Raw genomic sequence first — 57,671 nt, 5'->3', positions numbered from 1 at the left:
GCGTTGTAACTCGGCAACTTGACGGTCAATATCAAGAATTGCAGATTTAGGATCATCTAACAAAGTCTTGGTATTGTTATATAAATAACCCATACCTGTTAACAACTCACGCATGTTTTGTGCGCCAGCGCCTGATGCCGCTTGATAAGTCATCGCAGTCATCCACTCAACCAAATTATTTTGGAAAAGTGCGCCAACACCCATCAACATGAGTGATACTGTACAGTTACCACCAACGAAAGTTTTAGTACCTTTCGCTAAGCCGTCTTTAATTACATTAAGGTTAACCGGATCAAGAACGATGATTGCATCATCAGTCATACGTAAAGTAGATGCTGCATCAATCCAGTAGCCATCCCAACCAGTTGCTTTTAACTTTGGGAAAACTTCAGACGTGTAGTCACCACCTTGACAGGTAATAATGACATCCATTTGCTTCAGACTGGTAATGTCTGTAGCTTCCATAAGTGCTGGGGCAGTCTTACCACCAAATGAAGGAGCTTCACCACCTGCATTACTGGTAGAGAAGTAGAATGGCTCAATATGAGCAAAATCATTCTCTTCAACCATACGTTGCATAAGGACGGAACCGACCATCCCGCGCCAACCGACCAGACCTACTTTCATGTCATTTTGCCTCGGTGCGTTAAAATTGTTAAAGGGGGAGTTGAGTGTATCAAAAGTGCTCACAACTGCAAGCGTTACAGAATCAAAACAGCAATTTTATTGAGTAGAATATCTTGTTTATGTTACATACAAAATTGATAAAGATGACAAAAACATTAAAAAACAAATCATCTTAAAAGAGTAATTTCAATGATTTATATCGAAGTACTGGCAGTAGTGGTGATTTGGTTAAGCTTCTGGTCACTTATTCCTCGTGATGAGTGGTGGTTTCGAGGTGCAGATTTTCCAAGATTACAAATTCTGTTTATTGGCTTAATTGCTTTAATTGGTATGTTGTTTTGGCCGACCGAATGGGACGTATGGCGTGAGCTTTTGCTTGCGGTACTCATCGCAGCGATTGCCTACCAACTTAAAATGGTTTTACCGTATACGCTGTTTTGGAAAAAACAGGTTAAAAAGGTCAAACAGCATCAGCTAGATCCTAAAAAACAGATTTCACTGATAGTTTCTAATGTGCTCACCCCAAATGATAAATATCATTTATTACTTGAGCATGTACGGACTTTAAAACCTGATTTATTGCTTACTTTAGAGAGCGATACAACTTGGGAAAATGCTTTAAAAGAGATCGAGAAAGATTATCCATACCGTGTGCCCGTACCTTTAGATAATTTATACGGAATGCATTTATATAGCCGGTTACCGCTTAAAAATACTGAGGTTAAATTCATTTTAAGTAATGAAATACCTTCTATTCATACCACGGTAATTTTGCGATCTGGCATGCCTGTTCAGCTCTACTGTTTACATCCTAAGCCACCTAGCCCAACTGAAGCAAAAGATTCAACACTGCGTGACGCTGAGCTTTTAATTGTCGGAGATCAAATTAAAGATCTTGATGAAAGTTGTATTGTGATGGGGGATTTAAACGACGTAGCGTGGTCACGAACAACCCGTTTATTTCAACGTATTAGTGGGCTACTCGATCCACGAGTGGGGCGGCATTTTATTAATACTTTTCATGCGGACTATCCTTTATTGCGCTGGTCACTTGACCATATCTTTCATAGTACAGACTTCGGTTTAGTAAAAATGCAGCGTTTATCTCATATTGGATCAGACCATTTTCCTGTCTATGTCGTTTTACAAACAGGTCGAATATTTGAAGAAATTCACGAGGAACTAGAACAAACTCAAGCCGATGAAGAAGAAGCTCAAGCCGCGATACAAGAAGGTATTGCTAAAGCTGAAAAAGAAGAAAAAATCGTGACTGATGAAATTGCACAGCCTTATAAAGAGAAAAATATATAAAGTGAGTTGTAAGCAATAACGTACAAAGATTTGAGTCTAGGTCCAATAGGCAGGCAGAGTTAAAACCCGTATTCTACATTCATCGGCACACGGAAGCGGGAATGGATAATCCCAAGTAAGGATGCACTAAGCTGATATGGAATGACATCACGGATAAGATGTTAGAACGGAAGCGATAAAAAGAATTATATACCCTGAAAGCACAACCTCATTTACCCGAGTTTTGCAGGACGCAGAACTCGGGTTGATATTTTATAGATATATCATTTAATTCGTTGTAAATAAAACCAATATTTTTAAGGTATTCTTAATTTTAAAATCTACTTAATTATAAGTCATCGTCCATAAATTTTTTTATATATCTGAGCAATTTTTAATGAAAATGGATACAAAAAACTTTTTTGTTAAGTTTTTGTTTTTATAGATTATTGACGGATAAATCTAGGCTTTGACCTATTTAGATATAAATTGGACTTGTTTAATTGGCAAATCTCAATAGAATGTGCCGATCGTTGACATGTTGGATCGTCAACAGGCATTGTTGTTTACTTCGCCGGATCGGCGGGTTGTGATTTGCTTGTGCATTTAAATTTCTGTTTGGAAATTCGTGTACATATTGAGGTTTCACTCTAAAGTAGTGGTCTTCTCCCTCTCATATTTGATACTTTGCGGTGCATAAGGATTGTCTTATGAAGAATTTTAAATTTAGCCTTGCATGGCAAATTTTAATTGCTTTAATCCTAGGGATAGTTGTCGGGGCTGTTTTACATAACCAGCCTGAAATCAAAGATAGTATTGTAAATAACGTTCTTACTCCATTAGGTAAGATCTTTATTAGCCTGATTAAAATGATTGTAATCCCAATTGTTTTCTCTACATTGATTTTAGGTATTGCTGGTGTTGGCAGTACAAAAAGTCTAGGGCGTCTTGGTTTTAAAACCATTCTCTATTTCGAAATTATTACTACTATTGCTATTTTGGTTGGCTTGTTTGCAGCGAATATCTTCCATCCAGGTTCAGGCATTGATATGTCTCAACTGGTACAAACTGATATTTCTCAATATAAGCATACAACTGAAGAAGTACAGTCACAGTCTCATGGTATTATCCAGACGATATTATCGCTTATCCCAACGAACATTATTAGTTCAATGGCGCATGGCGAAATGTTGCCAGTGATTTTCTTTGCTGTGCTATTTGGTATTGGTTTATCTTCATTACCAGCAACAACAAAAGACCCATTATTAAATGTATTTCATGCTGTATCGGAAACAATGTTCCGTGTAACACACATCATCATGAAATATGCGCCAGTGGGTGTATTTGGCTTAATCGCTGTAACTGTTGCAAACTTCGGTTTTGCTTCGCTTATTCCATTGGGTAAATTGGTTGTATTGGTTTATGGTGCAATCTTATTCTTTGCTTTAGTGGTTTTAGGTATTACTGCAAAAATGTTCAGCATCAATATCTTTACTTTGTTTAAGATTTTGAAAGATGAATTAATTTTGGCGTATTCGACTGCAAGTTCGGAAACAGTTTTACCGCGTATTATGCAAAAAATGGAAGCTTATGGTGCGCCAAAAGCGATTTCTAGTTTTGTAATCCCAACTGGTTATTCATTTAACCTTGACGGTTCTACGCTTTACCAAAGTATCGCAGCAATCTTTATTGCACAGCTTTACGGTATTGAAATGTCAATCAGCCAACAAGTGATTTTAGTTGTAACGTTAATGATTACTTCTAAAGGTATTGCAGGTGTTCCTGGGGTATCATTTGTTGTGTTATTGGCAACATTAGGCAGTGTTGGTATTCCTGTAGAAGGCTTAGCATTTATTGCTGGTGTTGACCGTATCATGGATATGGCTCGTACTGCGTTGAACGTTGTAGGTAACGCGCTTGCTGTACTTGTAATCAGTAAGTGGGAAAAACAGTACGACTATGAAAAAGCTGCTGCTTATGAAGCATCTCTTAAGTAAGAGAGAAGTTTTTTAGTCGAAAAAAACCCGCGAACATCGCGGGTTTTTTATTGGGTTATTTCAATACACTTTGATATAGCTCAAGGGTTTGGTCACACATATCTTTTAAACTAAACATTGTCACAGGAGCGACTGTTTGCGGTTGTTCAATATGATGCTTTACTCTTTCTACTAAAGCTTTTTCATTTTCTGCTTCAACAAGACCTTGCGGGTACACATGAGATAAAATCTCGGCAACCCCTCCACGGTTCCAGCCAATGACCGGCGTGCCTACCGAAAGGGCTTCCAATGCTGTTCTACCGAATGTTTCTGCTTGATTGGATAGAGAGAGCACTATATCGCTAAAAGCGAGCCATTCGCGTATATCTGAGCGATGTCCTACAAAGGTAATTTTATCTGCAAGTCCTTTGCTTTGAATGGTGTTTTGCAACTCACTTAAATAGGCTTGTTTTTTTACATCAGCCCCACCCACAACAACAGCATGCAGTTGAGGATATTGCGAATGAAGTTGCTGCATTAGTTCAATTAAACTTTCATGTCCTTTTAAACGAGTAATACGGCCAGGTAGGCAAAGTAAAAATTTATTCTCGAGTTCGGGAAAGTCGTTAAAGACTTGGTTAAACCACTGTGCTGAGGGTTGGTAGTTATGCGGAAAAGCAGCAGGGTCAATGCCTCGATAAATCCGGACAATATCTTGTGGTGGACAGTTTTTATAATGGTCTGTGATGTATTTAACTACGCTGTCAGAAACAGCGATCACTTTTTCTGCCTGAGTCATGATCGCACTATAACGATTAACTGAATAGAAACCATGTACCGTGCTAATGAGGTGAGGGCGTTTATTCGCTGGTATTTTTCTTAAAGCGAAGTGGGTTAGCCACGCAGGTACGCGAGAGCGCACATGTACAATGTCTGGTTGGTGCTCTTCAATAAGCTGACGTAATGGCCTAATTTGCCACAAGCTCGACAATGATTTTTTATGAATCGGCAGTGTTAAGTGTGTGGAACCTTCAGCTTCAAGTTGTGAGACCAAACGCCCGCCATTAGACACAACCAGAGACTGATGACCTTGTGCAACCAGTGCACGTGCAATTTCCAGTGTGCCGCGTTCTACGCCACCGCTATTGAGTTCTGGGAGAAGTTGCATCACTTTCATTATTTTTTGCCTTATACGTTCATAAAAGATGGATCATCCATAGATACATCATCTCAAACTAAATCATTATCCGGAGTTTACTATCGTGATAGCGACATGGATGTCGCCGTTTCGCTGTGTTACAAGGATGTAACATCAGCGGAACAAAGGATTTTTGCTTACTTTTTATCCCTAAAAAGTAAGGTCTGCCTATCCGAAAGTATTTGAATATCACTTTAAATCGAGGCTGTGCCTATTACTAATCTAAAATTATTACAGCCTTATCTTAATAAATCTCTTCATATCCCTCTGGACGTGTTTTAAAACGACGGTGAAACCACATATATTGAGTTGGTGCGATACGAAGCTGGTTCTCAATAATCTTATTCACACGCGTTGCATCATCGACTTCATCTTCACTTGGCATATTGTCAACCGCTGGCTCAATCAGAATATGATATTTAGGGTTCTGTACATCGCCATGACGATAAAAATATAAAGGAACAGCAACCGCTTTCGAGATTTTTAATAAACGGCGGTGAGCGGTTACAGTGGCAGCTGGCACTCCAAAAAATGGTGCCATAACACCTTGCTTGAGTCCGAAGTCTTGATCGGGACTATACCAAATTGCATCGCCCTCTTTAAGATGACGAATCAAACCACGCATGTCATCATGATCAATTTGTGCTTTATAAATTGTGCCGCGGCAACGATAAATTAGCATATCGAGGAGGGGGTTATTTTGAGGGCGATACACAACATCCGGCTCGAAATATTGGGCACATACATAACCACCTGCATCGAGTAAAGTACTATGTGTACCAAGCAATAAAACACCTTTGCCTTGAGCTTGAGCATTGGTAATGTGTTCTAAGCCTTCAATAGTGACACGGTTTTTAAACCAGGAAGGCTTATACCATGCGTTTAAAGTTTCAAATACCCCAAGCATCATATCCACAAAAACTTGTTTTGCTTGTTGCTGTACTTTTTCAGGTGTCCATTCTGGAAAGCAAACTTCTAAATTACGAATTGTGGTTTTACGACGAGATTTTAAATATTTCCAAGCGATATTTGCCAACCCGTGAGCCAAACGCCATTGAATTGCCCACGGTAAAATAGCCAAAAGCATCAGGAAAGTAATCGCAATCCACCCACCCCAATATTTAGGCAACAAAAAGGACCATTGAAATTCACCGGGCGTATAAGGCTGCTTTTGGCTCATAATGATATAAAGAATTTAAAAAGTTAAAACTGCCAAAAGTGTATCACGAACTGAATTTATCGTCGTAATACACAGGAGTAAATTGAAGGTTTAGAGGGGATAAAAAATAAAGTGGGTTATCGGCGGTGTTCTAGGAGAATATGAACAGCAAGTCCGGCTAAGACTGTACCCATGACCCAGCGTTGAATGCTTGCCCAAAGTGGTTTTTTCTGTAGAAAAAGAGCAATGCTGCCGGCAGAAAATACAATCAGCGCATTTACTGAAACGCTTACAAAAATTTGTATGGTTCCGAGTTGGATAGACTGCGCTAAAATACTGCCTTGTTGTGGGTGAATAAATTGAGGTAATAAAGATAAATACATAATCGCAATTTTAGGATTAAGTAAATTAGTCAAAAAGCCCATTAAAAATAACTTTAATGGTGAGTCAACCGCTAAATCTTTAATATTAAAAATAGATGCGGCATTGGGACGTAAAGCTTTCCATGCTAACCAAAGTAAGTACATTGCACCGGCAATACGAATAGTGTCATATGCATATGGTACTGCAACAACAAGTGCCGTAATCCCGAAAGATGCGCAGAGCATGTAAAATACAAAACCAACGGCAACACCACCGAGAGAAATAAATCCTGCGATTTTACCCTGACTAATGGAACGAGAAATAAGATAAATCATGTTTGGGCCAGGGGTGAGTACCATCGCCACACAAATGAATCCAAATGCCAAAATTTGAGAGAGATCTAGCACGGAAATATCCTTAAATATTATTATACTGATAGGTATAACATAATTGTTTTGTATACAGCGAAACTTTATTCATTGTCTTTTTGAATCAAAAAATAAGAATAATTCAGTATGATATGAATATCTTGAATTTATAGAAATTTATGAGAAATCTCCATATTGATGCCACAAAAGGTGTCTTAATTTTTCTGGTTGTATTGGGTCATTACCTTGAAAGGTTAATTGGCTGGAACGAACCTCTAAATCAAGCGATTTTAGGGAGTATTTACTTTGTTCATATGCCCGCTTTTATTTTTATATCGGGAATATTTTTTAAAGAAGAGAAAATCCTAGAAAAGTTAATTTACTTTTTATCGTTATATTTACCGTTTCAGCTTTTATTTCAATTGCTTGATGCTTTTTATAATGGAAGTCTTTGGAATGGAACATTTCAATTCTTATGGTTTGCTAAACCTTATTGGGTGCTTTGGTATTTATTTAGCATGGGAATTTGGACGCTTTTAGCTTTTTTCCTAAAAAAGGCAGCATATCCAGTTCTATTTTCTATTATTTTAGCTTTACTTATTGGATTTTCACCTATCAATAATTATAGTTATTCAATAGGTAGAATTTTCGTATTTTTACCTTTTTTTATGACTGGGGCGATCTATGGTAAAACTATTTTTCAGTATATTCCGCTGTTACCTTATGAAAAATTATTTGCTGTTATCATATTATTAATAATTACTATTGTAGCCGCTATAAGCCATTATAGTTATTATTGGTTATTTGGGAGTCTATCTTATATTCAGTTACATGTAGATTTATGGCAAGGAGTGCTGATCCGCAGTGTAATTATGTTGCTATCGGCTATGGGTGTTTTGAGTTTATTTGTATTCACTCAAAATTTTAAACAACCTTGGATTGGTTTAGGTCAAAAAACACTGCCAGTTTATATATTGCATGCTTTTGTAATTATTGTTTTAACCCATCAGTTAAGCTTTAAATATTCGGTAGAGATTAATATTTTCATTAGTCTTGTTTTGGCTGTCCTAACTTGCATGGTTTTACAGTTACAGATATTTGAACGTTTAATTCGCTTCATCTCTTTATTTGTATATAAGCCTTTTATGAAATTACTAGAAATTCTAAATCCAAAAAAAGGGCTTTAATTAAAGCCCTTTTTATTGATTAACTGCCTTTACTCATTTGCTCAAGTTCATCCCAGCGCTCTAACTTTTCAAGGAGTAATTCTTCAATTTCTGCTAGACGCTGGCTTGCTTTGGTTGCCGCATCGGCATCCGTTACGAACCATGAGCCGTCAGCAAGTTTGTCAGAAAGTTCAGCTTGCTCATTTTCTAACTTTTCAATTTCTGTCGGTAATTGCTCAAGTTCACGTTGATCTTTGTAACTTAATTTGACCTTTTTTACGTTCGTTTGAGCTGCATTTTTTTCAGCTTCTGCTTTAGCCTGAGCTTTTTTTACATCGCCTTTTTGGTCAACGACTCTCTCGTTTGGACGCTGAATCAAATAGTCCTGATAACCACCGATATATTCTGCAATACCGCCTTTGCCGTCAAATACCCAAGTTGATGTTACAACGTTGTCCATAAAAGCACGGTCATGGCTAATTAGAAGCAAAGTACCTTTATATTCAGACAGCATCTCCTCAAGTAGCTCAAGTGTGACCATATCTAAGTCATTCGTTGGCTCATCCATTACAATCAGGTTCGATGGCTTGAGCAACAGTTTTGCTAACAGGACACGATTACGCTCACCACCAGAAAGTGCTTTCACCGGTGTACGAGCTCGTTCCGGAGAGAATAGGAAGTCTTGTAAGTAACTGAGAATATGGCGACGTTGACCATTTACATCAACGAAATCTGAACCTTCAGAAACATTTTCAGAAACCGACTTTTCAAGATCAAGCTGATTACGTAATTGGTCGAAGTAAGCAATTTCAAGCTGAGTTCCTGTTTTGACAACACCTTCGTGCTGAACTTCGCCTAAGATCGCTTTAATTAAAGTAGTCTTTCCGACGCCATTATCACCGACCAAACCAATGCGGTCACCGCGCATAACAATGGCAGAGAAATCTCTAATGAGGGTTTGTCCATCGTAGCTTACGCTTAAGTGTTCAATATCAAATACAAGTTTGCCTGAGCGCTGTGCTTCTTGAACGCCCATATTGACTTTGCCTTGTTGGAAACGGCGAGCTTTTGACTCTTCTCGTAATGCTTTAAGGGCACGAACACGACCTTCATTACGTGTACGACGTGCTTTAATACCTTGACGAATCCATGCTTCTTCTTCGGCAAGTTTCTTTTCAAACAAGGCATTTTGTTTTTCTTCAGCTTCAAGTTGCTGAGCTTTTAGGTCGAGATAACGAGAATAGTTTCCTTCATAGCTGCGTAATATGCCGCGATCCAATTCCACAATACGAGTTGCAAGGCGGTCTACAAAAGAACGGTCATGCGAAATAAAGAGTAAGGTTAAATTATTTTGATCAAGCAGGAATTTCTCAAGCCACTCAATACTTTCAACATCTAAGTGGTTAGTTGGCTCATCGAGTAATAACACATCTGGTTGGGTAAGTAGGGCGCGGGCGAGTAAAACGCGACGTTTACGACCACCCGATAGGTCTGCTAGATCTGCATTCGGATCTAACTCCATTTTACCTAAAATCGTGTTGACCTTATTTTCTAATGCCCATCCATCAAGTTGGTCAAGTTTATGCTGTAAAGATCCCATACGATCGCAAGCTTCCATGTCACCAAGTACACAGGCATCACTTGCTTCATGATAGGCTTTAAGTACGGCAGCGGCTTCGCCTGCACCTTCTGCTACAATATCTGCAACTTTGCCCGATGACATTGGAACATCTTGGGCTAACATAGAAACAGTTAAACCATTTTGGACAGAAACTTCACCAGAATCTGGTAGTAGGCTTCCCTCAATGAGTTTAAGTAAAGTAGACTTACCTTCACCATTACGACCAATTAAACAGACTCGTTCGCCACGTTCTAGGTTGAAGTTCGCGCCATCGAGCAGGGCAGGTCCGCCAAAAGCAAGTTGGACATCCCTTAAAGTAATATAGGCCATAATGTTTTCCAAAATCTCAAATGAGGACTTAAATGACTAAACCACCATATCATGATGATCAAGCGTCATTTTCCGCACCCATTGAAGATTTGCAAGTGCGAATTGCATTTTTAGATGATTTAGTTGAGGAATTAAATCAGCAACTCGCGATTCAAACTTTAGAAATAGCTGATTTAAAAAAACAAATGCAATTACTTTATCAACGTGTGGAATCTGCAGATTTATCAGAAGGTGTTGCACCTTTTGATCCATTAACGAATAAACCACCGCATTACTAATTAAAATGGCAAGCGTTACGCTTGCCATTTATTTTCAAAAGTGCAACTTAAAATCCGTGTAAAACGATTTTCCCTTTGGTTGAACCACTTTCAATTTGCTCATGAACCTGTGTTAAGTTTTCAGCATTAATTGGGCTTAAAACCTGAGTCACAGTTGTTTTGATTTTACCTTCATCCACCAGTTTACTGACTTCATTTAGTAGCGCACTTTGTTTTTCCATATCTTCCGTTTGGAACATTGAGCGCGTAAACATAAACTCCCAGTGGACTGAGACAGACTTAGATTTAAACGGTTTAATATCTAACTGATCAGGGTCATCAATAAGTCCAAAATGACCTTGTGGAGCAATTAACTCTACAATATCTGATAAATGTTGATCTGTTTCAGTGGTTGAGAATACATATAAAGGTGCACTTAAACCTAATTGTTTAATTTGTGCAGCTAAAGGCTGACGGTGGTTTAATACATAGTCAGCACCTAGTTGTTCTACCCATTCTTTTGTTTCGGGGCGTGAAGCTGTAGCAATAATCGTGAGGTGAGTTAATTGCTTAAGAAGCTGAATGGTAATTGAACCTACCCCACCAGCTCCACCAATCACTAAAATAGTCGTATTAGTAGGCGCAGTCTTTGGAACTTGTAGACGATCAAATAACATTTCCCAAGCTGTGATTGCTGTTAAAGGAAGAGCCGCAGCTTCAGTTGCTTCTAAAGTTTTTGGTTTATGACCGACAATACGTTCATCAACTAATTGCAATTCACTATTACTGCCTTGGCGATTTAAAGCACCTGCATACCAAACCACATCACCAATTTTAAATTGAGTAACTTTATCGCCAATCGCTTCTACCGTGCCTACAGCATCCCATCCAAGAACTTTCCAGCCAGATTGTTCAGCACTTACATTTTTACGTATTTTGGTATCGACTGGATTTACTGATACAGCTTGAACACGAACAAGTAAATCATGTCCTTTAGCTACTGGAGTGTCGAGTTCAATATCTACGAGTGCCTCTGGCAATGTAATAGGCCCCGCTTTTTGATATGCCACAGCTTTCATAATCATCATTCCTCTTGTTGAGAGTTTGATCATAACGTAAGCTTAAAAATAGTGACTACAGACAAATAACGCTCATAGTGTCAAAAAGGATACTGTAAAATGGCAAAAGCTCGACATTCAAGTTTTGACTGCTCACCAGGTTGTTCAGTTGAGGCCGCAATCAGTTTGATTGATGGCAAATGGAAATGTGTCATTCTTTGGCATTTATTAAATGAAGGAACTTTACGATTTAATGAAATTCGTAAACGAGTTCCAAGCATTACACAAAGAATGCTGACCAATCAGCTTCGGGAGTTAGAACAAGATGGCATTATTCATCGTGAGGTTTATCCTCAAGTGCCTCCTAAAGTGGAATATTGTCTAACTGATTTAGGGCGCGGGCTTGAGCAGATACTTCTTGCTTTAAAAACGTGGGGAGATGCGCATCTGGATCAGTTTGGTAAGTTAACTACTCTTGAAACTGAAAAGAGCGCCTAAATATTCTGCCTAGATTGTTAAAAATATCTATGAGGAAATGTTGTAGTTTTTAGCCTTGTCGGTTAATTGGACATTATTTTTATGATGTAACTTGCGTTTTCTGGTCAGCTTATGCAACTCTAATAAAAGAGATTAATAGGTTTTGCTATGGACAATATCGGAATTTGGGTTACCGTTATCATTGTTCTTTTCGTGCTAGGCTCCATTTTTGGTTTAAGAGTGAGTCCACGTGAAAAGGCGCTGGGAATTATGCGAGACAAAGCCCGCAAAATGGGACTACATCCACGCGTAATTGCTGCACCTGAATGGACACATGTCCCGATGGCAACTGAAAAGCGTGCCAGCATGGTTGCTTACTATAGTGTATTGATCCCCGATGCTCGTTTACCGCTCATGCGTGCTCGCGTTATAGACGGAAAATTAAAAGTTGTGCAAGGCGATGAGAAATTTAATGATTCTCCCATTGCATTAAAAGGGATTTATGCTATTGATATGCAGGCAAACTGTGTAGGCCTTTATTGGGATGAGGAATCGGACCTGAAAGCTACGCAATTAGATGAGATGAAGGCTTATCTGTTGGCCTTGGCTGAAGCCTGATTTTTAAATTTATTGGTATAGGAATAACATTTTATATGGCGAATACCTCGCGCTCTGCATCTCAAAGCACAGCATCTTCTGCCTCTGCTGCACATAAACGTGCCTTAGTGATTGTGGAGTCGCCTGCCAAAGCGAAAACCATCAACAAATATTTAGGTTCGCAGTACATTGTTAAGTCTTCTGTAGGTCACGTACGTGACTTGCCAACAGGCGGCAGTAAATCAACAGAGAAAAAGCCGGCTGCCCGGACAAAACTCACTGAGGCTGAAAAAGAACAAAAAGCGAATCAGGCTTTAATCAATCGTATGGGCGTCGATCCGGAACATGGATGGCAAGCGCATTACGAAGTTCTGCCTGGCAAGGAAAATGTTGTTGCTGAACTCAAGAAACTTGCTAAAGATGCAGATGCAATCTATCTCGCAACGGACTTGGATAGAGAAGGGGAAGCAATCGCTTGGCACTTACGCGAAGTGATTGGTGGTGACGATAGCCGTTATCATCGTGTGGTATTTAACGAAATTACTAAAAATGCCATTCAAGAAGCATTTAAACAGCCAACACGTCTCGACTTAAACCGTGTTAATGCACAACAAGCACGTCGTTTCTTGGACCGTGTAGTAGGCTTCATGGTTTCGCCATTATTATGGGAAAAGATTGCCCGTGGTTTATCGGCAGGTCGTGTACAGTCTGTAGCGGTAAAGCTTGTTGTTGAACGTGAACGTGAAATTCGTGCTTTTATTCCAGAAGAATATTGGCAAGTCTTTGCAGACACTAAAGCTAAAAAAGATGACATTCGTCTTGAGGCTGTTAAACAGGCGGGTAAAACGCTTAAATTAAAAAATAAAGCTGAAACAGATGCCCTGTTAGATGTATTAAAAGGTGCTGAATATAAAGTTGCCCAGCGTGAAGATAAACCAACTAAGGTGAATCCAAGCGCCCCATACATCACGTCGACTTTGCAACAGGCTGCAAGTACACGTTTAGGTTTCTCTGTAAAGAAAACCATGATGTTGGCGCAGCGCTTGTATGAAGCTGGTTTCATTACTTATATGCGTACTGACTCAACGTTTTTGAGTGATGATGCTGTAAGTATGGTACGTGCGCATATTGAAAGCCAATATGGCGAAAAATATTTACCAGCTAAGCCAAATCGCTATGGTAATAAAGCAGGTGCTCAAGAAGCCCACGAAGCTATTCGTCCATCAAATGTTGCGCTGACTGGTGATCAACTTGCTGGTGTAGAGCGTGATGCTCAGCGTTTATATGATTTAATTTGGCGTCAGTTCGTAGCTTGCCAAATGACTCCGGCAGAATATTTATCTTCAACTTTAACAGTTGAAGCTGGCAATGTGGAGTTAAAGGCAAAAGGCCGTACGCTTGTATTTGATGGCTTTACTAAAGTTCGTGGTGCCAACAAATCTGATGACGATATCATTTTACCTGCAATTAAAGTGGGTGAAATTTTAAAGCTAGAAAAGCTAGATCCAAGTCAGCATTTTACCAAACCACCAGCTCGTTTTACTGAAGCATCTTTAGTAAAAGAACTTGAAAAACGTGGTATTGGTCGTCCGTCGACTTATGCTGCCATTATTTCTACGATTCAAGAACGTGGTTACGTTAAGTTAGAAAATCGCCGTCTCTTTGCCGAGAAAATGGGTGAGATCGTAACAGATCGTCTTGATGAAAGTTTTAATAACCTAATGAATTATGCATTTACAGCAGATTTAGAAGGTCAGTTGGACCGTGTAGCAACGGGTGAGCGTAACTGGAAAGAATTGTTAGACACATTCTATGGTGATTTTAAAAAGCGTTTGACCAATGCTCAAGGTGAGCAGGGAATGCGTCGTAATCAGCCAGTTGAAGTACCAGCAGTACATTGCCCTGAATGTTCACGTCCAATGCAGATTCGTACGGGCACTACAGGCGTATTCTTAGGGTGTTCAGGCTATAACTTGCCACCTAAAGAACGCTGTAAAGGGACCTTGAACTTAACGCCAGTTGAGTCTTTAGCAGCGTTATCTGATGACGATAGTGCTGAAACAGCAGACTTGATGTCAAAACATCGTTGTCCGAAATGTGGCACGGCAATGGACAGCTACGTCATTGATGGTGGCCGTAAGTTACATGTTTGTGGTAACAACCCGGATTGCGATGGCTATGAGCTTGAAGAAGGCGAGTTCAAGATCAAAGGTTATGATGGCCCAACCATTCCATGTGATAAATGTGATGGTGAAATGCAGCTTAAAACTGGCCGTTTTGGTCCGTATTTCGCTTGTACAAGCTGTGACAATACTCGTAAAGTCTTGAAAAATGGTCAACCTGCACCACCACGTGTAGAACCAATCAAGATGGAACATTTGCGTTCAACCAAGCATGATGATTATTTTGTGTTACGTGATGGCGCGGCTGGTCTGTTCTTGGCTGCAAGTAAGTTCCCGAAAATTCGTGAAACACGTGCACCAAAAGTTGCTGAGCTTCGTAGCGTAGCTGATCAACTTGATCCAAAATACCAGTTTATTTTACAAGCTCCAGATGTAGACCCTGAAGGTAATCCAACCATTGTGAAGTTTAGTCGTAAGAACCAATCACAATATGTGGGTTCTGAAACACCAGAAGGTAAACAAACTAAATGGAGCCTAATTTACCAAGACGGTAAATGGATTGAAGGCTAAATAAGACAGATAAAAAATGCTAGCTCAGCTAGCATTTTTTTCATCTACAACAATAAAAGAAAATATTAGTTTTTATGGGGAAAAAGAATGTGGAAAAACATTCGGATTTTATGTCTATTAATTGTTTTATTAATCGTTGCAGTTCAAGCGTGGCGTGACCAAAACCAAGACTGGAATCAGCCTATTGTGGTGGTATTGCACCCAATAAATGCAGATGGCTTACAAACCACACAAGCTTATATTCATCAGTTACAAAACACTGATTTCCAGACGCTTAAAAGCTATTTAAGTGAATGGTCGCAACATTATCGGGGGCAATCAGCAAACTTTGAAATACGTTTGGGGCAACAGTTACAGCAGCGTCCACCTGAGGTGCCACAAAATGCTGGTATTTTTCATGTGGTTTGGTGGAGTTTAAAGTTTCGTTTTTATGCCTGGCGACAACAACAGCCTGAAGATAATGGAGCATCACTCAAACTTTATTTAAATTATTACGATCCCAATTATCAAAAAGTTTTGGTGCATTCGACTGCTTTAGAAAAGGGCCGTATTGGTAGTGTTAATTTGTTTGCTACACGTGGACAAGCACTACAAAATCAGGTTGTAATCGTTCATGAGCTATTGCATGGCTTTGGGGCAAAAGATAAATATGATTTAAAAACAGGTCAGCCCATATATCCATTAGGATATGCACAACCTGAAAAAGTACCTCTTTATCCACAAAAGCGAGCAGAAATCATGGGTGGTCGAACACCATTATCTGAGCAGACCAGCAAAATGCCAAGTGATTTACAAGAAACCGTCATAGGTTTACCAACAGCTCAAGAAGTGGGGTGGCTGAAATAAAATTGTGGATAAATACTGTTTTATCCACATCAATTGTTAATAAACGATGCACATCTTATACAGACAATAAATGTGAAGTGCATCACTATAATGACATTATATAAACTTCCTAATACCTGATAATAAGAGTCGCCGTCATGAAAACTGTAGGTAATGATTTGGTTCGTAATCAGCTACATGCTGATCGTAAATGGTATCTAATATTAGGCTTTGTGCTCATTATTTTTGGTTTGGTGTTATTTAGCTCACTGCCATTTGCCACATTTTCGGTTGTTTTTCTGTTTGGTATTTTAATGATGGTGGGCGGTGTACTGCATTTAATTGCTGCCTTAAGTGTATTTAAAGGCGGTAGCCGATGGCTGTGGGCACTTTTTGGAGTGCTGTATTTAATGGCAGGCTATTATGCATTTTCTACGCCTGTTACTACGGCTGTGGTTTTAACAAGCTTATTATCAATTGCTCTGATTATTGCGGGTGTAATCCGCACTATAAATGCATTTTTACTAAGACCAATTGCAGGGTGGGGCTGGACCTTATTTTCAGGATTATTAACCCTCGCTACAGGTATTTTAATTTTAGTTTCTAAAGATTCTCCGTTTTGGGTGTTAGGAATGTTTTTGGCAGTAGATATTTTATTTCAGGGTATTAACTTTTTAGGACTCGCTTCTGCGATTAAGCATTTACCTTCTAGCTCAAAAACAGTTTCTTAAAATAAATAACGAACAAAAGGGCACTTAGGGTGCTCTTTTTTGTTTTTAGTGAGCGAAGGTCCATCTCATGGCATGGGTCTGTTAAACTAAGCCTTGGTGTTTTAGCGATATGTGTTATGAGTCTTGCAAAGTTAATTAATGAATTAAATGCTCAGCAAAAAAAAGCAGCGACGACTACGGCTCAAAACTGTCTGGTTTTGGCTGGAGCGGGTTGTGGCAAGACAAAAACTATTGTTGCTCGCGCAGCTTATTTAATTGATCAAGGTTTACCTGCAAATCAAATTCAGATTTTAACGTTCACGCGCCGAGCTGCGAGTGAAATTGTTGCAAGGGTTGAACAGCATGTTGGGGCACAAGCCAAAGGTCTTCGTGCATCCACTTTCCATACCTTTTGCATGTATTTATTGCGTCGTAATCCGCAAGCGTTTGGTTTAACCCAATTTAGTATTATTGATCGTGATGATCAGTTACTCATGTTTCGCTTATTGAGAGGCAAAGACAAAGATAATGTTTTGCCTAAAGCGGCAGAGCTGTGTGATTTATATTCTTATGCCCGAAATACGCAATCTAAGCTTTCTGAAGCGTTACTCAAGCAATTACCTGAAGCATATGAATATAAATCACAAATTGCTGAGTTAATGAAAACCTATGAACAGCGTAAAAGAGAGCGTAATTTTTTAGACTATGATGACATTTTGTCGATCGTCGCTGTTCATTTACAAAACTCGGAAGCACTGACGAACTGGGTTGCTGGTTTCTGCCAAGCTTTGTTAGTTGATGAGATGCAAGATACCAACCCTTTACAGTGGGCACTTTTGCAGCCACTGATTGGTAAGGTGAAATTATTTTGTGTGGGAGATGACGCCCAGTCGATTTACGGTTTCCGTGGGGCCGATTTTGAAAACATTCATTCTTTTAAAGAACGTATTCCTGATGCTGTTATTCATACTTTAGATCTGAATTATCGCTCGACTCAAGAAATATTAGATTTATCAAATTGGTTACTCGCTCACAGTCCAATCGATTACCAAAAACAGTTACAGGCACATCGTGGCAAAGGACAAAAGCCACAACTCCATTTGTTTGGTAATGAATTTGAAGAAGCCAACTGGATTGCACAAGACTTAATAGAGCGACACCAACAGGGCGCAAATTGGTACGACCATATGGTGTTAGTCCGCTCTGGTTACAGCGCACGCTATTTAGAAGGTGCATTTATTGCCGCTGAAATTCCGTATCGTTTTATTGGTGGCGTAAAGTTACTTGAATCAGCGCATGTAAAGGATGTGCTCAGTTTATTGCGTATTGTGAGTAACCCGCAGGATGACTTGGCTTGGATGCGCTTTTTAACCTTATGGGATGGTATTGGAGATGTGGGTGCCAGCAAGTTAGCGCAAGAGTTAATGAGCATTAGTGAGGTCGAAGAGCGTTGTCAGCGTTTGGAGCGTCATGGAAAAGTTCCTTTACAGGCCATTTTGATTTTGAAACAGCTTGATGTGTTACAGCAGCATGTTGAGGCAAGCATTGGTCTAGCACTTGATGCATTAAGTGAACAGTTAGAGCAAAACTATAAAACTAAAGACTGGTCACGTCGAGTTAGGGATTTTGACTTGGTTAAACAACTTGCGCGTAAACATGCATCTCTTGGTGAGTTTCTTGAAGAATATGTGCTTGAACCAATTTCAATTTCTGAAATTGAAAAAGCGGGTGATGATGATTTAGTGACCCTAATTACAATTCACTCCGCTAAAGGTGCAGAACAGAAAGTGTGTTATGTGCCACATGTCTCACCAAACCAATATCCCTATGCGCGTGCACAGGGCGATTTTGATGAAGTCGAAGAAGAGCGCAGAGTATTGTATGTTGCATTAACGCGTGCGGAAAATGAATTGATTTTGACGAAGCAAAATCTCAATACATGGTCACAAGACACGTATGACGAACAAGGCCGCAAAATCGAAAGCTATTTTCTAAATGATTTACCTGCCCATTTGGTTCAGGCAAAAATTCATCGTCAGGTGCCACAGCCATTTGCCAAAAAACAATGGAATACTTCACGAACAGTAAACTTAGGTTTTGGTATTGATCTTGACTAAATTACTGTATAAGACACTGTGAATACTCAAATGTATATTGGCCTTTCTTTTGATGGTCAATGAAGGTTGGAAAATGAAAATATTAGTTCGTAATTTAGATCGTTCAGTGACTGAAGCTGAAGTTTTAGAGCTGTTTAAAGCTTATGGTAAAGTTGAGTCTTGTGTCGTTGTAACTGATAAAGATACGGGTAAATCAAAGGGCTTTGGCTTTGTCGAAATGCCAAATCCGCGTGAAGCCATTAAAGCAATTAAAGGTCTAAATACACTTAAAGTAAAAGGTTACGGTATTCGGGTTAAGGCAGCTGAAGAGTAAGGCTTTTATGCAACAATTTTTAGCTCTTTCTGTGGTTGCTCCAAATGGAACACGTATAGCTCAGGGAATAAAAACACTTGAAGTTCGTTCATGGGTCCCTGCACAGCTGCCTCTTAAAGATCTATTCATTGTTGAGAACCAAAATTTTTTAATAAATGATGGTGATGAAGAAAAGGGAGTCGCCGTCGCTTTGGTTGATGTTGATTCTATTCATGTTTGGCGAAACGATGAGATTGAACCTGCATGTGCCTCTGGTTGGAGTGAAGGATATTTTGCTTGGGTTCTAAGTAATGTGCGTCCTATGAAGCGACAGTTGAAAGTTCCGGCTAAACGTAAAATTTATCAAGTCTCTCTGGATTTACCATAAATAACGTTGATTTTATCAATGGAGTCGTTAAGCTAAGAATAGCCATATAGATGGCAATTTTAGAACAGGAAAGTTTAGTTATGTCACGTGTTGCTCGTTATCATGCCGATCGTACCAATCAAAAACTCTATTTTGCACGCCTAGCGTGTCAACAAGCAGAGCAAACTGATCATGTACAGCAGGTACAAGCGTATCGTGAAGCAGCTGTATTTCATTTACATGGTGCGATGTTGGCATTTTTGCAAGAATTGGTACGTTATTACCGTTTAAATGACTTGCAACCGACATTAAAATCTATTGAAGAGCATATGGCGGCAAAAGGACAAGTTTCTCCGGAAGTTTCTGTTTTGCAGCAATTGGCAAAAGATGGCTTCGTTGCAGAATTAAAACGTGCTTACCGTATGTGCCAATATGCACCGGAACCAACTGAACCGACACCGGAAGAAGAAACTTCTTCTAATTTGATCATTAAAGTGACTCAGGGACCACAATCATGGTTACCTGATGTGAAAATTTTGCGTGAATGGCATAGAGAGTTAAGTCATTTAATTGATGGTTTTCGTAACGAAATGGTCGAGTTCTAAAATTAAACTATCTGAGCGCTTGAAATTTAATCCCAGTGCGCCTATATAAATAAGACGAGAGATGCAAAGTGCAAGGGTGCTTTGCCACCATGTTGAAACATGGAGGAAGTATATGTCTATACAGCAATTGAAAGAGTTATTTGGAAATCAAGAAGCAGTGTTGGAATTAGTCCAACTAGAAGGTGGTGAGCTCGCCTTGCGTAATGCTGGTTCTGAAAAAGAGCCCTTGGTTAAAATTCAGTTTAGTGATGAACTAAAGGCAATATTAGGTGAACAGACGCCTATAGTTGCACAACATATGATTCAAGCTGCTTTGTTTGGGCTGTTAGAAAAGCAGGTCAATGAATGGCAGGCTGAAGTTGTGGATGAGCAGCCTAAATTCTTAAGTTAAAAAAAGCGTACTCTTGAGTACGCTTTTTTTGTATGCATTAATGATGTGTGGACTGATGCGCAAGTTCGATTTGATTTAAAATATGATGGCTCATATTCTTAGCCATTTCTTCTTTCGCATAGAATACTTCACCAATGTGTTCGTCTCTAATCACTGCGGCTTCTTCTTTACTTTCTGCACAAATTAAAACCTGAATTTGAGGGTTCAATTGCTTCGCAATATCTACAATCCGATGAATATCTAAAATATCCATAGGTGAAATTACCAAGAGTCGTGCGTGCATGATATGTGCTTGAATTAAAACGCCAGGTTCGGTTGCTACACCACTTACAGCTGCAATATTTGCCTGACGTAGTTTTTCTACGATTTCACGATTCTCTTCTGCAATTACGACTTTAATATTTTGATTAATTAAATTTTCAGTAATACGTCGTCCAACGCCACCATACCCTATAATCACCACTTGATCGCGTAGATAAGATTGATCGACTTCATCTGGCAGCATGGCTAATGGGTCGCCACTACGTTCAAGAAGTCGTGCTAAATGAGAGCGTTCACGAATCCAACGTTGTACCGGCTCAATTGCCGAGAAGATGAAAGAGTTCAGTGTAATTGAGAATAAAGCGCCTGCTAAAATCAGGTTTTGAGCTTCTAAAGTTAATAGACCTAAAGAGACACCAAGGGTAGCTAAAATAAATGAAAACTCACCAATTTGAGCAAGGCTGGCCCCGACTGTTAAAGCAGTATTGATTGGATAGCGGAAGAATAAAACTAAGGCCATTGCAGCAAGTGTTTTACCCACCATAATAATCGCGATAACAGCCAAGATATGTAGTGGACGTTCAATAAGGATATGTGGATCAAACAACATTCCTACTGAAACGAAAAATAAAATCGAAAAAATTTCACGTAGTGGTAGCGTTTCTTCTTCTGCGCGATGACTAAAATCTGATTCTTTAACGACCATTCCGGCAAAGAATGCCCCTAATGCCATTGAAACCCCGAAGATGGCATAAGAACCATAGGCAATCGATACAGCCGCAGCGACTACAGTAAGTGTAAAAAGCTCTCTTGAACCTAAGCGAGCAACAAACTGCATAATAATAGGTACAACGCGCTTACCGACAATCAGCATAAAGGCAATAAAGCCAATAACCTTTAATAGGGTGATTCCAAGAGTTAGCCAGATGTTACCTTCTGCGCCTGCTGGAGCTTTTCCGCCGAGTAAAACAGCTGTAGCTGGAAGAAGTACTAAAACAAGTACCATGACTAAATCTTCAACTAACAGCCAGCCCACAGCAATTTTGCCGTTTACAGAATCTAGAAGGCCACGGTCTCCTAAAGCTTTTAATAATACAACTGTACTCGCACATGACAGGCTTAAGCCAAAAACGAGTGCGGAGCCAAAGCTCCAGCCCCATAACATTGAAACGCCAATACCCAGTAAAGTTGCAACAGCAATCTGTAAGATTGCACCTGGTAAGGCAATGCGGCGAACAAGTAAAAGATCATTTAAGGAAAAATGCATACCAACGCCAAACATGAGGAACATTACACCGAGTTCAGCAAGTTGGTTTGCAAGATGAATATCTGCTTCAACACCAGGAGTATTAGGACTAATAATAATTCCGGCAATGAGATAGCCAATAAGAGGGGGAAGTCGTAGTCGGGCGGCAATATAGCCAAAAAACAGGGCAACGCCGAAACCAACAGCAAGTAAAATAATTAAATCTACGTCATGCGGCACTAAAAACTCCTTTTACGTGAGTTAGGCTAAAGACAAGCATAAAAAATGCCAAGGCGGAATATGTGGAAAGTTTAACAAAAAGGCAGGTATAAAAAAAATGCAAAAAAAAACGACTTCATAAAGAAGTCGTTTTTTTCGAGGCTAAAATTATTTGATTTTAGCTTCTTTGAAAATCACGTGTTGACGGATTTTTGGATCAAATTTTTTGATTTCCATTTTTTCCGGCATAGTACGTTTGTTTTTAGTCGTGGTATAGAAGTAACCTGTACCAGCTGAAGAAACGAGGCGAATCTTATCACGCATTGCTCAGACTCCTTAGATCTTTTGACCTTGAGCACGAAGGTCTGCAACAACCTTTTCGATACCCAATTTGTCAATAATACGCATACCTTTAGTGGTTAAACGAAGACGTACAAAACGTTTTTCGCTTTCTAACCAGAAACGGTGGTGGTGCAGGTTCGGCTCGAACCGGCGCTTGGTTTTGTTGTTGGCGTGTGAGACGTTGTTACCAACGACTGGACGCTTGCCGGTAACTTGGCAAACCTTAGACATGGTGTAACTCCATTGATTTAGCCAACAGCAAATCTGTGGCCAGTCATACTAAATGTAAACGGATGAATTCATTCAAGGGGCGTTTTATACCAAAAATACGATTAAAAGACAAGCGAAATTGGTAAAAACGAGGCATGATCTAGTATAACAGATCATGCCTTGATCAGTTAACGCAACAAGGTTTTCGAAATGAAGCGATGAATCGGTTTATTGAACGGTGGAAGAATATATTTCAAGCTATAAAGTTTTGGATTTGACATGACCGAACGTTCATGCGAAAGCCCAAAAAAGCCCTCCGGTCCGTGATATTTACCCATACCTGACGCACCAATACCGCCAAAAGGTAAATCATCTTGTGCTACATGGGTAATCACCATGTTAATTCCGAAATGCCCTGAATGAGTATGTTGAGAGATATAATCAGCGCGTGCCTGATCATAATCAAAATAATACATTGCTAAAGGACGTGGTCGACTATTAATAAATTCGATGACTTCTTCTATTTGGTCATATTCTAAAATTGGTAGAACAGGACCAAAAATTTCATTTTGCATAATATCCATTGCAGTTGTTACACCAGTAACCAGAGTCGGTGCAATTTTGCGGACATCATCTAAAATTTCATTTTGAGGATTAATTTCAATAATACGAGCACCCTGATCACGGGCATTTTCTAGATAGCCTTGAATACGGTTGTACTGCTTATCATTAATAATAGAAGTGTAGTCTTGATTGTTACGGAAATGAAGATACATTCCAGCCACAATCAATTTAAAGTTTTCAATGAACTCGGCAGTTTTACCACGCGGCAAGAAAATATGGTCTGGCGCAACGCAAGTTTGGCCTGCATTCCATAATTTACCCACAGCAATACGCTGTGCGACATCTTTCATGTCTACGGAAGCATGTACAAGCGCAGGGGATTTACCACCCAACTCAAGAATGACTGGCACAAGGTTTTGAGCTGCAGCCGCCATGACTGTTTTACCGACAGAAGTCGAGCCTGTGAAAATCATTTTGTCAAAAGGCAGGTGACTAAACGCATCAGAGATCACACCACCGCCATTAACCACAGCAACCAATTCTTGTGGAAAAGCTTCAGAAAGTGCATTTTCAAGAACTTGTCCAAAATTTGGAGAAGCACTCGAAATTTTGATCATGGCATGGTTACCAGCTGCCAAAGCACAGATGAGTGGGCCAACGGAAAGTAGTAATGGATAGTTCCAAGGTGTAATAATGCCAATAACACCCATTGGTTGATATTGTACCCAACCTTTTGCTGGCTGATGTAATACACTGATATGGCGTTTTGATGGTTTCATCCATCCGGTCAGGTTCTTACTGTAATACTTGATTTGTTCAAGACAGGTAAGTAACTCACCAATTTTGGTTTCCATAATGGCACGATTGCCATAATCAAGGTTAATTGCTTCGGCAATCTGATCTTGATATTTTACCAAGACTCTTTTAAGACGGGCTAAACGATCAATACGCTCTTTAGCAGTGGGTACCGGATGACGTAAGTAGGCAATCTTTTGCTGCTCAAGCAAATCATGTAAATGCTTAACATCATAAGGAACCTGAGTCTCTGGATTTGTTTTTGTTTGACTGTTCATCGGTACTTACCAAATATACTGATATACTTATTTTTTAGAGTAAATACTCTAAAGAGTCAAGTTGGTTTCTGTGTGCAAGTCTTAACCATATGAATTAACGAAGGTTATTAAAATGTCTCTACCTAAAGCTCTGAAGACAAAAGACCGGATTTTACAAATCAGTTTGCAGCTTTTTAATGAGCGTGGCGAACGGTCTGTCACTACCAATCATATTGCTGCAGAGTTGGGGATTAGTCCTGGAAACTTGTATTATCACTTTCGAAACAAGCATGAAATCATTAAGGAATTAATGCACCAATATCAGGTCGAGACTTTAGAAATGCTCTCTTTACCTGAGGACAGACCATTAACGACCAATGATAAAATTAATTATTTTCAGGTGCTCAGTGGTCAGCTATGGAACTATCGTTTTATCCACCGCGATGTTTATCATTTAGTTGAAAGTAACGAAGACTTTAAAAAGATCTATCCTCGATTCGCAGGGCAGGTCATGCAGCAAGGGCAAAGAATTTATCAGGCCTTTGTTGATGCTGGGCTTATGAAAATGACACCTTCGGAAATTGAAGCGCTCATTATTAACCTCTGGATTGTCTTAACCAACTGGACCAACTTTCTATATATGTCCGGACACATTAGTGACAATAACCACCTTGAAGAAAAATGGGTTTGGCAAGCTTTACGTCAAATGGTTTTTTTAGAAGGCCCTTATTTAATGGGTGAAAGCCGCGCAACTTATGAGCAATTATTGGAGTCGCTTGGACCTTCGGATCTTTTTGCCAGCTTATCATCCCTAAAAGATGAATAGTTGTGCTTGTTTATTTAGAGCGCTAGAATACTCGGCTTATCAAAATTTTGTCTCAATTAAGTGATATTAACCAAATGAATATGACCACTGCCAATACAGCCCGTTTACTGATTACTTGTGAAGACAAGCCTGGGATCGTACAGGCTGTATCGAGCTTTTTGTACCATCAGGGTGCAAACATTACCGCGCTTGATCAGTATGCGACGGAAGCTCAAGGCGGACGTTATTTCATGCGTGTTGAATTTGAACTTGATCATTTACAGTCTCGTAAAGATGCTTTAATTCAGACTTTCGCAGCAAATGTAGCGGAACGTTATGGCATGCAATGGCGTCTTGCTTTTGTTAATGATATTAAAAAGGTTGGTATTTTAGTTTCTAAAGTTGACCATGCTTTGCTTGAGCTATTGTGGCGTCATGCACGTGGTTCTTTACCGTGTGAAATTACCCACGTAATTTCTAACCACGAAGATTTACGTGAAGCGGTTGAAAACTTTGGTATTCCATTTACAGTCATTAAAGTAACCAAAGACAATAAAGCAGAAGCTTATGCTCAAATTCATGAAATGATGCAAGGCAATGACTTGTTAGTTCTAGCGCGTTACATGCAGATTTTAAGTGAAGATTTCGTTTCTAAATGGGAAATGAAAATTATCAATATTCACCACTCATTCTTACCTGCTTTTGTGGGCGCAAACCCATACAAGCAAGCATATGAAAAAGGTGTAAAGTTGATTGGTGCAACAGCTCACTATGTGACTGCTGACCTAGACCAAGGCCCAATTATTGAGCAAGACGTTGAACGTGTGAGCCACGATTATAATGTTGAGCAGTTACGTGAGCTTGGCGAAGATGTTGAACGTAATGTATTAGCTCGTGCTGTTAAATGGCATTTAGAAGACCGAATTATTGTAGATGGCAATAAGACTGTTGTTTTCTAACAACTTATATTCCTTTAAAAGCATGCTTTTGAGCGTGCTTTTTTTATGGCTAAAATAAATTTAAAATGTTATAACATAACTAGAGTCTGTTGCTCTATAGAATACTTTTAATATCTAGCTACTTAATTATTTTTTAAGCTGAGCGCGATCTGATAAGTGAAAATAGGGAACTTACAAATTTTAGTGCGTTGTCTAAGCATGAGAAAACTAAGGTGATATCACTTTATCAAGTTAGACCTCGCGATAATGAGGAATGTTTTCATAAAAAAGTAGTTGCAAATGAAAACACTTCTCATTTATTATTGTGGCACTTTATTGTTCTATCCGATGTTTGAAATCGTTTCTATAAATTGAAAACCGAAATCATCATCCATTAGGTAATTAGATTCTTATGAGTCAATCTTCCGCAGCCTTAAACTCTCCCAATCCGATGAAAAAGAAAGTCATCACGGCACTAATTGCGGTTGCAATTGGTCATATCGGGGTCTTATGGGCAGTCAGCCACATTAAGCCTGCTGAACTAAAGCCAATTGAAAAGAAACCTTTACAAGTCCGCTTTGTAAAAATTCAAGAGCAACCAAAACCTTTACCACCAAAACCAAAAGAACCGCCTAAAAAGCCGGAACCTAAAAAAGAAGTGAAAGAGGTTAAAGTTGTCGAGAAACCTGTAACTCCACCTAAGAAAGTGGAAAAAATTCAGCAGGTCAAAAAGGCTGAAACACCTAAAGAAACAGTAAAAACAGAACCTAAAGTTGAACCAAAAATAGTAACGCCAACGACTACTGTGACTGAAAAAGTCGTTGAAAAGCCAAAGCCAGTGGTTCAAGAAGCACCTAAAGCTCAACCTGCTCCAGATCCATCGCCAAAACGCGTTTCAATTGGCGGTTCGGGTGTACAGTGGAGCCGCTCACCACGTTTGACTGTTTCACCAAAAGATTTACAGGGCGAAGCACGCTCGGTTGTTGTACTTATTGAAGCCGATGAGAAAGGCAAGATTACTAACGTGCGCGTAACCCGTAGCAGCGGTATTCCAAGTCTAGATGACAAGGTAGTCCGCGCTGTACGTAGTGCAAAATTTAAACCTTATATGGAAAACGGTGTTGCTTATCCAATTAAAGCAGAGCAACCGTTTGACTTAACCCCTTAAACGAATTTGAGTCCCAACGGCTAACCTTAATCAGGAGTTCGAATATGAACTTTTCAATCTATTGGCAACATGCAGATGCAGTGAGTAAAACCCTGTATTTCATCTTATTGGCAATGTCGATTGCTACTTGGACAGTTTTCATCTTACGTTTGATGGGGACTCGCCAACTAAAACAACAAGCTTATGCTCAACTCTCTCAGGCTATTACTTCGCTCAAAGCAAAGTTACAACCTTTGAGTTTTGAACAACGTAAAGCAGTTGCAGAGCAAGCATTATTGCGTCAGATTTCTGCTGAGAAAGCCAATGCTGATAAAGGTATTTCAGTTTTAGGAACAATTGCTTCAATTGCACCATTCGTTGGTTTGTTTGGTACAGTATGGGGTATTTTCCACGCGTTAGTTGCCGTTGGTAAGAGCGGACAGGCAGGTTTAGCTCAAGTGGCTACACCAGTAGGTGAAGCACTTATTATGACTGGTCTTGGTCTTGCAGTTGCGATTCCAGCGGTATTGGCTTATAACATTTGTGTACGTGCGAATCGTGGCCTTGCTCATGATTTACAAGATCAAGCACACAGTTTGTTAATCGACACCATGTTGCAGCAAGACTCAACTGTAAAGTCTGATGTTAAAACTGCACAGCAAAGTTATGTTGGAGGTCAAGCTTAATGGCTTTTCAATTGGGTGAAGACCACGATAGTGGCATGAATGAGATGAATCTCATTCCGCTAATCGACATTATGTTGGTGTTAATGATCATCTTTTTGGTCACAGCAACAGTTGCCAACCCATCGATTCCATTAACGCTTCCTAAAACAACTGCTGAAATTATTGATCCACCACCAAAAGCAATTACGATTAGTATCAATGCAAATGGTGAAGTGGCTTGGGATACTCAAGTAATTAGTCTTGATGAGCTTCAAAAACGTTTCCAAGAAGCAGGTCAAGGTGCGGTTAAACCGACAGTTCAACTTCGCGCTGATAAAGAGTCGAAGTACGATACTGTTGCTCAGGTAATGTCTCGCGCCAGTGAAGCCGGACTGAGCGATATTGCCTTTGTAAGTGAAAACTAAAATCTAGTTTCACATAATAAAAAAGCAACCAATTCGGTTGCTTTTTTATTTTCTCATTTATTAATTTTTCATGAGATGTTGGAATTTACTATGTAACTTTAACAGCTTAGGTGGAATTGCAAAGTTGCAGTAACCTTGTGAAGGGTTCTTTTCATAGTAATTTTGATGATAGTCTTCTGCTGGATAGAACGTAGGAGCAGGAGATAATTCAGTCACAATATCAAGATCGTCATCTTTTAACGTCTGAATGGTGTGTTCTGCTGCCTGCTTTTGCTCTTCATTAAAATAGTAAATAACAGAGCGGTATTGAGTACCAATATCATTACCTTGGCGGTTTAAAGTCGTTGGATCATGCGTTGCAAAGAACACATCAAGTAACTGAGAATATGTAACTTGTTGTTCATCAAAGTCGATAAGGACCACTTCAGCATGCTGAGTGTCACCTTGACATACTTGCTCATAAGTTGGATGAGTTGTATGCCCACCAGCATAACCACTTGTTACTTTTTCTACACCACGTATTTGTAAAAATACGGCTTCGACGCACCAAAAACAGCCGCCGCCAAATAATGCCTGTTGCATTGTTTTTTCCTCTATTTCCTGCCTATTACAATAGGGTTTATCTAGTTAGATTACAAAGTAAAGCGTGTATAAAAAAGTAAAGAAAAGTGCATTACTTATTTCATTTTACTTTAGGTAAACCCTGTCGAACAATTTGAGAGAAATGCTCACTGCTTTGGTCTGCAAATTGTTCAAAATGTTCAGTACGTGGGTTAATGTGTGCAATTTGGTACCACTGTTTCAAGCTAATATTTTGATCGAGTGCTTTAAGATCATATAAATAATTAGGTAAGTAACCAGAGGCAATTAACCGATAATCTTTAGGAAGCTGATATGGGTTAATGGCTTGAACCATATCAAAAATTAAAGTTGTACAATTACTTGTGAGCGTATTGTACCACTTTGGTTCTGCACGTAGTTCATCTGCTTTTTTAAGATATTCTAAAAAGAGCGCTTTTTGCTCCGAGCGAGGCATATTGACCGGAAAATTATAAACTTGCTCTTTACGGATATTGCTACGCGTGTAGACAATATCTTTTTCATCAGATGCAATTAAGCTCAGTTCATATTTTCTAAAGAAGCCGCCAATTGCTGAAAACTCTTCAGTCTTTTCTTTTCGAATTTCGATCGAAAAAACTAAAGGTTGTTGATTTTTAAATTCGAAACTGACTAGCGTATGGGCAATTTGTGGCCCCATCCAGTAAGAGGTAATGATATTTATGCCATTTAACTGGTTCAGGTCAAAAGTACGGGTTTCCCAGCGGACATCATAGGTTCCATCAGGATGCCAGTTGAAGTTACGGACATTATGCAAAGTAATAACATCGCCGTGTTTTTCGTAACTTAGCATATTGGCAACTTCAGGGTTCCAGTCACGGTCTTGACGTGCAGTAATCGAAAAGTACCAAACTAAAGAGCAGGCAAAAGCTAATAGGTAGATTAAAACGTCTGTACGACGGCTAATAATATGCCCATTAAAATATAAGCCCGCCATACTTAAAGCAAAGGCAATCCATATGCCAATAATAATACGGCTGCCTAACCAGCCAAAAGGTTGTTGGACCCATAGGGCTAAGCATACCCAAATGCTGGAAAGCACAATAAACAACGTGAATAAACTATGTAAAGCGCCGAAGAGGAGGGCGATAATAAATTCACGTGTTCCGATATTGTGCATAGGCGACCAGAAAATTATTTTTTATAAGTGGCAAATTCGAATGAAGTTCCTGATTTTTCATCTACTTGCTGTTCGCTTGCAGTTTTGTGAAATTCACTCGGTATTGTTGGATAATGTGCATCACCTTGTACATCTAAGTCAACATGAGTGAGCTCAAGACGGTCTGCAATCGATAAGGTTTGCTTAAAGATTTCACCACCACCAATAATGAATAAAGCTTGCTTTTCGGTGTTTTTGGCATCTTCTAAAGCAGCATTTAAAGCATCTTCAATTGAATACGCAATTTTTACGCCGTCAAAATGCCAGTTAATGTCACGGGTAATCACCCAGTTCACACGGTTCGGTAGAGCACGACCCATGGACTCAAGCGTTTTGCGGCCCATGATCACCACACCACCTTGTGTGATTTCTTTAAAATGTTTTAAATCGGCAGAGATATGCCATGGCAACGCATTGCCTTTACCAATACAGTGATTTTTGTCCATTGCGACAACGTGGACAACTTCTACATTTTGCCATGCCATAATCTTATTCTCTAAACCGTAATCTAATGAAATTTAAGCCGTCGTTATACTGCAACTGGTGCTTTAATTGCCGGATGTGACTCGTAACCTACAATCTCGATATCTTCAAATTTGAAGTCGAAAATATCTTTAACTTCTGGATTAAGTTTTAATTGGCAAAGTGGTAATGGCTCACGCGTCAATTGTAGTTTTGCTTGCTCAAAATGGTTGGCATAAAGATGAGTATCGCCACCTGTCCAAACAAAATCACCAACACCTAAGCCACACACTTGAGCAATCATATGGGTGAGTAGGGCATAGCTGGCAATATTAAATGGCACGCCTAAGAATACGTCAGCACTACGTTGATAAAGCTGGCATGACAACTTGTTGTCTTGTACGAAGAATTGGAAGAGCGTATGGCAAGGCGGTAAAGCAACTTGTCCGGCCTCATTTGGGTTCCAGCCAGAGACAATTAAACGGCGTGAATTTGGGTTAGTTTTAATTTCATTAATTAACCATTTAATTTGGTCAAAACCATCTTGGTTATAAGTACCATCGGCATTTTTTGTTGCGCCGAAATTACGCCATTGATGGCCATAAACTGGGCCAAGCTCATGTTCTGGGCGGCCGAAACGGGCAGTTTGTTCTGCTGTTGCCCATTCATCCCAAATGGTGACTTTATTGTCTTGTAAGTACTTAACGTTAGTATCGCCTTTTAAGAACCAAAGTAACTCAATCACGATAGAACGAAAGTGAACTTTTTTTGTGGTGAGTAAAGGAAAACCCTTAGAGAGATCAAAACGCATTTGATGACCAAATACAGAACGGGTTCCTGTGCCTGTACGGTCGCCTTTGTCACCGCCATTATCAAGGATATGTTGTAGAAGGTCTAAATATGCACGCATAACACTCTCGAGTTCGGATTAATTTCCATAAAATAAAAGGGGAGACGGTTCATGGATTAATAAACCGTGGAAGATAATAGCATGCTTTAACGATAGGTAGGAAAGAGAGCTACATTTACTGTTTAAAAACGTTTGGCCCGATTTTGATAAATCGAAACAAGAAAAAATCCAACCAGTACAAAGCCTAAAGCTTGTAGTGTTGCGATCCAATTGTGTTGAGGGGGCAGTAACCACATTATAATAGCTACAATAATGAGAGGGTAAATTCTAAGCAGAAACTGGAGCTTAAGTTTATATGAACTGTGCTCTGGAATTTTTGTTTGTAAATATTGCCCGAAATGAAGCCCAAAACCTAACACGAGGCTAAGAACAGTGTAAGTCGGCGATAAAGGCTGTACCTGATTGGCTGCATAAATTGCAGCACAAACGACAATAATGAAGATGAGTTTGATGTGACGCGGTGCGTTATACCAATAAGCCAACATAAAAATGAGCCTATTTGTTAAATAACGATTGGGGTGAAAAAATAAAAGCAGCAAGCGCCATAAATGCGATTCCTTGAACGCCCCAGATCAGCAAGTTAGGCATGGTTTTTACAAAGATAAGTGCAAATAAAAGAGCGATAGGAACCCACGTAAATAGGCGGTAAAGTAAACCAGTCGGGTTACTTTGAGCAAAATGCAATTTAAAGTAACGGCAGATTAAAAAAATAACCCCAGTTCCTGTAAACATTAAAATGGTATCTAAAGGCAATGGTTGATATTGATATAACCCAATACAGATTAAGAGGGTAATAATTAAAATGATTAATTTTTTAAAAGTCGGGACTTGCGTATTAAACCAGAATTCCAGCATGGCGAATCTTCTTTCTTGGGAGATAAAAACTGTAGCATAAAAAAGAGGAGCCGAAACTCCTCTGATTTAGATGTTAACTGTTCTTTTGAGGGCCCCAGTCATAAATTTTCTTTTGGTAGGCATACCACATCATCCAAAGGCCTATCAGTAGCATTGGAACGGTGAGGATTTGTCCTTTCGTCATCCAGCCAAACAAGATGAAACCTTGGTCGGCATCCGGTTGACGGAAGAATTCCATCACAAAGCGTGCAACACCATAACCCATTAAAAATAGGGCAGATACAGCCATACGTGGGCGTGGTTTTGAGCTAAACCACCACAAAATAATAAAGAGTAATAGTCCTTCGCAAAGCGCTTGGTAGATTTGAGAAGGGTGACGAACCAGATGTAATGGATCGGTTGGGAAAATCATTCCGAATGGAAAATTCGGATCTGTGACCGCACGGCCATATAACTCTCCGCCAATAAAGTTACCAATACGACCGAACATTAAGCCTGTCGGTACACATGGGGCAACAAAGTCGAGTGTCTGGAACCATGTTTTTTGATATTTTTTACACCAGAATAGCATTGCGATCATGACGCCTAAGAAGCCGCCGTGGAAGCTCATACCACCTGTCCAGACTTGGAATAACCAGATTGGGTTTTCAAGGAATTTGTCAAACTCATAGAAAAGCACATAGCCGATACGTCCGCCGAGTACAACACCTAAGGCGCCGTAAAACACCAGATCGGAAACCATGTCCGATGTCCAGCCATCACGCTGTTTGGCACGGTAGGAAGCAAGCCCCCAAGCACATAAAAATGCCAATAAATACATGAGTCCATACCAATGGACTTGAAGAGGTCCTAGATGTATTGCGACCGGATCGATATTAGGATAGGTCAGCATTGCTGCTCCTTGATCTTACGTTTTGACAGATTGTAGCGGAATGATGTGAAAAATGTTGTACATTCAATGTGTAAACATAGGGAACAAGAATCAATGTGTATTGTGGCTTTAGCATGGCATGTTCTGGATGATATGCCCTTGTGTCTGATTTCAAATCGTGATGAATTTTATCATCGACCAACCGCATTGTTGCATCAATGGGAACATACGCCAATCATTGCAGGGCAAGACTTACAGTCGGGTGGTACTTGGATGGGTGTTACGCCGCAGGGCCGATGGGCTGTGTTAACCAATTTCCGTGATGGACGTGATAAAAAACAATATGAGACCTCTCGTGGTCATTTGGTTCAGGCTTTTTTAGAGTCTGATTTGTTACCGATTCGCTTTGCTCAGCAATTAGAACAACAGCAACAGAACTTTGCTGGTTTTAACCTGTTTATGGGGACTGCTGATCAGGCGGTCTATATGAGTAACCGCGGTGAGGCTCCTCAAGTATTAGCCAACGGCGTATATGTGGTTTCGAATGGTTTAATGTCCGACCACTGGGAAAAAACCAGACATTTACGCACACGTTTTACGCAAGAGTTCCTGCCTATGCATCAGCACAAAACAGAAGAGTTAAGTTTGCAGCTCGCAGCGTGGGATATTTTAGAAGATGAGCGTAAGGTCACCACAGCATTGTTGCCAAACACGGGCATTCAGCCGGAAATGGAAGAATTATTATCATCGACTTTTATTCAAAGCCCCGTATATGGAACACGGTGTTCGAATTTTTTAAGAATGACCAATAATGAATGGATATGGTTGGAAAAGACCCAACAAGGTGAACATAGTGGTCAAATTGTGCAGCAACAGGTGCTTTTAAACCGTTAGAAAAATGCCGATCAAGTGATCGGCATTTTTTGGGTAAATCAATTAACCGGCAATAATGCCGCCATCTTTACGAGTAATCACAACAGTTGCTGAGCGTGGGCGCGCAGTTTTATTGCTTGGGTCTTTTTGTGTGGCAGGCCAGTTACTTTCTGGTTTTGCGTAACTTGGTGAATCTTCACCAGGGTGCTGAACATTAATGAAAATTGCTTTGTAGTCAGGAGTCATGGCAATACCAGTAATTTCACATTGCTTTGGTCCGACTAAGAAACGACGTAATGTTGCGTCTGTAACTTTGGCACCTGTTATGGTCTGCTGACCATTTGAAGTTGTTGCTGTACCACCATCACCGATTTGACCCGGCAGAGCTGCAAGCATCATACAGTTAGTAACATCAGTGTAAGCGCCGTCATCGGTTTCAATCCAGAGAACGCCACGTGGGTCAAACCACATACCATCCGGAGATGAAAAATCATTGTTATCTGTTAAGCCGGATAAGTTGATGTTTGAAGCCATTGATGCTTCTGCGCCAAATAGGTAGATATCCCATTTGAAGGTTTCAGCAGTTGTTTTGTCATCAGTTTCTTTAAAACGGATGATATGACCGTTTACGTTTCCTTTTTGTTCTTTTGTGCCTGCATATAGGTCTGTGTAGTTACGTGGATTGGCTGCATCAGTTGCATAGTCTTTACCACGATTTGAGTTATTGGTGAGTGTGACATAGATTTCACCGTTTACTGGGTTGACCGTACACCATTCTGGGCGGTCCATTTTTGTTGCACCTACAGAATCCGCTGCTAAGCGTGCAAATGTAACAACATCTGCCTGTGACTTAAACGGGTAGGTCGTGTTGCTTTCATTTAAGCCATTTTTGCCATAAGCAAGTTCAACCCATTGACCTGAACCATCGTTATTAAACTTAGCAACATACAATTTGCCTGCATTCATGTATTTGTCGCCAGCTGTATAACCACCGTTTATATCTTTGGTGTCCCACACAGCGGTTGAAACGAATTTATAGATGTATTCACCACGAGAGTCATCACCCATATAAAATGCTAATGGTTGACCTACTACGGCACGGCAAGCACTGTCTTCATGTGCGAAACGGCCTAATGAAGTACGTTTAACCGGATTTTGGCGTCCATCAAATGGATCAATCTCAACCATCCAGCCAAATGTATTTGGCCCATTTCGGTAATCTTGGGTAGCTTGAGCTGCTTTTACATCGGCATTCCAGCGATCATACAAGTCTTGTGACTCTACTTGACCAATTGTTGTTTCCCAGCCATAACGCGAACTTGATCCTGCTTTAAGACCATAGCGTTTAAGAGCAATAATTTCTTCTGGAGTACGTAGCGCATCATCAGTTGTACTACGCGCAAAATAACCAATGAAGTTTTCTTCCGTGGTTAAGTATGTTCCCCAAGGTGTATAGCCATTACCACAGTTGTTGTGTGTACCACGAGTCTGGCGGCCAGCAGGCGAAAAACGCGTCGAAAGTAAGTTAGATCCTGCCGCGGCACCAGCGAAGTCCATGACTGTAGAACCTGTAATACGTCTATTAAAAATAGAGTTTTTTACAACTTCGACTTTTTGAGTAGCAGGGTCTTTTTTGATATGAACTACAGAAACCCCATGGGCATTGGTTTCACGAATGACTTCGTCTTCTGGGCGGCGTCCATCAACTTTGGTTGGACCTTTAGGGTGTAGAAAGGTTTGGTTGATGTATTCGTGGTTCATCACCAACAAACCTTGTGCTGACACAGTCTCGTCAAAGCGGTTTGTTGATGTGTTTAAGCCAAAATAATGCATGCCGTCATGGCAGTCGCCAGAGCGAAACTGGAAGCTTGGGCCAGATGGAATATTATTGTCGTCCCAATCTCCAACTCTTGGATTGATTGAGTCACCTAAAGCGTAGATGACATTAGCTTCATAACCTTCAGGTACAGTCACAATATCATTTAAATTTTTAGCTACGGGCGTAAATGTGAGTTTTTCCGGTTTTTTATTTGGATCTACAGGTGTGGTTCCACCATTATTAGAGCCAGAGTCATCATCGTTATCATTACAGCCAGTTAAAGTAGAAGCTAAAGTCAGTGCTACTGCACCGCTTGCTGCTTTGGTGATTAAACTACGACGACTGATGTGTTGTTCTAAAATGTCACGAAAGTGGATATTGTCAGAAGTATTATTATCCAATTCTTGGTCTTCATGATATGGCGTCAGCTCTGTCATGGGAAATTCCTAAGTTAATAAAGAGATTGTTCTAAAAGTCTTCATGAGCTTAGTTTGTGAATGTGACGAGGCTTTGACGTTTTGATGATAAGTTAATGAAATATTTGACCGTTTAGTGAAAGGTTGAAGGAATTTTATTTTCTAATGAGACGTTAAAAAATAAAAGAAACCTGCATAAAGCAGGCCTCTTTTATAGTGGTGAAAGAAATTATTTCTTCACAACAGATGGTGCAATTGGGTCGGCAGTGATATAGCCAACTGCTGCTGCAAATTTATTACTGTAATTTGTATTAATTGCAGTATCAATTTGAGCAAGTAAATCTGCGCTAATACCAGTACGAACACCATCTTTTTCTTTATAGAAACGGTTCCATTCGTCTCCAGGATGCTGGAAGTTACTCATGATGTAAGTCCAACCATTTACCTCGTCGACTGCATGTAGACCCGTCGATTCAGCACCTGCCGGTGTAGATAAAATACGGATGAGCTGTTTGGTATCAACGTTATAAGCCCATAAGAAGTTATTTAAGTGGTTACCAGAGTCTTCGCCGATGAATAAAGTGCGAAGTTTTTCTGAGAACTTCAAGTTATCAGGGCTAGCAATTTGCTCTGGGTCAGCGGTGTTCCCTAAGCTGTCAAAGCTAATATCTTTACCTTTAATGAGAAGGTTAGATTGGCTAGGTACCCACTCACTATTGATTGCAACATTTGAGCTGTCTTTCTGGCCACCAGTTAATGTGTGCTCCAAAATACCACCAGCAGTGATTTTCGGGAATTTAACGTTGTGCTCAGCAAGATAACCGCTACCACCTTCAACCATTGAATCGACAATATTAGCTAAAGCTGAATAAGCTTTTTTATCTGCAATATTTACTGTTGTGCCTTCATTTTTGGTCAATGCCATTGAAGCACCCATGTAAGCAGCATAACGGTGTGTTTCAAGGAAAGCCGCTGCAAGTTTAGTTCTGTCGCTATTATCTTTAAGCTTGAGATATACACCAGTTTTACTTAAATAAGTAAATTTAAAACCTTGAGCTTCCAATTCTGCTTTTTGGGCAGCTTGTTGTAGTTTTAAACGCTCTTTTGCAGCTTTGGCTAAAGCTTGTTGTTCAGGAGTACCTTTGTCGCCCGCATCAATAGCCTCTTTCTCTGCTATTGTTGCATCGCTTGGATATTTAGCAATTTGTAGAACTGACTCAAAAATATCAGTTCCTTTAATGCCGCTCTTGATGAGGTTTTCAATCTCGGCACTTGTTGCATGACCAAGTCTGATCCAAGAAATCTGACCAGTCGTTGTATCACTAAGTACTGTTGTATATTTTGCAACGTAGAGTGTACCTGCAGATAAATCTTTCTCCTTATCTGCAACGAACATAAATAGGCCGCCGTTGGTATAGTCATCGCCCATTAACACAGTGCGGTTATCAGGGAAAACCTGTACAAGTTCGTGTGAAATACGGCCTAAACAATAGTGCTTTGTAACGCGACCAGTACCATCTGCATTTACGGTAATTTCTGGCAAGTGGCCATAGTTATATGGATTGGCAATGTTTTCATCACCATATATATTTTTACTGAAGGCTTTAAGTGTTGAAAGTGATTGACCTAACTTTTGGTCAAAAGCATCTGGTTCGTATTCTTCACTAGAAAGATGAGTTCCCCATGGAGATAAACTTGCACCACAAGTAATCCATAGCCCATGTGCACTTGAAGTATCAACGTTATGATATTTAATTAAAGTTAAGTGACCTGTCTTTGGATCTTGATCTAAAGTTAAGACAGCAATCGGAGATGATAATTTACCGTAAGTATCACCACCATTTTGGTCTTTTGATAGATATTCAAATTGAACCACATGGAACACTGGGTTACCGGTTACACCTAATGCTTTCTTGTCAGCATCTGTGAAATCTTTGCCTGTTGCTTGTTTGAAACTAATGAGAGAACTACCATCTGGGCAGTCAGAGAAGAATTGACGTTCTTTACCTGCAACTGATTTATCAATAATTGGCTTATTATTAATATCGTAATAACCACCCGCGATGACTTTTCCTCCTTTACCATCAGGCACTTCTGTACCTGTTAAGAAGAATGGTTTGTAAGCGAGTTGATATTCTGTTTTGCTGCCGTCTTCCCATGAAATAGCAAGTTTTGATGCACATGCTGTTGTGGCAATATCTGCTACCGTTGAAGGAGCTGGCATTGAAGTGAACGTTGCATTCTTAAAGTTAATTGGCTTTGACGGAGTGACAATAGATGAGTCGTTATCGCTATCGTTACAACCTGCTAACGTTGCTGCCGTAGCCATCGCACCTAATGGAAGAAAAGGGATCCCCGTAAACCATTTTAAAATATCGCGACGTGTTGGGTGGTTAGAAGCAGTGGTCATAATAAATCCGTAACTTTTGTGTGTATATTTGTTGAGTCGATTCTATGGATTGAAAATGACACTTTTCTTACATTTTTAAGTCACTTTGAAGACAGTTTATTGCTTTGTAGATTAAAAAGCGTTCTACATAAAAAAAGCCTGAACTTCTTAGTTCAGGCTTTTTTATATTATTTTTATTCAGCAGAATGAGTTTTTCTTTTCTCAAGAATTTTGCCGAAGAGTAAACCTATTTCGAAAAGTAGCCACATTGGAATTGCTAGCATCACCATCGAAATCGCATCGGGTGGGGTAATAAACATCGCTACAAAGAAGCATCCTACAATAATAAAACGTCTTTTTTCAGCAAGGCTTTGCGTATTTACCACACCAATCAAAATGAGTAGCAAGGTTGCGATAGGAATTTCAAAAGTGACACCAAACACTAAAAATAGCTTTAAGCAGAAGCTTAAATAACTATTAATGTCGGTCATTGGTGCTACTGTTTCAGGTGAAACGCTAATAAAGAAATGTAATATGGCAGGCAGGGTAATGTAATAAGCAAAAGCGACACCTGCATAAAATAAAATAATACTACCAATGAGTAACGGCAGCGCTAAATGACGTTCTTTTTGATAAAGCGCCGGACGAACAAAAGACCATATTTCATAAAGAATAAATGGCATTGCCAGCATGAGTGCAACAAATAAATTAAGTTTAAATGGCGCCATAAAGGTTGCTGTAACATCCGTTGCAATCATGGAAGATGAGGCAGGAAGTTGTAACCTTAGAGGCTCAGATAATATTTGATAAGTATGATTTCGAAAGGGCAGTAAACAAAAAAATAAGAATAATGTTACCCCTACAATCCTAAATAAATGACGTCTTAAAACCACCAAATGATTCATGATTGGCATTTGGTCTAGGTTTTCTTGACTATTTACAGCGGTTGAAGGCAGTTGGTTCATACGGCAATCTTCAATTCAACAGGAGATGTTTCTGAAATATCAGTTTGAGGAGCCAAAGGCGTAACTTTAGTCAGATACGGCACTTTGTAATGGCCCGATATAGGAGTACATTTCCGAATAGGCTTTTGTGTTTTTTTAGCTGTTTCAGTTGCTTCTAAAGATTCTGAAACCTGCTGTTTTTGTATTTCTTCAAGCTGTTGTTGTACTTTACGTTCCAATGCTTCAATGCGGTTAAGTTCCTCTTGCATTTCTTTGCGGAACTCAGACAGACGTAGCTCCTGATCAATCTCGTTTTGCAGATTCGTAATATAGCGTTTTAGTCGAACATACCAGCGACCTGCAAAGCGTGCAGCTTCCGGAAGCTTCTCTGGACCTAAAACTAAAATTGCAATAATTGCAAAACAGAGTAACTCTGTCATTCCTACATCAAGCATGGGTCAAACCTTTAGCTTTTCACTGATGTGCTTTCAGATGTTTTAACTTGTGCATCAATTGTACGAGGGCTATTTAAAGATGCAGCTTCGTCTTCTTCACGAACTGACTTTTTAAAATCTCTTACTGCACCGCCTACATCTTTACCGATATTTTTTAGCTTAGATGTACCGAACAATAAAATAACGACAATTGCGAAAATAACGACATGCCAAATAGATAAACCAGCCATGATTTTATACCTCTTTTTAGTTCGCTTTATATCAACAGGTTGCCATGACAGGAATGTGACACTTATATTTCATTTTTAAGACAATATTTATAAGTAGACACTTACGACTAGATTTTTAAAGATATTTTTTTTGGAGGATTTTTAAATTTTATTGAACTTCGTATTTAGACGAATTTACTTGAAATAGATCATACATTTCAAAATCAAAAGGTGTAGCATAACAAGCTGAATTTGACGAGCGAGAGGAGAGAGCGTGGCATTATTACTGCCTATATTGGCATTTATCACAGGACTTCTACTTGCTCAGACCTCCATTTCAGAAACCATAAAACCTATTCTCTCAGCTTGGCTTGCACGACTCCTGATTCCGATTGTGATTATTTACAACATGGTCTTTTATCAATCGGGAAGCTTGAGCTTAATGCTCTTTAGTTTTGGTTCGGCGTTCATTATTTTCTTTGCTTATTTGGCTTTATTTAAAGACCGCTTATTGGCACTTTGCATAAGTTATACCAACATGGGATGGCTTGGTTTTCCTTTTGCTATGGCTTTATTCGGTCCTGAAGCAACTGCTCCAATTGTTGCTTTATATATTGGAATGTCGCTTTTTGGCAATGCTTGGGCTGTGACTGCCGTTACTACGGCACCGCAAAGTAAGCTCAATATATTAAAAAAGGTTTTAACTTCTCCGCCTTGTATATCGATATTCTGTGCTGTTGTGCTCAGACTTTTAGGGGCCCAGCATATCGAAAGCCCTGCTATACATTGGGTTTATGAGGTTGCTAAATTTGCAATGACTTTTGCAGGTATGTGTGTGCTTGGAATGTGGCTGCGCCGTACCAGAGTTTATACAAAAGATTTAATTTACAGTACAAAAGCTCAAGCATTTAAAGTGGCCTGTGGATTTGTACTTTGTGGATTAAGTTATAGATTTTTACCGATTCCAAATATAAATCAGCACATCGGTGTAATGTTTTTAATGTTTTGCTTGCCACCGGCAGCCAATATTGTAGCTCTGGAAACCCATTATCAAGGGACGGGGAGATCTGCTGCTTATATCGCTTCAGGGACGATTGTGAGTTGTGTGTGTATTGCGATTTATGCAGTGTTTTTACACTTGTTCGTCTAATTAATTATTTAATTATAAGTTTCCTGCACTTGCTGGTGCGAAGGCGGCATGGATGCCGCCAGTTAGACTGTGGCACAGGGAAGTGCCATCAGTCTAACAAAAGATTTTTGCTTACTTTTCATCTTTGAAAAGTAAGGTTCGCCTATACAAAGTTTAATCTGTTTTAACGCTGTATAGTTTGGCCGTGTGATCAGCCTACTTCTGCAAGCTCTCTCTAAATAACTGCATCGCTTGCCCACGATGACTAATCTTATTCTTGTCTTCTTTAGACAACTCAGCGCTAGAAACTTGTAGCTCTGGCAACCAGAACAGTGGGTCATAACCAAAACCATTTTCACCACGTGGCGCTTCTAAAATTTCACCATGCCAGATGCCTTGGAAAATTTGTGGCAATGGATCTTCCGCATGAGTCACTAAAGCAAGTACGCACACAAACATACCTTCAATCGCTTCACCATTTTTACGAAATGGCAAAAGGTCATTTAATAATTTGGCATTATTCGCTGCATCGTCACCATGTTCTCCAGCATAACGTGCTGAATAAATACCAGGTGCACCCCCTAAAACCGGAACACAAATACCGGAGTCATCAGCCATAGCAGGTTTCCCTGAAATTTTAGAGGCATGACGCGCTTTAATAATGGCATTTTCAATAAAGCTTAAGCCGTCTTCAATGGCGTCGGGAATATTTAGGTGACCCTGAGGAATAATTTCTACAGGCAACTTGAGCTGTTCAAAAAGTTTTTCAAACTCTGCGACTTTACCTTTGTTGTTACTTGCAAGGACTAAAGAGCCCTGATCAAACCAATGTGGGGTAGACATAAGATAACCAAACTTTATAACCAATATTGAACGTGAGCTATGTTACGTGTTTTTTGAAAGGGGATATAGAGCAAAACAAATGGAATATAAAATTAGAAGCTTAAAAAACTCAAACCACCTTATAGGTGATATAAGGTGGTTTTAGTCGAGTAAGTATAAGCTGGATTATTATTGTGCTTGAATCCATTTATCCGCGCGGTCACGTGCCATACGGATTTGCTCTTGAGTTAAGTTTGCAGCAAGAGCCGTCTTTTTACCTTCAGATAAGCTAATCACTTTATTGTCGAGCATGCCATCACGAGTTGAAAGTTCATACCACTGGTAAGCACCTACGTAGTTTTTCTTTTGCTCTTCCATCATCGCAAGGTTGTAGCTTGCACGGTTATCGCCGTTACTTGCCGCTTTTTCGAAATATTTACGAGCCATAGCTTCGTCTTTCTTAACGCCAATACCATCAGCATACATACGGCCAACATTTAATTGCGCAGGTGAAAGACCTTGATCAGCAGCAGCTTTAAACCATGCAAATGCTTGTTTATCGTCTTTTGCTACATCTTTGCCGTATTGATAACGTGTACCAAGATAAAACTGTGCTCCAGCTTGACCCGCTTGAGCCGCTTTTTGAAGGTCATGAATCCCCATTGTGGAGAAGCGCGCAGCTTGGCTCGCAACCGATTGTGGCTGGGCGATATAATCTGCATGAGCCTGCATACTTAGCAGTCCTGCAATTAGTGTGCTAAATAATGTCTTTTTCATAGTGCACTCACTCGATAAATAGCGACTTCACCAAACAAATTCGGAACATGTTTGCTTAACAGGCTTCCCTGCTGGTTTCCATTGACGGCGAGTCGATTAATAATTTGTATTTGATTTTCCGCACATAGTGCTTCGAAATCTTTAAACGTACATAAATGAATGTTGGGGGTGTTATACCACATATATGGTAGAGCATCCGATACAGGCATCATCCCTTTTAATGCTAGAAAAGAGCGAGTCTTCCAGTGTGCAAAGTTTGGAAAAGTGATAATGGCCTGTTTACCCACACGCACCATGTCTCTTAATAAAACATCGGGTGCATCTACGGCTTGCAAAGCCTGTGCCATAACCACATAGTCAAAAGACTGGTCGGCAAAACGGCTTAAACCGAGATTCAAATCTTGTTGAATAATATTTAACCCGCGACTGACGGCAATTGCAATCTTTTCTTGATCAATTTCTAAACCATAAGCACGAATTTGATGCTTTTGGCTCATATGAGCGAGCAATTCACCGTCACCACACCCTAAATCGAGTACGCTAGAACCGGGTTTAATCCACTTTTCTGCCAGTTGTTGATCAATACGCATTAGCTTGCCTCCAGTGATGTCGATTTTAAATGTTCTTCACCGCCTAAGAAAGCGCGCAGTGTTTTGACATACAGTGGAATCGGGAATAAGAACGAGTCATGACCTTGTTCAGCATCAATATCAAGATAACTTACCGGTTTATGATTGGTAATGAGTGCATCTACAATTTCTTGTGAGCGACTTGGTGCAAAACGCCAGTCAGTGGTGAACGAGACAATCAGGAACTGGCATTTGGTTTTACTCATCGCTTCTGTAAGCGAGTGACCGTACTCACGCGATGGATCAAAATAATCCAAAGCTTTGGTCATAATGAGATAAGTATTGGCATCAAAGTTACGACTAAACTGTTCACCTTGGTAACGGAGATAACTTTCGACCTGAAACTCGACATCAAAACCGTACATAAACTTGCCGGATTTTAAATCACGACCAAATTTTTGTTTCATGGCTTCTTCAGAAAGATAGGTAATATGGCCAACCATACGAGCCAAAATTAGACCACGCTTCGGATAGCTATCATTTTCCAAATAACGGCCATGATGGAAGTCCGGGTCGGACAAGATGGACTGACGTGCCACTTCGTTAAACGCAATATTTTGTGCTGAAAGCTTTGGCGCACTGGCAATAACGACACATTTTTGTAAAAACGGGCAGGGTAGTCTACCGACCATTGTAATGCCTGCATGCCACCCAAAGAACCACCGACCACCGCATACCAGACACTTATTCCTAAGCGGTCAGAAAGTATGGCTTGAGTTTTGACCCAGTCACGGACCGTTACTAACGGGAAATCTGGACCATAGGGACGATTGTCATTTTCAGGATTTGGTGAAGTTGGACCGGTTGATCCGCTACATCCGCCAATATTATTAAGCGCAACTACAAAAAATTTATTTGTGTCGATTGCCTTGCCCGGGCCAATACAGCTATCCCACCATCCAGCTTTTTTATCATCTTCATGGTGATAACCCGCTGCATGATGATGTCCGGAAAGGGCATGGCAGATTAAAATCGCATTTGATTTATCTGCATTTAAAGTGCCGTAAGTTTCAACCATTAACTCAAAGCGCGGTAAAACACGGCCACATTCAAGATGTAAGGGTTCTTCAAATTGGAACTTTTGCGGAGTGACTAACCCCACTGAGTCAGCTGGAAAAGACACGGGAACATTTCGCCTTTTAAATCTTTCAGGAATAAAAAGAAAGGATACCAAGCTAGGTATCCTTTCCAAAGTCTTTTTTTTAATTAAACAGCGGCGGCAACAACCTGATCTGTACTTAAAACACCTTGATCAATCAAACGGTTGGTACATGCAATAATAGCTTCAATAGATGAAGTGACTGTGTTGTCGTGGACCCCTGCACCAAATGAGCCTCTGCCTGTACCTTTCACTTGAAGTTCAATTAAGGTTAATGCTTTGGCATTTGCACCTGAACTAATACTGCGTTCTTCGTAGTTCAATACATCAATTGGTAATTGAAGTGCATTTAAGAATGCAGAGATAGGACCATTACCTTCGCCACGTAATTGTTGAGTTTCACCTTCAACATCAATCTCAAGTTCAATAATTTGAGTACCATTAATGTCAGATAACTTATAGTTTTTGACCGTGTAATGGTGGTTTTTCACTTCAACATACGTGTCTTTAAATAAGGTCCAGATTTGTTTAGCACTAATCTCTGTACCATTCTCATCAGTATATTGTTGAACAACCTGACTAAATTCGATTTGTAAACGACGAGGCAATACAACGTTATAGTTTGATTCTAATAAGTAAGCGATACCGCCTTTACCAGACTGACTATTCACACGAATGACAGCATCATAGTCGCGGCCCAAATCTTTCGGATCGATTGGTAAGTAAGGCATATCCCAGATTTCTTCGTTTTTCTGGTATTCAAAGCCTTTTTTGATTGCGTCCTGATGCGAACCAGAGAATGCAGTAAATACCAAGTCACCTGCATATGGATGACGAGGGTGTACAGGTAAACCAGTACATTCTTCAACTGTTGCAATGACTTCATTAATATTAGAGAAATCTAATTCTGGTGCTACACCTTGGGTGTACATGTTCAATGCGATAGCAGCAACGTCAACGTTACCGGTACGTTCGCCGTTACCAAATACGCAGCCTTCCACACGGTCGGCACCTGCCATAATGGCAAGTTCTGATGCAGCAATACCACAGCCACGGTCATTGTGACAGTGAACGGAAATAATCACGCCATCACGACGTGCTAAATTACGATGCATCCATTCGATTTGGTCTGCATAAACATTTGGTGTTGAAACTTCGACAGTCGCTGGTAAGTTCAAAATAACTTTATGATCTGGACGTGCATCCCAAATTTCTGTAACCGCATCACAGACTTCTTTTGCTACTTCTAATTCAGTTGCAGAGAAGCATTCTGGGCTATACTGGAAAATCCAGTCAGTTTCAGGATATTGCGCAGCATATTCTTTCACTTTCTGAGCTGCATTCACCGCCAACTGTTTTGCACCATTGACATCTACATTCAACACTTTTTGACGGAAAGTTGGAGAGTTAGAGTTATAAATATGCACAATTGCGCGCTTAGCACCTGCTAAAGCTTCGAAAGTACGCTCAATTAAATGGTCACGTGCCTGAACCAATACTTCAATGTATACGTCATCAGGAATATGATTTTCTTCAATCAACATACGAGTAAAATCGAAGTCAATTTGAGACGCAGAAGGGAAGCCGATTTCAATATGTTTAAAACCGATTTTTACAAGCATTTTGAACATTTTGAACTTTTGTTCCATGTTCATCGGTTCAAAAATTGCTTGGTTACCATCACGTAAATCCGTGCTCATCCAGATTGGCGCTTTTGTAATTTCATTATTTGGCCATTGGCGGTCTGGTAAATCGACTCGCTGGTACATACGGCGGTATTTTTTGCTAGGGTCAGCCAACATCATGAGAAAACTCCTTATCTCGTAGCACGGTTGCGTCAAGTATCGTGTAAAAGGCAACGTCTACAGTTATATATGGTATCTAATACAGAAAAATTAAAGGGAATTTGAAAAGGTCTGCTCTAAAATACAGACAAAAATTTATACGCGCGCGAGGCGCAGCATCAGGAGTTCGAGATGATGTCTTGCTTGAGTAGGCTGGGCAAACAAGTAATTCGTTTTCATCTATAGACCATGAAATAGTAAGTTTGGTGGTTTGCAAATATGCTTATTGTTTAGATATACCACATCTAAACGATGATTACACGTTGTGCAAAAGTCTTATAGAGATTTTAATTTCAGTGTTTAGAAAATAATTTTCTAATTTTGCATTGTTTTATGTTTTGTCGAAAATAATTTTCATTATTTTGCCTTATTGAGATAAAAATAATTAATTAGCTCAAATAAGGCAAAAATAAATAGTGTTACAGTTCTGACCACATACGGATTAGGTTGTGATAAATATTAGTTAATTTCATGACTTCAGAATAGCTATCACCATGTGATTTACGGAGTTCACGAATACTTTCATCTAAACTAAATAAAAGATGCCGTTTACTATCGTCACGTACTAAACTTTGAACCCAGAAAAAGGAAGCAAAACGAGTACCTGCTGTAATACTACTCACTTCATGCAGACTAGTAGATGGGTAGAGAACTACGTCACCAGCAGGTAATTTAACTTCGTGATAACCATAGGTATCTTCAATCACTAGGTCACCACCTTCATATTCATCTGGCTCACTTAAAAATAATGTACATGATAAATCTGTACGAATTTGTTCCGCTGTACCACGAATAAGGCGAATTGAGTTGTCTACATGAAAACCAAAACTTTCATGTTCATCATAACGATTAAAAAGCGGTGGAATAATTTTGTGAGGCAGGGCCGCGGCCTGAAACAAAGGATTTTGCCAAATTGCTTTGATGACGATATCACTTAAATGATGGGTAAGGGGGTCTTGTTCTGAGAGTTGCTGATTTCTTTTCACCGAAGCAGACAAGGTGCCAGCAGTCACTTTTCCACCTACCCAATTGGCTTCTTCCATGAGCTTACGAAACTCGGCAACTTGCTCTTTGCTTAAAACATTGGGGATATGATGAATCACGGCAAACACCTTTTTAATAGATACTTCATTTGTAAAAATAGCCTCATGACGAGGCTATTTTATATGAACTTTAATTAATTCCATAAATAAATTATGGAATTTATCCTTAGTATTTAAAGTTAATCGCTAAGACAGCATTACGACCATTACCTTCAAATGCGTAGTGAGCTGCATGCGCACTAGTGAAATAGCGCTTATCAGAGATATTGTTGATATTAAGCTGCAAATTCACATTCTTATTAACATCATATTTAGCCATAGCATTGTAAATGGTATAGGTTGGCAGATATTTCGGAGCAGTTGTGTTCACAAAAACTTGATCGCGATATTCAACACCAGCACCTAGAGTCAATTGAGGCATTACTCGGTAAGTAGACCATAGGGTAGCGCTGTTTTTCGCTACAAATGGGAGAGGTTTACCTTCTTGAGCAACTGCATTATAGGCAGCTTCGGTAATTTCACTATCTAAATAGCTATAGCCTGTAGAAACATCCCATTTGTCGGTAATTTTTCCGTTCAGACTAATTTCAAATCCATCAACTTTACTTTTACCTGCATTGGCAGTCGTAGTAGGGTCAATTTGGATACGTGTATTTTGCTTTTCAGTACGGAAAACTGCTGCTGTTAAGTTCGCACGGTTATTAAATAAGTCCCATTTTGTACCTAACTCGAAAGTACGTGCTTCTTCTGGCTTGAGAGCATTTGCACTCGCACTTGCAGTACCTGAGTCGCTAATAGAATCTGAACCTGTGTCACCCTCAGCAAGCACACCTACTGGGTTTGCTGACGTAGCATAGCTTAAATAAATACTACCATCTTCTGTTGGTTTAAAAACTAAACCAGCTTGGTAAGAGAAGTAGTCTGTATCGCTTTCTAATTTATCACCAGCTTTATGAGGAGTACGTCCATCTACATCCTTATTATATTTTTTCTCAGTTTCAAATTTATCCCAACGCACACCTAAGTTAAGTAACCATTGGGGATTAAATTCAATACTGTCTAAAGCATAAATGCCTACATTGTGACTACGAGTGGTCGATTGTGCTGTGATAGATCCACGCTTATCTGTGAAGGCACCATTGCCTGGATTATTTAAACTTGTACACCAGCCATTTGCCACAGCAGCAGCTGAAGTACAGTTTTGAATATTGCTGTCTAAAATGGTCGATGTGGTTTCACCAGCAGCATTAGTAAAAGTATGTACACCTTGATCTGTTTCTTGGAAGCTCCATTCAGTACCGACATTAAAAGAATGCTTTAATGAACCAGTATTAAATTTGCCTCTTAGGGAAAGTTGATCACTATATGCATCGGTATCGAGAATACGACTTAAAGCACGACGAGCAACCGTACCTCTATAAATGTTACCTTTTGAGTCATCTGCGTTGGTATAAACATAATCTGATTTAGATTTGTTGTAAGTCGCTATGTTCGATAACGTCAGGTTTTCATTAAAGTCATGTTCTAATTTAAAGGTACCGATATGGTTTTCACGTTTGTCAAAATCACGTGCTTTCCAACCATAATAAGTTCCAGCTTTTACATCAACAGGTTTACCATCACCAGGTGTTACTGTAACCCCAACAGGAGGCTTTGCTGGGTTTGCATTGTTAAAAGGAATGCCTGCATCAGGTTCATCATTGCTACGTAAATAATAGTAGCTTAGTGTTCCGCGTGTTGCTGTATCTAAGCCAAAAGTAATACTTGGAGCAATACCTACACGTTTATATTCAGCACCATTACTTTGGCCGGCTTTCTCATTTTCGTGGCCCATAATTACTACACGGCCAGCAATACCGTTACCAAAATCTTTGTTCGCATCTAATTGAATATGACGATAGTTGTCGGTACCGCTTTGAACACTACCTTGATATACATCACCTTCATGAGCAACTTTAGGGATGAGGTTAATACTGCCCCCAACGCTACCACCACCACCAAGAGCAGAAGAAGATCCTTTAATGACTTCAACTTGCTCAATAGCAAACATATCTCGATTCTGAGAAGTTGTATTACGAACACCATCTACATAAATAGAAGATTGACCGCTATAACCACGAATGTAAGGCATATCTGTAAACGGGGTACCGCCTTCACCAGCACCTAATGTAATACCAGGTTCATAGCGTAACGCTTCGAGTAGGGTATTAGAGTTTGTATCTTTAATTAATTTTTGAGAAAGAATAGAGACTGATTTTGGTGTGTCTTTGAGAGGAGCTACGAATTTAGAGTTTGCAGACTGATCGACCTTTAAAGATTCTTCTTGAGTCGCTTTAGTATGGATAGTTGGTAATTGCGAAACTGCTTCTTGTGCCATTGCAGTTGTTGCTATCATCGAGAGAGATGAGGCGATTGCAGAGGAAACAATTTTTTTACGTGTTCTAATCAATGACATGACTTTCAGGACTTAAATATAAACGTTATGCGAATAATAATAATTCTTATTTATATGTACAGTTTGTGTTAATTGGATTTGCCGATAGAATTGTGAAGGAAATGTGAAAGTTTTAATCACTTTTAGTTACAAATTGGCCCTAATTAATTGATTAAACTTAACTGTTTGGAAAAACGATAACTTTATTAAAATTAATTGTAATTTTAGATTTGTAAAGAATAGTTAAAAAATTACTTTTGATTAACGTTGCATTAAAAAAAATTAAAAAATCATAAAATTACTGTGAAATTTCCTAAAAATACGTCCTTCAATTTTATGATCTGATCGGTTAATTTTGTATATCTTGAAAGTTGTCATATAATACAGCACTTTTTTAAAAACTGTTCCTACTAACTAATTTTTATCGAGGAAGCCATGCAAGTAACGACTGAAGCGGTTTCGGGCGTTGCCCGTCGTTTAAATGTTTCTGTACCGACGAGCCGTATTAACGAGCAATTTGAAGCTCGTTTGAAGCGCACTGCCAAAACTGTGAAGATCAACGGCTTCCGTCCGGGCAAAGTACCTGCAAACGTTGTTCGCCGCGAATACGGTGCAAGTATTTATCAAGAAGTTGTGAATGACATCATTCGTGACAGCGTATTTGAAGCAATTCAACAAGAAAAAATCAATGCGGTAGGTATGCCGAACATTGAGAAAGTTGAACATAAAGAAGATGCTTTAGTTTTTGAAGCAACTGTAGAAGTTTATCCTGAAGTTGAAGTAAAAGCATTTGACGGTTTGGAAGTTGAACGTAAAACAGCTGAAATTAAAGACGCTGACGTTGACACCATGATCGAAAACTTGCAAAAGCAACGTCAAACTTGGGCTGTAACCAAGGGTATGGCGAAAAAAGACATGCAAGTGACTTTTGACTTCGAAGGTTCTATCGACGGTGAGAAGTTCGAAGGCGGTTCTGCTGAAGACTTTAAACTTGTGTTAGGTTCAGGCCGTATGATTCCTGGCTTCGAAGACGGCATCATTGGCATGAAAGCTGGTGAAGAGAAAGTTATTGATGTAACTTTCCCTGAAGATTACCAAGCTGAAAACTTAGCGGGTAAAGCAGCTCAGTTCAAAATCACTGTGAAGCAAGTTGAAAAGCCTAAACTTCCAGAGATTGATGCTGAATTCTTAAAAATCTTCGGTGTTTCTGAAGAAGAAGGCATTGAAAAATTAAAAGCTGACGTTCGTAAAAACATGGAACGTGAAGTTCGCAATGGTTTACGTAACCAAGTTAAACAAGCTGCATTTGATGCTCTTGTTGCTGCTAACGAAATTGAAGTTCCAGCTGCAATGGTTGCTCAAGAAATTGACCGTCAACGTCAACAAATGGTTCAACAGTTCACTCAACAATTTGGTGGTGCAGGCGCGCAATCTTTTGACAAGAGCATGCTTCCTGACGAATTGTTCAAAGAACAAGCAGAACGTTCTGTTAAGCTTGGCGTATTGGTAAGCAAAGTATTAGCTGATGCTAAACTTGAAGTTGACCAAGCACGTGTTGATGCTTACATCGACGACATGGCTTCTTCTTATGAAGATCCAACTGAAGTGATTGAATACTTCAAAAATGATGCTCAACAACGCGCTCAAATTGAAGCTGTTGTGTTAGAAGATCAAGTTGTTGATCACATCTTAGCTTCTGCTAAAGTGACTGACAAAGCAGTATCTTACGAAGATTTATTGAAAGAACAACAAGCTCGCCGTATGGGCTAATCTTTTGAGAAGTCAGGAAAAGGCGCTTTAGGCGCCTTTTTCATTTTTAGGTATATGGTTAATTTGAGTACGTCTTAAGTACTTAGGTATAAATAATATAATATTTCAGTGCGAACCTTTTGCAATTTGAGAAATTATCCCGCATATTGTTGCCATAGGTTAAGTCACAAAAAATTTAGGAATAAATAACGTATGTATGTTCCAACAATTGAAAATGCTTTAGTTCCTGTTGTGGTTGAACAATCTTCTCGCGGCGAACGTTCTTTTGATATTTATTCACGACTTTTACGTGAGCGCGTCATTTTTCTAACTGGTGAAGTTGAAGACAACATGGCAAATTTGATTGTTGCCCAAATGTTGTTCTTGGAAGCTGAAAACCCAGATAAAGATATCCATCTTTATATTAACTCGCCAGGCGGTTCGGTCACTGCTGGTATGGCGATTTATGACACGATGCAATTTATTAAACCTGATGTAGTGACATACTGTATGGGGCAGGCTGCATCTATGGGCGCATTCTTATTAAATGCTGGTGCTAAAGGTAAACGCTATTGCCTTGAAAATGCACGTGTAATGATTCACCAACCATTAGGTGGATTCCGTGGTCAAGCATCAGATATTGAAATTCATGCTCGTGAAATTCTATTTATTAAAGAGCGCTTGAACCGTTTGATGGCAGAACACAGTGGTCAAGACTATGACACGATTGCTCGTGATACCGATCGTGATAACTTTATGACTGCACAAGCAGCAAAAGAATATGGCTTGGTCGATCAGGTATTAAGTAAGCGTCCATAAGGGAAAATATTAAGTGGCTTGAGTTATTGGAAAACGCCTCCATATAGTCATTTAACCCTATCGCTTGCCCTCATATTTAAGATTCTATTTGTGGAGAGAATATGTCCGAACATCCTCAAGGACAAAAACATTGTTCATTTTGCGGTAAAACGCAGTCTGAAGTCGGGAAACTGATTGCGGGCGAGGACGCATATATTTGTAATGAGTGTGTAGATGTCTGCTTAGACCTTGTACAAACCAGCCAACAGGTTGAAGCAGGTGACTGGGCGAGCAAGGCATTGCCAAAACCACATGAAATACGTGCTGCGCTTGATCAATATGTAATTGGTCAGGATCTTGCCAAAAAGACATTATCTGTTGCCGTTTATAACCATTATAAGCGTTTGAAAGTCGGGCAATCTGGTCATGTGTCTAAAGATGTGGAAATTGCTAAAAGTAACATTCTACTGATTGGGCCTACCGGTTCAGGTAAAACATTACTTGCTCAAACATTGGCTCGTTTGTTAGATGTGCCGTTTGCAATGGCAGATGCGACTACTTTGACGGAAGCGGGTTATGTTGGCGAAGACGTTGAAAATATCGTACAAAAGCTTTTGCAAAAAGCAGATTACGATGTAGAAAAAGCTCAAAAGGGCATTATCTACATTGATGAAATCGACAAGATTACACGTAAATCTGAAAATCCGTCGATTACTCGTGACGTGTCTGGTGAAGGTGTACAACAAGCTTTGCTTAAGATGATTGAAGGTACTGTAGCCTCAATTCCACCACAAGGTGGACGTAAGCATCCACAGCAAGAGTTCATTCAAATTGATACCTCAAATATCCTATTTATTTGTGGTGGTGCATTTGCTGGACTGGAAAAAATTGTACAACAGCGTCAAGAGAAAGGTGGAATTGGCTTTACGGCTGATGTTAAAAACAAAGATGAAACCAAAAAACTTGCTGAATTATTCCGTCAAGTTGAGCCAACTGATTTAGTTAAATTTGGTTTAATTCCAGAATTCATTGGCCGTTTACCAGTGATTGCAACGCTTGAAGAGCTTGATGAAGAAGCGTTAATGCAAATTCTAACTGAACCGAAAAATGCATTAACTCGTCAGTATCAATACCTGTTCAATATGGAAAATGTTGACCTCGTATTTGAAGATTCAGCTTTACGTGCAGTGGCTAAGCGTGCGCTTGAGCGTAATACCGGAGCTCGTGGCCTACGTTCGATTTTGGAAAATGTTCTACTTGAAACGATGTATGACTTGCCAAGCCGTACAGATGTAGGAACAGTTTTCATTAATGAAGCAGTTATTAATGGTGAAGCTGAACCTGTCTACAAGTCAGAACGTCAGCCTAAAGAAGCTGTAACACATGAAAGTGTTGCTAAGGCAGATTTAAAAGTAATTGATTCGAAGTCTGCTTAGATTTCATTCATCTAAAAAGCATGAATTGCCTCGGTGATTCATGCTTTTTTTGTTTTCAATTCATGTACGTGGTGTTAATCTAAAAAAACAAAATACGCATAGTTTTGCGATATAGAAAAATCAAAAGAAAACGCTTTGAGGGATGTCATGCGTTATTTAATTATTGCTATAAGTTGTGCCGCATTACTTGCAGGTTGCCAAAGTTCATCACACTTAGAAAAGAATTCAGGTGAGCTGACTGCCACTTTACCTAAAGTTGATGTTGATAACCCGGTTTATTGGATCAATATCGTTTAGGCGGCTTCACTGTAGGGGGATGGGTAAATCAAAAGTTAGGTCAGACATTTGTGCCAGTTAAACCCCAAAATGAGCAGGCAGCAGTTGTCTATCTTTACCGTCCAGACACGAAATGGAATCGTCAAGAAATTGCAGCCATCAATTTATTTGTAAATGGCAAACGTATTCCAAGTTTATTGCATAACCATTATTACTGGATTGAACTGCCAGCAGGAACTTACCGTATTTCAGCAAGCCGCCCTTTGTTGGGGATTCATTTTCAAGAACCTAAATATATCGATATTACGGTAGATGCAGGCGCATCTTATTATTTGAAGTATGATGAAGAAAATAAAATGGACCGTAGTGAGCACACGGGTCCATTTATGTTAATGCAAGATAATATTGGTCGTAGAGAAATTGCATTTACCGAGCTTAAATCTTCTAGCTACAATTTTGTTGCTGAAGATGCTTCAGGGAAAATACGTCATAAACCCCAAGAATTAAAACCTGCTAAATATAATGAAAAGTCAGATGTACATCTGATAAAACCATTTAAATTGTGGAATCCCTTAACGTGGTAACAATTTGAGGTCGATAAAGAAAAGTTAAGACTTTTCTTTATCTTTCATTAAGGGTGCAATAATTTTTAGCATTTCTTCTTGCATATGATCTCGTGCTTTAGGGTCATTAAAAGTTTGCTGTCCCAATTCCATCATATATTCTGAAATTTGCCCCATAATCTGTACGTTTTTACGGGTAATTGATTGGCCTTCTGGGGTTTTCAAAAACTTTAAATTTGCTTGGATTTCTTCTTCGGTATAAGTTTTTAAATAAATATCTTGTAAGGCTTGAGTCGTTTTAGGGCTACTAATCAGCTGGTTACTCGAATCTTTTAAAAGTAAGCCTAACTTTTTCGCTGCCTCTTTTTCTTTCGGACCTAAAGTTTTGATGCCCGTAATATTGCTAATGATCTGTTCAGCTTGTTGATCATAGTAAGGCGTTAACTCATTGATTGATTCTTTCAATAGATAATCAATTTGGCTCATTTGCATGAGTTCTTTTACTGAACTTAACTTGGCAGGAGAAGCAAATAAGCTTGTAGTAATACAGCTTAGACAGAGACTGATTGAAAGATTTTTAAGAATAGGGCGAATAGTCATGAAATGACCTATATGCAGTGTAGGGCGGGTGGGTGTATTCATTAATAGCACAGATTGGCGAACCAATTGTTACAATTCTTTTCAATTTCAAAAAAATATTAAAAGGCATAAAAAAAGCACCGAATCCGGTGCTTTTCTTGATTAGCCAGCTGCGGCATCGATTACTGGAATTTTACCAATTTTCGCTTGCCAGATTTTTGGAGCTACTGCGTGAATTGATGTACCGTTTACATCAACTGCAACAGATACCGGCATATCTTCCACTACAAATTTGTAGATTGCTTCCATACCCAAGTCTGCAAATGCAACCACTTCAGCTTCGCGAACAGCTTTAGATACGAGGTAAGCTGCACCGCCAACTGCCATAAGGTAAGTTGCTTTGTTGTCCTTGATTGCTTCAATTGCTGTAGGACCACGATCAGCTTTACCGATCATACCGAATAGACCAGTATGCTCGAGTACTTTACGTGTGAATTTGTCCATACGTGTAGCCGTTGTAGGACCGGCAGGACCAACCACTTCATCACGTACCGGATCAACAGGACCAACGTAGTAAATGAACTTGCCTTTAAGATCAACCGGTAATTCTTCACCGTTGTCGATCATTTCAACCATACGTTTATGTGCAGCGTCACGACCTGTGTACATTGTACCGCTAAGAAGTAATGTGTCGCCCGGTTTCCAAGAATCCATTTCTTCTTGAGTAATGGTATCAAGGTTTACACGTTTAGATTGTGAAGCATCCCAAGTTACAGATGGGTAGTCTTCAAGTTTTGGTGCTTGAATATGAGCTACACCTGAACCATCAAGCTGGAAGTGAGCGTGACGAGTCGCAGCACAGTTAGGAATCATACCTACTGGTTTGCCAGCAGCGTGACATGGGTAGTCTTTGATTTTAATGTCAAGAACAGTCGTTAAACCGCCAAGACCTTGTGCACCAATACCAAGAGCGTTTACTTTTTCAAAGATTTCGATACGAAGTTCTTCGATTTTGTTCTCTGGTCCACGGCGAAGTAATTCGTCCATGTTGATTTCTTCCATGAGTGCTTCTTTCGCAAGCATCATGGCTTTTTCAGCAGTACCACCAATACCGATACCGAGCATACCAGGAGGACACCAGCCTGCACCCATAGTTGGAACGGTTTTAAGAACCCAGTCAACAATCGAGTCAGATGGGTTAAGCATCGCAAGTTTAGATTTGTTTTCTGAACCGCCACCTTTAGCAGCAACTGTAATATCTACTTTGTTACCTGGTACGAGTTTGTAGTGAATAACGGCAGGGGTGTTGTCTTTTGTATTTTTACGACCAAATGCAGGGTCAGCAAGAACAGATGCGCGAAGAACGTTGCTGTTTTCAAGGTAACCTTGGCGAACACCTTCATTTACTGCATCGTCTAAGCTCATTGTTAAATCAAATTTAACATCTAAGCCCACTTCAAGGAAAACGTTAACAATACCAGTATCTTGGCAAATTGGACGATGACCTTCCGCACACATGCGAGAGTTAATTAAAATCTGTGCAATTGCATCCTTTGCAGCTTTGTTTTCTTCGCGATCATAAGCACGGCTCATCGCTTGGATAAAGTCTTGCGGGTGATAGTACGAAATAAACTGTAGGGCGTCCTTGATTGATGTAATCAAGTCATCTTGTTTGATAATCGTTGTCATACCAAAAAATCTCTTGAGCGGGCTGTTAGCTAGCGGGCTAAATTATATGACAAAAAGACAATCTTGTGGGGGATTGGTTGATCTTTTGACCGAAAGTCGAATAACACAAAGGCTAAGTTATTTAAAATTAAGAACAACCTAGAATCAGGCTTATTTCTTAAAAAATAAAAAAAGCCATTTGAGCGGATATCAAATGGCGAGAGGTAGAAAAGATTAAATGATATTAATTATTTGGCAGCAGCTTGCTGCTCGGCCTGAATGGCTGTTAATGCGATAGTAAAGACGATGTCATCTACTAAAGCACCACGAGACAAGTCATTGACTGGCTTATTTAGGCCTTGCAGCATTGGGCCAACGCTAACTACATTTGCTGCACGTTGTACTGCTTTGTAAGTCGTGTTACCCGTATTTAAGTCGGGGAAAATAAATACATTGGCACGGCCAGCAACGCGTGAGTCTGGCG

At 39.7% G+C, this 57,671-nt stretch carries 55 protein-coding genes and 2 pseudogenes (2 of these 57 cut by a window edge); 25 read left to right on the top strand and 32 right to left on the bottom strand.

The annotated features are described in order from the left end of the window. Positions 1-627: the 5' portion of an aspartate-semialdehyde dehydrogenase gene (gene asd, locus C1642_RS07575; protein WP_000862762.1), read on the bottom strand. Its footprint begins 492 nt before the window's first position; only the first 627 of its 1,119 coding nucleotides appear in the window; its start codon is at positions 625-627; the stop codon falls past the left edge of the window. A gap of 189 nt (positions 628-816) precedes the next feature. Between asd and C1642_RS07570 the strand changes: the two genes are divergently transcribed. Together C1642_RS07570 and gltP are read left to right on the top strand one after the other, a co-directional pair. Beyond that, on the top strand, positions 817-1,938 hold the full coding sequence (locus C1642_RS07570) for an endonuclease/exonuclease/phosphatase family protein (protein ID WP_000639214.1): 1,122 nt from the start codon (positions 817-819) through the stop codon (positions 1,936-1,938). 689 nt (positions 1,939-2,627) lie between these two features. Continuing rightward, entirely contained in the window at positions 2,628-3,914 is a 1,287-nt protein-coding gene (gltP, locus tag C1642_RS07565) for a glutamate/aspartate:proton symporter GltP (protein ID WP_000787677.1), read from the top strand. Positions 3,915-3,969: 55 nt separating this feature from the next. Here gltP and C1642_RS07560 read toward each other — a convergent pair whose 3' ends face one another. The 3 genes from C1642_RS07560 to C1642_RS07550 form a co-directional block, all read right to left on the bottom strand. Continuing rightward, positions 3,970-5,070: a glycosyltransferase family 4 protein gene (locus C1642_RS07560; protein WP_004842592.1), complete on the bottom strand. Its 1,101-nt coding sequence runs from the start codon at positions 5,068-5,070 to the stop codon at positions 3,970-3,972. A 265-nt stretch (positions 5,071-5,335) separates the two neighbouring features. After that, positions 5,336-6,271, bottom strand: coding sequence for a lauroyl acyltransferase (locus C1642_RS07555; protein ID WP_103236135.1), 936 nt, complete (start codon positions 6,269-6,271; stop codon positions 5,336-5,338). A gap of 116 nt (positions 6,272-6,387) precedes the next feature. Beyond that, on the bottom strand, positions 6,388-7,020 hold the full coding sequence (locus tag C1642_RS07550) for a LysE family translocator (RefSeq protein WP_103236134.1): 633 nt from the start codon (positions 7,018-7,020) through the stop codon (positions 6,388-6,390). 140 nt (positions 7,021-7,160) lie between these two features. On the opposite strand from C1642_RS07550, the gene C1642_RS07545 reads away from it, so the two are divergent. Continuing rightward, on the top strand, positions 7,161-8,168 hold the full coding sequence (locus C1642_RS07545; RefSeq protein ID WP_103236133.1) for an acyltransferase family protein: 1,008 nt from the start codon (positions 7,161-7,163) through the stop codon (positions 8,166-8,168). A gap of 19 nt (positions 8,169-8,187) precedes the next feature. Here C1642_RS07545 and C1642_RS07540 read toward each other — a convergent pair whose 3' ends face one another. Continuing rightward, positions 8,188-10,098: an ATP-binding cassette domain-containing protein gene (locus tag C1642_RS07540; RefSeq protein WP_103236132.1), complete on the bottom strand. Its 1,911-nt coding sequence runs from the start codon at positions 10,096-10,098 to the stop codon at positions 8,188-8,190. Positions 10,099-10,130: 32 nt separating this feature from the next. Between C1642_RS07540 and C1642_RS07535 the strand changes: the two genes are divergently transcribed. Next, positions 10,131-10,376 (top strand): SlyX family protein, encoded by a 246-nt coding sequence (locus tag C1642_RS07535; protein ID WP_000165735.1) that lies wholly within the window; start codon positions 10,131-10,133, stop codon positions 10,374-10,376. A gap of 47 nt (positions 10,377-10,423) precedes the next feature. Here the strand turns inward: C1642_RS07535 and C1642_RS07530 are convergent, their stop codons facing one another. Next, on the bottom strand, positions 10,424-11,434 hold the full coding sequence (locus C1642_RS07530; protein ID WP_103236131.1) for a zinc-binding alcohol dehydrogenase family protein: 1,011 nt from the start codon (positions 11,432-11,434) through the stop codon (positions 10,424-10,426). Between the two features lie 99 nt (positions 11,435-11,533). On the opposite strand from C1642_RS07530, the gene C1642_RS07525 reads away from it, so the two are divergent. The 10 genes from C1642_RS07525 to C1642_RS07480 all read left to right on the top strand — a co-directional run bounded on the left by C1642_RS07525 (position 11,534) and on the right by C1642_RS07480 (position 20,487). Then, positions 11,534-11,911, top strand: a complete 378-nt coding sequence (locus C1642_RS07525) for a winged helix-turn-helix transcriptional regulator (protein WP_001029768.1) — start codon at positions 11,534-11,536, stop codon at positions 11,909-11,911. Between the two features lie 147 nt (positions 11,912-12,058). Further along, positions 12,059-12,508, top strand: a complete 450-nt coding sequence (locus C1642_RS07520; protein WP_000368721.1) for a hypothetical protein — start codon at positions 12,059-12,061, stop codon at positions 12,506-12,508. Between the two features lie 35 nt (positions 12,509-12,543). Further along, positions 12,544-15,180, top strand: coding sequence for a type I DNA topoisomerase (topA, locus tag C1642_RS07515; protein ID WP_000024269.1), 2,637 nt, complete (start codon positions 12,544-12,546; stop codon positions 15,178-15,180). Positions 15,181-15,267: 87 nt separating this feature from the next. After that, the gene (locus C1642_RS07510; protein ID WP_000265768.1) at positions 15,268-16,026 is read left to right on the top strand and encodes a hypothetical protein; all 759 of its coding nucleotides are present in this window, start codon (positions 15,268-15,270) and stop codon (positions 16,024-16,026) included. Between the two features lie 137 nt (positions 16,027-16,163). Continuing rightward, on the top strand, positions 16,164-16,736 hold the full coding sequence (locus C1642_RS07505) for an HdeD family acid-resistance protein (protein WP_000859452.1): 573 nt from the start codon (positions 16,164-16,166) through the stop codon (positions 16,734-16,736). Positions 16,737-16,852: 116 nt separating this feature from the next. After that, positions 16,853-18,832: an ATP-dependent helicase gene (locus C1642_RS07500; RefSeq protein WP_000050366.1), complete on the top strand. Its 1,980-nt coding sequence runs from the start codon at positions 16,853-16,855 to the stop codon at positions 18,830-18,832. A gap of 73 nt (positions 18,833-18,905) precedes the next feature. Beyond that, entirely contained in the window at positions 18,906-19,145 is a 240-nt protein-coding gene (locus tag C1642_RS07495) for an RNA recognition motif domain-containing protein (protein ID WP_000699342.1), read from the top strand. Positions 19,146-19,152: 7 nt separating this feature from the next. Continuing rightward, positions 19,153-19,512, top strand: a complete 360-nt coding sequence (locus C1642_RS07490; RefSeq protein WP_103236130.1) for an ASCH domain-containing protein — start codon at positions 19,153-19,155, stop codon at positions 19,510-19,512. Between the two features lie 80 nt (positions 19,513-19,592). Further along, a complete protein-coding gene (locus tag C1642_RS07485) occupies positions 19,593-20,096 on the top strand; it encodes a DUF6586 family protein (protein ID WP_002027464.1) in 504 nt (167 codons plus the stop codon). A gap of 112 nt (positions 20,097-20,208) precedes the next feature. Continuing rightward, positions 20,209-20,487 carry a hypothetical protein gene (locus tag C1642_RS07480; RefSeq protein ID WP_000027403.1) on the top strand — a complete coding sequence of 93 codons (279 nt, stop codon included), beginning with the start codon at positions 20,209-20,211 and terminating at the stop codon, positions 20,485-20,487. Between the two features lie 37 nt (positions 20,488-20,524). Here the strand turns inward: C1642_RS07480 and C1642_RS07475 are convergent, their stop codons facing one another. From C1642_RS07475 to C1642_RS07460, 4 genes are all read right to left on the bottom strand, one after another. Next, positions 20,525-22,234: a cation:proton antiporter gene (locus tag C1642_RS07475; RefSeq protein WP_021511351.1), complete on the bottom strand. Its 1,710-nt coding sequence runs from the start codon at positions 22,232-22,234 to the stop codon at positions 20,525-20,527. A 147-nt stretch (positions 22,235-22,381) separates the two neighbouring features. Then, positions 22,382-22,537, bottom strand: a complete 156-nt coding sequence (rpmG, locus tag C1642_RS07470) for a 50S ribosomal protein L33 (protein WP_001205031.1) — start codon at positions 22,535-22,537, stop codon at positions 22,382-22,384. 12 nt (positions 22,538-22,549) lie between these two features. Then, positions 22,550-22,786 carry a 50S ribosomal protein L28 gene (gene rpmB, locus C1642_RS07465; protein WP_000048256.1) on the bottom strand — a complete coding sequence of 79 codons (237 nt, stop codon included), beginning with the start codon at positions 22,784-22,786 and terminating at the stop codon, positions 22,550-22,552. Between the two features lie 167 nt (positions 22,787-22,953). Continuing rightward, positions 22,954-24,402, bottom strand: coding sequence for a coniferyl aldehyde dehydrogenase (locus tag C1642_RS07460; protein ID WP_103236129.1), 1,449 nt, complete (start codon positions 24,400-24,402; stop codon positions 22,954-22,956). A gap of 112 nt (positions 24,403-24,514) precedes the next feature. On the opposite strand from C1642_RS07460, the gene C1642_RS07455 reads away from it, so the two are divergent. The 5 genes from C1642_RS07455 to C1642_RS07435 all read left to right on the top strand — a co-directional run bounded on the left by C1642_RS07455 (position 24,515) and on the right by C1642_RS07435 (position 28,361). Beyond that, positions 24,515-25,207 carry a TetR/AcrR family transcriptional regulator gene (locus tag C1642_RS07455; RefSeq protein WP_000056618.1) on the top strand — a complete coding sequence of 231 codons (693 nt, stop codon included), beginning with the start codon at positions 24,515-24,517 and terminating at the stop codon, positions 25,205-25,207. A gap of 74 nt (positions 25,208-25,281) precedes the next feature. Further along, positions 25,282-26,145: a formyltetrahydrofolate deformylase gene (gene purU, locus C1642_RS07450; protein ID WP_001057506.1), complete on the top strand. Its 864-nt coding sequence runs from the start codon at positions 25,282-25,284 to the stop codon at positions 26,143-26,145. A 391-nt stretch (positions 26,146-26,536) separates the two neighbouring features. After that, complete coding sequence (locus tag C1642_RS07445; protein WP_000083586.1) at positions 26,537-27,292, top strand: energy transducer TonB; 756 nt, start codon at positions 26,537-26,539, stop codon at positions 27,290-27,292. A gap of 44 nt (positions 27,293-27,336) precedes the next feature. Then, positions 27,337-27,957 (top strand): MotA/TolQ/ExbB proton channel family protein, encoded by a 621-nt coding sequence (locus tag C1642_RS07440; RefSeq protein ID WP_001011664.1) that lies wholly within the window; start codon positions 27,337-27,339, stop codon positions 27,955-27,957. Next, positions 27,957-28,361, top strand: coding sequence for an ExbD/TolR family protein (locus C1642_RS07435; protein ID WP_000885431.1), 405 nt, complete (start codon positions 27,957-27,959; stop codon positions 28,359-28,361). Before C1642_RS07440 ends, C1642_RS07435 begins: the two co-directional genes overlap by 1 nt. A gap of 60 nt (positions 28,362-28,421) precedes the next feature. On the opposite strand, the gene msrA is transcribed toward C1642_RS07435, so the two are convergent. From msrA to lgt, 7 genes are all read right to left on the bottom strand, one after another. Continuing rightward, entirely contained in the window at positions 28,422-28,943 is a 522-nt protein-coding gene (msrA, locus tag C1642_RS07430; protein ID WP_001183413.1) for a peptide-methionine (S)-S-oxide reductase MsrA, read from the bottom strand. 100 nt (positions 28,944-29,043) lie between these two features. Then, positions 29,044-30,099, bottom strand: a complete 1,056-nt coding sequence (locus C1642_RS07425; protein ID WP_000551512.1) for a DUF4105 domain-containing protein — start codon at positions 30,097-30,099, stop codon at positions 29,044-29,046. A gap of 14 nt (positions 30,100-30,113) precedes the next feature. Then, positions 30,114-30,623: a dihydrofolate reductase gene (locus tag C1642_RS07420; protein ID WP_000312548.1), complete on the bottom strand. Its 510-nt coding sequence runs from the start codon at positions 30,621-30,623 to the stop codon at positions 30,114-30,116. Positions 30,624-30,667: 44 nt separating this feature from the next. Further along, entirely contained in the window at positions 30,668-31,510 is an 843-nt protein-coding gene (thyA, locus tag C1642_RS07415) for a thymidylate synthase (protein ID WP_001203170.1), read from the bottom strand. A 122-nt stretch (positions 31,511-31,632) separates the two neighbouring features. Next, complete coding sequence (locus C1642_RS07410) at positions 31,633-31,995, bottom strand: hypothetical protein (protein ID WP_000881940.1); 363 nt, start codon at positions 31,993-31,995, stop codon at positions 31,633-31,635. Positions 31,996-32,005: 10 nt separating this feature from the next. Continuing rightward, positions 32,006-32,365: a hypothetical protein gene (locus C1642_RS07405; RefSeq protein ID WP_000889270.1), complete on the bottom strand. Its 360-nt coding sequence runs from the start codon at positions 32,363-32,365 to the stop codon at positions 32,006-32,008. A 73-nt stretch (positions 32,366-32,438) separates the two neighbouring features. After that, complete coding sequence (gene lgt / locus C1642_RS07400; RefSeq protein WP_103236128.1) at positions 32,439-33,257, bottom strand: prolipoprotein diacylglyceryl transferase; 819 nt, start codon at positions 33,255-33,257, stop codon at positions 32,439-32,441. Between the two features lie 93 nt (positions 33,258-33,350). Between lgt and C1642_RS07395 the strand changes: the two genes are divergently transcribed. Beyond that, complete coding sequence (locus C1642_RS07395) at positions 33,351-34,130, top strand: NRDE family protein (RefSeq protein WP_213064264.1); 780 nt, start codon at positions 33,351-33,353, stop codon at positions 34,128-34,130. 42 nt (positions 34,131-34,172) lie between these two features. On the opposite strand, the gene C1642_RS07390 is transcribed toward C1642_RS07395, so the two are convergent. From C1642_RS07390 to C1642_RS07370, 5 genes are all read right to left on the bottom strand, one after another. Further along, the gene (locus tag C1642_RS07390) at positions 34,173-36,365 is read right to left on the bottom strand and encodes a PhoX family protein (RefSeq protein WP_103236127.1); all 2,193 of its coding nucleotides are present in this window, start codon (positions 36,363-36,365) and stop codon (positions 34,173-34,175) included. A 208-nt stretch (positions 36,366-36,573) separates the two neighbouring features. Next, positions 36,574-38,754, bottom strand: coding sequence for a PhoX family protein (locus C1642_RS07385; RefSeq protein ID WP_000205456.1), 2,181 nt, complete (start codon positions 38,752-38,754; stop codon positions 36,574-36,576). Between the two features lie 173 nt (positions 38,755-38,927). Further along, complete coding sequence (gene tatC / locus C1642_RS07380) at positions 38,928-39,698, bottom strand: twin-arginine translocase subunit TatC (protein ID WP_031976284.1); 771 nt, start codon at positions 39,696-39,698, stop codon at positions 38,928-38,930. Beyond that, positions 39,695-40,132, bottom strand: coding sequence for a Sec-independent protein translocase protein TatB (tatB, locus tag C1642_RS07375; protein ID WP_000887757.1), 438 nt, complete (start codon positions 40,130-40,132; stop codon positions 39,695-39,697). The genes tatC and tatB overlap by 4 nt, the downstream gene beginning before the upstream one ends. Before the next feature lie 11 nt (positions 40,133-40,143). After that, complete coding sequence (locus C1642_RS07370; protein WP_000908081.1) at positions 40,144-40,362, bottom strand: Sec-independent protein translocase subunit TatA; 219 nt, start codon at positions 40,360-40,362, stop codon at positions 40,144-40,146. A gap of 253 nt (positions 40,363-40,615) precedes the next feature. Between C1642_RS07370 and C1642_RS07365 the strand changes: the two genes are divergently transcribed. Continuing rightward, positions 40,616-41,491 carry an AEC family transporter gene (locus C1642_RS07365; RefSeq protein WP_005112153.1) on the top strand — a complete coding sequence of 292 codons (876 nt, stop codon included), beginning with the start codon at positions 40,616-40,618 and terminating at the stop codon, positions 41,489-41,491. 195 nt (positions 41,492-41,686) lie between these two features. On the opposite strand, the gene rdgB is transcribed toward C1642_RS07365, so the two are convergent. The 7 genes and pseudogenes from rdgB to C1642_RS07330 all read right to left on the bottom strand — a co-directional run bounded on the left by rdgB (position 41,687) and on the right by C1642_RS07330 (position 50,139). Then, on the bottom strand, positions 41,687-42,313 hold the full coding sequence (gene rdgB / locus C1642_RS07360) for an RdgB/HAM1 family non-canonical purine NTP pyrophosphatase (protein ID WP_005124785.1): 627 nt from the start codon (positions 42,311-42,313) through the stop codon (positions 41,687-41,689). A 168-nt stretch (positions 42,314-42,481) separates the two neighbouring features. Beyond that, the gene (locus tag C1642_RS07355) at positions 42,482-43,069 is read right to left on the bottom strand and encodes a tetratricopeptide repeat protein (protein WP_000751692.1); all 588 of its coding nucleotides are present in this window, start codon (positions 43,067-43,069) and stop codon (positions 42,482-42,484) included. Beyond that, on the bottom strand, positions 43,066-43,659 hold the full coding sequence (gene metW / locus C1642_RS07350; RefSeq protein ID WP_001217230.1) for a methionine biosynthesis protein MetW: 594 nt from the start codon (positions 43,657-43,659) through the stop codon (positions 43,066-43,068). Before metW ends, C1642_RS07355 begins: the two co-directional genes overlap by 4 nt. Beyond that, a pseudogene (gene metX / locus C1642_RS07345) lies at positions 43,659-44,821 on the bottom strand (homoserine O-succinyltransferase MetX). Before metX ends, metW begins: the two are co-directional and overlap by 1 nt. An 83-nt stretch (positions 44,822-44,904) precedes the next feature. Then, positions 44,905-46,602 (bottom strand): 2-isopropylmalate synthase, encoded by a 1,698-nt coding sequence (gene leuA / locus C1642_RS07340; protein ID WP_000978841.1) that lies wholly within the window; start codon positions 46,600-46,602, stop codon positions 44,905-44,907. Positions 46,603-47,060: 458 nt separating this feature from the next. Beyond that, a complete protein-coding gene (locus C1642_RS07335; protein ID WP_000581255.1) occupies positions 47,061-47,744 on the bottom strand; it encodes a Fe2+-dependent dioxygenase in 684 nt (227 codons plus the stop codon). Positions 47,745-47,850: 106 nt separating this feature from the next. Further along, entirely contained in the window at positions 47,851-50,139 is a 2,289-nt protein-coding gene (locus tag C1642_RS07330) for a TonB-dependent receptor (RefSeq protein WP_002013915.1), read from the bottom strand. 414 nt (positions 50,140-50,553) lie between these two features. On the opposite strand from C1642_RS07330, the gene tig reads away from it, so the two are divergent. The 4 genes and pseudogenes from tig (at position 50,554) to C1642_RS07310 (ending at position 54,961) form a co-directional block, all read left to right on the top strand. Continuing rightward, positions 50,554-51,888, top strand: a complete 1,335-nt coding sequence (gene tig, locus C1642_RS07325; RefSeq protein WP_001198432.1) for a trigger factor — start codon at positions 50,554-50,556, stop codon at positions 51,886-51,888. 192 nt (positions 51,889-52,080) lie between these two features. After that, entirely contained in the window at positions 52,081-52,686 is a 606-nt protein-coding gene (gene clpP, locus C1642_RS07320) for an ATP-dependent Clp endopeptidase proteolytic subunit ClpP (RefSeq protein ID WP_000289452.1), read from the top strand. Between the two features lie 101 nt (positions 52,687-52,787). Then, complete coding sequence (gene clpX, locus C1642_RS07315; protein WP_001289250.1) at positions 52,788-54,101, top strand: ATP-dependent Clp protease ATP-binding subunit ClpX; 1,314 nt, start codon at positions 52,788-52,790, stop codon at positions 54,099-54,101. A gap of 147 nt (positions 54,102-54,248) precedes the next feature. Then, positions 54,249-54,961: pseudogene (locus C1642_RS07310) on the top strand (DUF2846 domain-containing protein). Positions 54,962-54,985: 24 nt separating this feature from the next. On the opposite strand, the gene C1642_RS07305 reads toward C1642_RS07310, so the two are convergent. From C1642_RS07305 to pta, 3 genes are all read right to left on the bottom strand, one after another. After that, on the bottom strand, positions 54,986-55,540 hold the full coding sequence (locus tag C1642_RS07305; RefSeq protein WP_000155519.1) for a DUF2059 domain-containing protein: 555 nt from the start codon (positions 55,538-55,540) through the stop codon (positions 54,986-54,988). A gap of 141 nt (positions 55,541-55,681) precedes the next feature. Beyond that, positions 55,682-57,208, bottom strand: a complete 1,527-nt coding sequence (locus C1642_RS07300; protein WP_000207467.1) for a fumarate hydratase — start codon at positions 57,206-57,208, stop codon at positions 55,682-55,684. Between the two features lie 227 nt (positions 57,209-57,435). Further along, positions 57,436-57,671, bottom strand: the final stretch of a protein-coding gene (gene pta / locus C1642_RS07295) for a phosphate acetyltransferase (protein ID WP_001092293.1). It continues 1,909 nt past the right edge of the window; only the last 236 of its 2,145 coding nucleotides appear in the window; its start codon lies beyond the right edge, outside the window — the gene reads right to left on this strand; its stop codon occupies positions 57,436-57,438.

It is taken from the genome of Acinetobacter sp. AKBS16, assembly GCF_002899995.1.
GTDB lineage: Bacteria > Pseudomonadota > Gammaproteobacteria > Pseudomonadales > Moraxellaceae > Acinetobacter > Acinetobacter baumannii.
This window is presented reverse-complemented; position numbering and strand designations above follow the sequence as displayed.

Bases quoted from the DNA above. Each gene is read 5' to 3' on its own strand.
- C1642_RS07495 (WP_000699342.1), top strand. From the start codon at position 18,906: ATGAAAATATTAGTTCGTAATTTAGATCGTTCAGTGACTGAAGCTGAA.
- C1642_RS07555 (WP_103236135.1), bottom strand. From the start codon at position 6,271: ATGAGCCAAAAGCAGCCTTATACGCCCGGTGAATTTCAATGGTCCTTT.
- C1642_RS07405 (WP_000889270.1), bottom strand. From the start codon at position 32,365: ATGCTGGAATTCTGGTTTAATACGCAAGTCCCGACTTTTAAAAAATTA.
- leuA (WP_000978841.1), bottom strand. From the start codon at position 46,602: ATGATGTTGGCTGACCCTAGCAAAAAATACCGCCGTATGTACCAGCGA.
- metW (WP_001217230.1), bottom strand. From the start codon at position 43,659: ATGCGTATTGATCAACAACTGGCAGAAAAGTGGATTAAACCCGGTTCT.
- C1642_RS07390 (WP_103236127.1), bottom strand. From the start codon at position 36,365: ATGACAGAGCTGACGCCATATCATGAAGACCAAGAATTGGATAATAAT.
- C1642_RS07485 (WP_002027464.1), top strand. From the start codon at position 19,593: ATGTCACGTGTTGCTCGTTATCATGCCGATCGTACCAATCAAAAACTC.
- C1642_RS07425 (WP_000551512.1), bottom strand. From the start codon at position 30,099: ATGCACAATATCGGAACACGTGAATTTATTATCGCCCTCCTCTTCGGC.
- C1642_RS07420 (WP_000312548.1), bottom strand. From the start codon at position 30,623: ATGGCATGGCAAAATGTAGAAGTTGTCCACGTTGTCGCAATGGACAAA.
- tatB (WP_000887757.1), bottom strand. From the start codon at position 40,132: ATGCTTGATGTAGGAATGACAGAGTTACTCTGTTTTGCAATTATTGCA.
- C1642_RS07435 (WP_000885431.1), top strand. From the start codon at position 27,957: ATGGCTTTTCAATTGGGTGAAGACCACGATAGTGGCATGAATGAGATG.
- C1642_RS07540 (WP_103236132.1), bottom strand. From the start codon at position 10,098: ATGGCCTATATTACTTTAAGGGATGTCCAACTTGCTTTTGGCGGACCT.
- C1642_RS07385 (WP_000205456.1), bottom strand. From the start codon at position 38,754: ATGACCACTGCTTCTAACCACCCAACACGTCGCGATATTTTAAAATGG.
- C1642_RS07525 (WP_001029768.1), top strand. From the start codon at position 11,534: ATGGCAAAAGCTCGACATTCAAGTTTTGACTGCTCACCAGGTTGTTCA.
- C1642_RS07490 (WP_103236130.1), top strand. From the start codon at position 19,153: ATGCAACAATTTTTAGCTCTTTCTGTGGTTGCTCCAAATGGAACACGT.
- C1642_RS07440 (WP_001011664.1), top strand. From the start codon at position 27,337: ATGAACTTTTCAATCTATTGGCAACATGCAGATGCAGTGAGTAAAACC.
- C1642_RS07535 (WP_000165735.1), top strand. From the start codon at position 10,131: ATGACTAAACCACCATATCATGATGATCAAGCGTCATTTTCCGCACCC.
- C1642_RS07455 (WP_000056618.1), top strand. From the start codon at position 24,515: ATGTCTCTACCTAAAGCTCTGAAGACAAAAGACCGGATTTTACAAATC.
- gltP (WP_000787677.1), top strand. From the start codon at position 2,628: ATGAAGAATTTTAAATTTAGCCTTGCATGGCAAATTTTAATTGCTTTA.
- C1642_RS07370 (WP_000908081.1), bottom strand. From the start codon at position 40,362: ATGGCTGGTTTATCTATTTGGCATGTCGTTATTTTCGCAATTGTCGTT.
- C1642_RS07480 (WP_000027403.1), top strand. From the start codon at position 20,209: ATGTCTATACAGCAATTGAAAGAGTTATTTGGAAATCAAGAAGCAGTG.
- clpP (WP_000289452.1), top strand. From the start codon at position 52,081: ATGTATGTTCCAACAATTGAAAATGCTTTAGTTCCTGTTGTGGTTGAA.
- topA (WP_000024269.1), top strand. From the start codon at position 12,544: ATGGCGAATACCTCGCGCTCTGCATCTCAAAGCACAGCATCTTCTGCC.
- C1642_RS07500 (WP_000050366.1), top strand. From the start codon at position 16,853: ATGAGTCTTGCAAAGTTAATTAATGAATTAAATGCTCAGCAAAAAAAA.
- rpmB (WP_000048256.1), bottom strand. From the start codon at position 22,786: ATGTCTAAGGTTTGCCAAGTTACCGGCAAGCGTCCAGTCGTTGGTAAC.
- C1642_RS07410 (WP_000881940.1), bottom strand. From the start codon at position 31,995: ATGTTGGCTTATTGGTATAACGCACCGCGTCACATCAAACTCATCTTC.
- C1642_RS07305 (WP_000155519.1), bottom strand. From the start codon at position 55,540: ATGACTATTCGCCCTATTCTTAAAAATCTTTCAATCAGTCTCTGTCTA.
- tatC (WP_031976284.1), bottom strand. From the start codon at position 39,698: ATGAACCAACTGCCTTCAACCGCTGTAAATAGTCAAGAAAACCTAGAC.
- C1642_RS07445 (WP_000083586.1), top strand. From the start codon at position 26,537: ATGAGTCAATCTTCCGCAGCCTTAAACTCTCCCAATCCGATGAAAAAG.
- rdgB (WP_005124785.1), bottom strand. From the start codon at position 42,313: ATGTCTACCCCACATTGGTTTGATCAGGGCTCTTTAGTCCTTGCAAGT.
- C1642_RS07355 (WP_000751692.1), bottom strand. From the start codon at position 43,069: ATGAAAAAGACATTATTTAGCACACTAATTGCAGGACTGCTAAGTATG.
- C1642_RS07510 (WP_000265768.1), top strand. From the start codon at position 15,268: ATGTGGAAAAACATTCGGATTTTATGTCTATTAATTGTTTTATTAATC.
- C1642_RS07395 (WP_213064264.1), top strand. From the start codon at position 33,351: ATGTGTATTGTGGCTTTAGCATGGCATGTTCTGGATGATATGCCCTTG.
- rpmG (WP_001205031.1), bottom strand. From the start codon at position 22,537: ATGCGTGATAAGATTCGCCTCGTTTCTTCAGCTGGTACAGGTTACTTC.
- clpX (WP_001289250.1), top strand. From the start codon at position 52,788: ATGTCCGAACATCCTCAAGGACAAAAACATTGTTCATTTTGCGGTAAA.
- C1642_RS07520 (WP_000368721.1), top strand. From the start codon at position 12,059: ATGGACAATATCGGAATTTGGGTTACCGTTATCATTGTTCTTTTCGTG.
- thyA (WP_001203170.1), bottom strand. From the start codon at position 31,510: ATGCGTGCATATTTAGACCTTCTACAACATATCCTTGATAATGGCGGT.
- C1642_RS07505 (WP_000859452.1), top strand. From the start codon at position 16,164: ATGAAAACTGTAGGTAATGATTTGGTTCGTAATCAGCTACATGCTGAT.
- msrA (WP_001183413.1), bottom strand. From the start codon at position 28,943: ATGCAACAGGCATTATTTGGCGGCGGCTGTTTTTGGTGCGTCGAAGCC.
- C1642_RS07460 (WP_103236129.1), bottom strand. From the start codon at position 24,402: ATGAACAGTCAAACAAAAACAAATCCAGAGACTCAGGTTCCTTATGAT.
- C1642_RS07570 (WP_000639214.1), top strand. From the start codon at position 817: ATGATTTATATCGAAGTACTGGCAGTAGTGGTGATTTGGTTAAGCTTC.
- C1642_RS07300 (WP_000207467.1), bottom strand. From the start codon at position 57,208: ATGACAACGATTATCAAACAAGATGACTTGATTACATCAATCAAGGAC.
- C1642_RS07530 (WP_103236131.1), bottom strand. From the start codon at position 11,434: ATGAAAGCTGTGGCATATCAAAAAGCGGGGCCTATTACATTGCCAGAG.
- purU (WP_001057506.1), top strand. From the start codon at position 25,282: ATGAATATGACCACTGCCAATACAGCCCGTTTACTGATTACTTGTGAA.
- tig (WP_001198432.1), top strand. From the start codon at position 50,554: ATGCAAGTAACGACTGAAGCGGTTTCGGGCGTTGCCCGTCGTTTAAAT.
- C1642_RS07330 (WP_002013915.1), bottom strand. From the start codon at position 50,139: ATGTCATTGATTAGAACACGTAAAAAAATTGTTTCCTCTGCAATCGCC.
- C1642_RS07560 (WP_004842592.1), bottom strand. From the start codon at position 5,070: ATGAAAGTGATGCAACTTCTCCCAGAACTCAATAGCGGTGGCGTAGAA.
- C1642_RS07545 (WP_103236133.1), top strand. From the start codon at position 7,161: ATGAGAAATCTCCATATTGATGCCACAAAAGGTGTCTTAATTTTTCTG.
- lgt (WP_103236128.1), bottom strand. From the start codon at position 33,257: ATGCTGACCTATCCTAATATCGATCCGGTCGCAATACATCTAGGACCT.